Genomic DNA, 57,671 nt, shown 5'->3' on the forward strand with positions numbered 1-57,671 from the left:
TGGCCAGAGTGCGCCCCTCGGCCAGACCGCGTGCCAGAACCTCGGCGGCCTCCATCAGGCCGGGAATCTCCGAGGGCTTGGCCAGATGGCGCAGGCCGGGGCTGAGGAAACGATCCATGTCCTCCACCGAGGTCAGCCCCCTGTTCCAGAGGATATCGACGATGAGGGGGGAGACGGACAACTGCTCGGCCATGACGGCAGACGAGGGCGGCGCGTTTTCGCCGCGGGCTTTCCAGATGCAGGGCAAATCAATTCCCGTTGGTTATGAGAGCAGTCTGATGAACTGTTCGATGTCCTTTGATTCGGCCAATTCCTCGGCCACTTCCAAGACCTCTTCGCGCTCCATTTCCAGGTCCGGACACAGGGCATCAAGCCGGCTGTCGTAGCGGTCCTCCTCCTCTTCCACGGCGTGGGCCGCGCAGTCGGACACACAGATGACCGTGGCCTCGTTGGAGTGGCCGGGCGAAAGCTCCGGAGCGTGGTGCCAGTTGACCGGCTCCACCAGGGTAGGCGGCAGATCCCAGGATTTGAGCACCAGGGCGCCGATCACGGCGTGGTCCAGCCCCCAGTACTCTTCCTCGGCCTCGGCGTCGAGCATGTCCTCGGCATCGGCCAGCTCGCGGATGCCCACCCAGTCTTCCGGGCGGCGCATGGCGATGATGAGCTTGCCGATGTCGTGCAGCAGCCCGGCGGTGAACAGGTTGTCCGGATTGCCGACCTCGGTGATGCGAGAGAGCTCCCTGGCGATCATGGCCACGAAAAACTGGTGCCGCCAGTACTCGCCCAGGTCGAACCCGTTGGGCATGGTTCGACCGCGCGTGAGTCCGTTGACGCCCAGGGTGAGCACGATGTTGCGGATCTCGGCCATGCCGAGCACGGCGGCGGCGCGGGACACGGACTGGACCTCGGCCTGAAGGCCGTAATAGGCCGAATTGGCGAGGCTGAGCACGCGGGTGGTCAATCCCTGGTCATTGCCCAGGGTCTTGCCCACCTCTTCGAGGGAGGCCAGGGACGAGGCCCCGGTCTGAAAAAAGAGCTTCCTGAACACCTCTGGTGAAAAGGGCAGGTCGTTGCGCATTTTGGGGAGTTCGCGCAAGAAACTCTGAATCTTGTCCTGGTTCATGACAACTCCCTGCCCGCATCGTGTTTCGCGGCCCGTGCCGCCCATGGAATCCCGAACGACCGAAAACGCCGGGTCAGTCCAGAGTCAGGACCAGCGGAGCCCCAGGCTTGCCGCTGCCCGATTTGCCGTCACCCGATTTGCCGTTTTTCGACTCGCCGTTTTTCGACTCGCCCGTTCCCGGCTTGCCCGACCCCGGCTTGCCAGCGTCTGCCTGCCCCGCTTCGCGCACCGGCTCCGCTTCCGGCTGGCCGGATTCGGGACCCGGTCCGCCCTCGGCCTTGTCCACATGCCCCTCGCTCTTGAGAAAGGCCCAGAACATGCGGCTCTCCTTGAGGTCCGGATTGACCTCAAGGCTCTTGCGCAGGTATTTCTTGCACCCCTCAACGTCGCCCTTTTCATAGAAGCAGCGCGCGATGTTGTGGAACAGGTGCTCGTCGTCCGCCACCAGACCCTCGGCGCGCAGGTAGTATTGCAGGGCCTGTTCGTACATCTTGTTCTTGCGCATGTTGATGCCGAAATCGTTGAACAGGTGCTTGTGCTCCTCCTCAAAGGCCGCCTCGAGCCCGACGAGGCGCTCGAAGATGTCGTTGGCCTTCACCTGATCGCCCCGGTCGAGGTAGGTCAGGCCCAGGCCGAAGTTGGCGCGCACGTTCTCCTCGTCAATGGCCGTGGCCTGCTTGAACTCGAACTCGGCGCTGTAGGCCGCGCCGCGCTCGCGGTGCTTCTCGCCGCGCACCACGGCCTCGTCCATCTGCCTGATGGCCGGATACACGGTGGAGAGGTAGAATTCGGGCTCAGGATTGAATTTGGTCAGAAATTCGTCGCGCTCAAGGATGCGCTTGGGGCCGGAGGGGACATAGTTGCGGTTGAGAGGCTGCACGCCAATGGTGCCGTCCTCCAGCTCCTCGCCACTCCAGTAGGTCTTCTGGATGGTGCGTCGCTGGCTGGTGCCGGTGCCGATCTTGGACACGGACTGGGTGGAGAAGACCCCCTTGATCTTCTCGGCGCCGTCTCTGACAACCCCCCGTCCGGGGTGCTCGGTGTCACTTCGCTCAGTCATCCGCTCCCCCCTGGTCAGGCTGATCGAATCTCCTCGACAATGACGAGTGCAGCGTCCGCCGGGGACGCGGCCCCGGTGATGGGCCTGCCCACCACGAGATAGTCGGAGCCGGACCGGACAGCCTGGGCCGGGGTGACCACCCGACGCTGGTCATCCCCCCCTGCCGAGGCAGGCCGGATGCCCGGGGTCAGGCAGATGAACCGCCCCCCACAGGCCTTCTTGACCGCCTCGACCTCAAGCCCGGAACAGACCACTCCATTTACGCCATATTGCTTGGCTTTCACAGCCAGGTCAAGGACCATTTCCGAGGGTGGCGGCGCGCACTCAAGGGGCAGATCGCCCGCGGCCATGCTGGTGAGCATGGTCACAGCCAGGAGCAGCGGCGGCTCCTGGTCGGCGCGCGTCCCTTTGGCGAACCCCTCTGCACACCCCTCTGCGCACCCCTCCAGGGCCGCGCGGGCCATGCGCTCGCCGCCCAGGGCGTGGATGTTGACCATGTCCACCCCCAGCCGCGCGGCGGAGCGGGTCGCGCCCCGGACCGTGTTGGGGATGTCGAAGAATTTCATGTCCAGAAAGACCCGAAATCCGAGATCCTTCAGGCCCGTGACCACTGCCGGACCTTCAGCCGTGAACAGCTCAAGCCCCACCTTGACCCACGGCACCGCGCCGCGCAGGGAGCGGGCCATGGTCAGGGCGGACGCACCGTCCGGATAATCAAGGGCGACCACCAGTTCAGCCATCGCTCCCCCAGGTGTCGAGGATGGAGTCGAGCATGCCGGGCCGCAGCACGGGCTTGCACCGCCCGGCCAGATACACGGCCCGCAGTTCCTCATAGGCCGTGTCCAGGTCGTCGTTGACCACCCAGTAGTCGAAGAAGTCGGCCTGCCGCATCTCGCCCGTCGCATTGGTCAATCTGCGGGCGATGGATTCCCCGGAATCGGTGCCGCGCCGGGTCAGCCTGCGCACCAGCTCGGCGCGCGAGGGCGGCAGCAGGAAGACGAAAGTGCCCTTGTAGAAGGTCTTGCGCAGCTGCTTGGCCCCCTGCACGTCGATGTCGAAAAGCACGTCGCGGCCCTGGTCCAGCATCGCCTCCACCGGCGCGGTGGCCGTGCCGTAGAAGTTGCCATGGACCTCGGCCCATTCGCAAAACTCGCCCCGCTCCCGCATTTCCATAAAAACGTCACGGGTGACGAAATGGTATTCCCGCCCGTCCTGCTCCTGCCCCCTGGGGGCGCGGGTGGTGTAGGAGACGGAAAAACCGAAGTCTGGATACTCCCGCCTGAGCATCTCGATGAGCGTGCTCTTGCCCGTGCCGCTCGGCGCGCAGACCACCAGGATCTGCCCCAGGCGGATGTTGTGATGGTCACTGCCCACCTATTCCCCCTCTTCGGCGCTGAAACGCTGGCCCACGGTCTCGGCCTGGATGGCCGAGAGGATGACGTGGTTGGAATCAGTGACGATGATGGCGCGCGTCTTGCGGCCCTGGGTGGCGTCGATGAGCCGCCCCTCCTGGCGCGCGTCCTCGCGCAGGCGGCGCATGGGCGCGCTGGTGGGGTTGACGATGGAGACCACGCGGCTCAAAACCACGAAGTTGCCAAAGCCCACGTTGAGCAATCCCTGTTTCTGCATAAATACCTACAACTAGTTGAGTCGATTGAGCTGTTTCACTGTCTGACGAGCCAAGCCGGGCGCGCTATTCAATGTTCTGCACCTGCTCGCGGCACCGCTCAAGCTCGGCCTTGAAATCCACCACCAACCGGCTGACCTCCACGTCCTGGGCCTTGTTGCCGCAGGTGTTGATCTCGCGGAAGGTCTCCTGGATGAGGAAATCGAGCTTCTTGCCCACGTCGCTGCCCGTGCGCAGGGTCTCGCCGATGCGCTGAAGATGAGCGTCGAGCCGGGTCAGCTCCTCGGAGACATCGAGCTTGTCCGTCAGGTAGGCCACCTCCTGGAGCATGCGGTCCTCGGAGAACTCCGCCCCGGCAGAGGCGAGCATGTCGGTGATGCGCTGGCGCAGGCTGGCCTTCTTCTCTTCCAGAATGCCCGGAACGCGCACGGCCACGGCACGGGTCAACCCGCCCAGGGTCTCGAACCGGGCCAACAGGTCGGCCACCATGGCCCCACCCTCCACGGTGCGCGAGTGCATCCAGTCCAAAAGCGCGCCCTCAAGCCCGCGTGTCAGGCTCTCGGCCAGACCGGGATCAGGCTCGCTGCCCGAGTCGCGCCACAGGGACGACATGGACAGGACGCGGTTGTAATCCGGCTCGAACACGCGCCCTTCGCTCTGGGCCAATTTCTCCATCTGGCGGAACATGGCCCTGGCCATGGTCTCGTTGAAGGTCACGCCGAGCACCCCGGCGTCCATGACCTCCAGGTTGAGGGAGACATCCACCCGGCCCCGCGAGGCATGGGCGCGGACGACCTTTTCCCAGCCGTTCTCCAGGCCACGCAAAAAGCCGGGCAGCCGCCACTTCACGTCGAGAAAACGGCCATTGACGCTCTTGATCTCCCAGACGTGGGTCCAGGCGTCCTCAGTGGTCTCGAACCGGCCAAAACCGGTCATGCTGACAGGCATATTGTCAATCCTTTTGGTTATTGAGCTTGGTTTTATACAACTGACGCAACTTTGTCAGCCGCGATTTCATGTCCTCGCCCGCGTAGTCCGGAAAGGTCCAGGGGAAATCCACCCACCCCCGGCGCTGCCAGATGAGCGTCAGGTCCGCCCAGATGCCGCTGCCAAGGTAAATGCGGTGGGAAAAATTCTTGCCCGTGGCCAGCACCAGCCGCTCCAGGGTGAGGAATCCGGGATCAAGGTTGAACAGCCGCCCCCTTTGCCCGGCATGGGCGGTCTCAAGGGCATTGGTCAACAGCTTGATCCCGGCCAGCTCGTCCAGGGGACGCAGGGCGTCAAAGGCGAGCAGCCGCCGGACGATGGGCGTGCCGAGCTCCTTGTCGTAGTATCCGGTCTGGTCAAAGGGGAACAGGTCCGAGACATGCCCAGCCGGGCCGAAGCGCGCCTCCAGCTCATGGAGCAGGCCGGGCCAGACATCGTCCCACCGTGCGCTCAGGATGGAGAGGACCAGGAGTCCGGGCAGCGGGGTCTTCGGCGTGCTCACGACGCATTCTCCTGCGGATCGGTCATGGACGCGGCCAGGGGCTCGGCCACGATGACGCCCCGGTCCAGGCCCACGGGCCGGGCACTGACCAGGGAGCGCGGACCGGCCCCGTCGGGCAGCCGGGTCAACCGACACCCGGCGTAGAACTCGCTCACCCCGCGCCCCAGTTGGTCCTGCACCAGCACGTCGAGGCAGGGACGCCCCAGGAGCCGCTCGCCAAAGGCCCGCTTGCGGCGACTGACCAGGGCGCGCAGCCGGGTGGCCCGCTCCTTGCGCACGGGCACGGCCACCTGCCCGGCCATGGTCGCGGCTGCCGTGCCGGGCCGCTCGGAATAGGGAAAGACATGGGCATAGGTAAGGGGCAGGACGCGACACAGAGTCAGGGTGTTCTCGAACCCGGCCTCGTCCTCGCCGGGAAATCCGGTGATGAGATCGGCCCCAAGCCCGATCACGGGCCAGGCCTCGCCCAGCCGAATGAGAAAATCCACCGCGCCCTGCGGGTCGTAGTGGCCGCGCCCCATGGCTCGGAGCACATCCGGGTCGCCGCTTTGCAGCGAGAGGTGCAGCTGTGGACAGACCATGGACGACCCGGCCAGGGTGTCCAGCGCCTTGTGGTCAAGCTGGCCCGGCTCCACGGACGACACGCGCAGCCGCGCCCGCCCGGCCCAGCGGGGCGCAAGCTCCCTGTCCAGCCGGGCCAGGAGATCCCAGAAATCCGTGCGGTCCTGCAACCCCCGGCCATAGTGGCGCAGGTTGATGCCGCTGATGACCAGCTCGCGGAACCCGCTGTCGAGCAGGCGCACTGCCTCGGCCACCACCGCGTCCACCGGGCGGCTGACCGACGGTCCGCGCGTCTGCGGGACGATGCAGTAGGTGCAGTGATGCGAGCAGCCGTCCTGGACCTTGACCACAGCCCGCGCCCTGGAGTAGCCGGTGATGGAAAATGGTGCAAACCCGCCCAGCGCCCCGGCCTCGCCATCCAACACAGCAGGAGAAACAGGCGGCGCGGCAGGCCCGGCCAGGAGCGCGCCCTTGTCCGCCTGGGGCACCACCCGGACCACGCCGGGCAGCCCGGCCAGCTCGTCGGCCATGACCTGGGCGGCGCAGCCGGTGACGATGATCCCGGCTGTGGGACTGGCCCGGTGCAGACTGCGCACGGTCTGGCGCAGGTCGGCCACGGCATTGGCCGTGACAGCGCAGGAGTTGATCAGGATGAGGTCCGCCTCTTGGGGCGCACCGGTCTCAAACGCCTGCCCGTGGCCGGTCCATGCCTCGGCGATGGACCGGGTCTCGTACTGGTTTATCTTGCACCCCAGGGTGGCGGTGTAAAAGCGAATCATGTACTATCGGCCTGCTGCGATGATGAACAACCATACACTCTCAAGAAAAGCGAACCCATGAGACACACCCTGCCGACCTGCGTCCTTGTCCTGGCCCTGGCCGCATCCCTGTTTGTCCCGCTGGCCGGATGCGGCATGCCCCAGCCCAAGATGGCGGGCAACCTGTCCATGACTCTCAAGGACTATGAACAGGCCGTTGTCGAATATCAGAAGGCCCTCAAGGACGACCCGGACTCTGCCCGGCTGCTGACCGGCCTGGGCCGTGCGTACTACAATCTCGGCGAATACGCCAAGGCCGAGGAGGCGTTCCGCCACGCCGCCGAGGTGGAGGACTACCCCAGCGCGGTCTTCTACACCGGCCTGTGCCAGATCGCCAGGGGCGACCGACAGGGCGGTTTCGACACCCTGACCCGGTTCCGCTATTCGGGCAAGGTCCAGGTGACCAACTCGGTGCACGACATGGCCGAGCGGCTGGCCGCCACGCCCGACCTGACCGACGAAGCCATCACCAGGGCCATGTTCCGGGCCTGGGACGAGGGCATGGAGCGCGAGCGGGACATGAGCCGATCCGGCTAGCCCCCGCCCGTGCGACTAAAGCATTTGCCAACAAGGGTCAATGCCATGAAACAGACGCTACCATTCCTCCTCGCCGCGCTGGCCTTGCTGACCGGCTGCCTCAGCTACGGCTCAGTGGGCGTGGGCTCCACCTCGGGCGTGGGCGTGGCCTTCAGCAGCCACGGCGACTTCCTGTACAGCGGGCCGGATGCGGCCTACCGCAGCAACCGCGAAGGGCTGCGCGCCTTTCTCGACCAGGACTACGCCACGGCCCGCACGCACTTTGACGCGACCCTGGATGCGTATCCCGGCAACCCGGACGCCGTGTTCTACCTCGGCCTGACGCTGCAATTCCTGGACGAACGCGAGCAGGGATTCGCCGTACTCGCCACCTTTCGCGACCCGCTGAACACGCGCGTCACCCAGGAGGTGCAATGGTGGACAACCTATTGCCGCAAGAAGCCGGAGATGACGCCGGACGACATCCGCCGGACCCTGGTCAACGCCAGGGGCGAAGGATTCCAGCGCGAACGCGAGGAGAGATGGGAAGACCGCTGGGGCATCTGAGCCCGGACCTGCTCACCCCTTCTCCCATTCAAGGGCGCTCCAGGGCATGCTCGATGACCCCGCCGCCCAGGACCGCCCCTGCCTCGTCGTACACCGCCGCCACCTGACCGGGGGCCGGGCGGGTGTGCTCCTCGATGAAATGGAAGACCAGCCTGGAGCCGTCCACGGCGAACCGGGCAGGCCGCGCCCGCTGGCGATAGCGGGTCTGGAGCATGACCACCTCGGGCCAGCCAGCCGGGTCGGTCATGAAGTTGACCTGCCAGGCCACGCAGCCAGGAGCGTGGAGCGAGGGTTTGGGCCCCACGATCAGGGTGTTGTCGGCCACGCGCTTGTCCAGAACATAGAGCGGCTCGGTCCAGGCGATGCCAAGGCCGCGCCGCTGGCCCTGGGTGTGCCGCCACAACCCCTTGTGCCTGCCGATCACCGTGCCGTCCTCAAGCCGGATGGGACCGGTGCCGGGCATGTTCCCGCGCCGGGTCAGGAACGTCTGGTAGTCGTCGCCCGGCACGAAGCATATCTCCTGGCTCTCGCCCGGCAGGGGCGGCGTCAGGCCGAGACCGGCCAGGGTCTCCGGCACGTCCCGCTTGCAGATGTCGCCCAGAGGAAAATGGGCCCGGCGCAGGGTCTCGATGGGCACCAGGGAAAGAAAATAGCTCTGGTCCTTGTCTGGATCGCCCCCGCGCGTGAGCAGAAGACCGGACGGGCCGCGCTCCTCAAGGCGCGCGTAGTGGCCGGTGGCCAAGGCGTCCGCGCCCAGGGAGAGCGCAAACCGGAAGAGCGCGCCGAACTTCATGCGCGGGTTGCAGACCGCGCACGGATTGGGCGTACGCCCCTGACGGTAGGCATCGGCAAAAGGCGCGACCACCTCGCGCTCGAACTCGCGGCGCAGATCCGCCACATGCAACGGCACGCCGAGCCGGGCGCACGCCTCGGCCAGCCCGGCAATCGCCTTGTCCGAATCCGGGCCGGACGGCAGGAACCGGCCATGCACGGCCAGCACCTCATGCCCGCCCGCCCGCATCAGGGCCAGGGCGAGCAGGCTGTCCATGCCCCCGCTCACGGCTACGGCTGTCTTCATGCTGTGTCCATGGGTTGAATCCGGGCGCATGGGGAACATCCCGCGCCGACCGCACACATCCTAAGGAACCGCGCGCGGTTTGCAAGCCTTTAAAAACACCCTCCCCCGGACGGGAAAGACTCTCGCAATCACCGCGCGGATAGGCTATCCCAGTCAAAGCCCCCCTTCGGGATGCCCTGCGTCGGCAGCCCGCTTTGGGAAACGGGCGGAATCTCGACCCAAAAGGACAAAAAATGACAAGCATCACCTTGTTTCCGGGCCGGTACATCCAGGGAAGGGACGCCCTGTCCAAGCTGGGCGGCGAATGCGCCCGGCTTGGCGGCAACGTCTTTGTCATCGCCTCCCCCCATCCTCTCAAGCACCTGCTGCCCGCGGTCCTCCCTGGCGTCACCGACGCATGCCGGGCCGTGGTCGAACCTTTTGGGCGGGAATGCTCGGACGAGGAGATTCAGCGGCTCCTCAAGCTGTGCCGCGAAGCAGGCTGCGATCTGGTACTGGGCATGGGCGGCGGCAAGACCCTGGACGCGGCCAAGGCCGTGGCCCATCTGGCCGCAGCGCCCTCGATCATGGTCCCGACCATTGCCTCCACAGACGCCCCGTGCAGTTCGGTCTGCGTGGTCTACACCAATGACGGCGTGTTCAAGCGCGCCGACATCCTGCCGCGCAACCCGGACTCGGTCATCGTGGACACCGGGGTCATCGCCCAGGCGTCGCCCCGCTTCCTGGCGGCGGGCATGGGCGACGCCCTGGCCACCTGGTTCGAGGCCGAGTCGTGCCGCATCAAGCGCGCCCCGAACATCGCGGGCGCGGTCGGGTCCATGACGGCCTATGCCCTGGCCCGGCTGTGCCGGGACACCCTGTTCGACTACGGCCCGGCGGCGCTGGCCTCCTGCTCGGCCAGAGCGGTCACCCCGGCCCTGGAGCGGGTGGTGGAGGCCAACACCCTCCTGAGCGGGCTTGGCTTTGAGAGTGCCGGGCTGGCCGCTGCCCATTCCATCCACAACGGACTGACCGCCCTGCCCCGGACCGCCGAGTTCCATCATGGCGAAAAAGTGGCCTTTGGAACCCTCGTCTCCCTGTTCCTGACCGACGCGCACCCCTCGCTCATGGAGCAGACCTACGGATTCTGCGAGTCCGTGGGCCTGCCCACCACCCTGGCCGATCTGGGCCTTGAGGAGGTCTCGGACCAGGAACTGCTCCAGGTGGCCGAGAAGGCGTGCGCTCCGGGGGAGAGCATCCACAACGAACCCGGCGGGATCTCGCCGGAGACGGTGGCGGAAACGATCAGGGCCGCAGATGCATGGGGCAGGAAAAGGCAAGACGCCTCCGGCTTGCACCGCTAGATGCACAGGCCAACTTTGACAGAGGACGAAAGACCATACTGTGTGCTAGAAGCATGGGCATGCTCACCCATATCAGACAAGGAGTTCCCATATGAAACCGTTGCGCCACTTTCTGCTGGTCGCCCTGCTGACCACCATGTTGGCCGCGCCCCAGGCCCTGGCCTGCACCACCATGATCATCACGCCCGGAGCCAGCGCCGACGGCTCCATGATGGTCACCCACTCGGACGACGACGAACTGGGCGACCAGCGGCTGATCTTCGTGCCTGCCAAGGAGCAGACCGGCAGCCGCAAAATATACCCCGAAGCCTATGCCTATCCGCGCATCGTCACCAATGACCGCGGCCCGGCCTACGACACCAGGGGCTATCCTCCCACCGAGCCGGTGGGCACCGTGCCCTACGCCGAGATCTGGAAGATCCTGGGCCGGGAGCAGAAGACCTCCTTCGCCTATTTCGACGGCAACTACGGGATCATGAACGAAAAGAACCTGATGATGGGCGAGTGCACCAACGCGGCCAACTACGAGCCCAAGGCCAACTCCAAGGCAGGGGCTGGCCAGCCGCAGCGCCTCTTCTACAGCTCCGAGCTGTCGCGCATCGCCCTGGAAAACTGCGCCACGGCCCGCGAGGCGGTCACCCTCATGGGCGGATTGGTGGACAAGTACGGCGTCTACGACACGGGCGAGACCTTGCTGGTGGCTGACGAGAACGAGGGTTGGGTCTTTGAGATGTGCGCCCTGCCCGACACCACCTACCACTCGGCCTGGGTGGCCAAACGGGTGCCGGACGGCGAGTTCTTCGTGGCCGCCAACACCTTCCGCATCCGCGAGGTGATCCGGGACGACCCGGAAAACTTCCGCTATTCCAAGCTCCTGCATCCCGGCCTGAAAAAGCTCAAGTGGTGGGACGAGAAGACCCAGGGCCCGGTGGACTGGCTGCGCGCCATCAGCCCCGGCGAGTACAACCACCCCTACTACTCCCTGCGCCGCGTCTGGCGGGCCATGGACCGGGTCAACCCGGACCTGGGCCTCTCCCCCTGGGTCAAGGACACCTACACCACGGACTATCCCTTCTCCATCAAGCCGAGCAGCGGCATTGACGTGGCCAAGATCTTCAGCATCTACCGCGACCACTACGAGGGCACCCAGTTCGACCTGACCAAGGGCGCGGCTGCCGGTCCCTACGGCGATCCGCACCGCTTTGTCGGCCCCTATGACGGCAACCAGAACAACGTGGACGCGGACAAGAAGTTCTACGGCGCGTGGGAGCGGTCCATCTCGGTCTTCTACCAGGGCTACACCTACGTCTGCCAGACCCGGCCCAAGGCCCCGGAATACACCAAGGGCGTGGTCTGGTTCGGCCCGGACGTGTCCTACACCACCTGCTTCACGCCCTTCTTCGCCAGGGCGGCCCAACTGCCGCGCCCCTATCAGACAGGCTCGTCCCAGCAGTTCGACCCCGCCTCGGCCTGGTGGCATTTCGATCTGCTGGGCAACTGGTCGCGCCTCAACTTCCAGCGCATGACCGAGGTGGACATCAAGCCCGTGCAACGCGAGCTTGAAGACGCGGCCATGCAGGACTTCCTGGCCATGGACGAGGCCGTGGCAGGCAAGACCGACGAGGAGTCGCTGCGCCTGATCACCGAGTTCGGCTTCAACACCGCGAGCCGGGTGCTCGACAGGTGGCGCAACCTGACCTTCACCCTGTTCGCCAAGTACTCCGACGGCTACATCAACATCCCCGGCGGCCCGGTCCTGGCCATCGGCTACCCCTCGGACTGGCTCGACACCACCAACTACAAGGACGGCCCGGTCAGCTACGACATGAAGTAGCCCGCGCCGCGCACACAAGAAAAAGAGCCGGTCGCCGAGAATGTTCGGCGACCGGCTCTCATACTGTCGATCAAGCGGAGCGGGCTACAGCGTCGGCAGCGGCATGGGGTCCAGGTGCCGCTCCAGGCAGTCGGCCACGGAGAGCATGGCCGCTTCCTCAAAGGGGCGGCCCATGAGCTGGAGGCCCACCGGCATGCCTGAATCGGCGCCAAGGCCCACGGGCAGGCTCATGCCGGGCAGTCCGGCCAGGTTCAGGGAAATGGTGAATATGTCCATGAGGTACATCTGGAGCGGGTCGGCCTTGGCCCCGGCCTTGAAGGCCGTGGTCGGGCAGACCGGCCCGGCGATGAGGTCGCACTGGCTGAGGGCCGCGTCGAAGTCCTGGCGCAGCAGGCGGCGGACCTTGGCGGCCTTGTTGTAGTAGGCGTCGTAGTAGCCGGACGAGAGCACATAGGTGCCCATGATGATGCGCCGCTGCACCTCGTCGCCGAACCCTTCGGTGCGGCTGGCGGTGTACATGTCGATGAGCTCCTCGGCTTTCTGGCTGCGGTGGCCGAAGCGCACCCCGTCGAAGCGCGACAGGTTGGACGAGGCCTCGGCCATGGCGATGATGTAGTAGGTGGCGATGGCGTAGTCGGTCAGCGACAGGGAAAGGGGAACTGTTTTGGCCCCCAGCGCCTCGGCCCTGGCCACGGCGGCGCGGCACGCCCCGGCCACCTCGGCGTCGATGCCCTCGCCCCAGTATTCGCGCGGCAGGCCGATGGTCACGCCCGCAAGGGAGTCGCGGCCCAGCCCGGCCAGATAATCGGGCACGGGGGTATCCACCGAGGTGGAATCCCTGGGATCGTGTCCGGCGATAACCTGAAGGACGCGGGCCGCATCCTCCACAGAGCGGGTCATGGGGCCGATCTGGTCCAGGGACGAGCCATAGGCGATCAGCCCGTAGCGCGAAACGCGGCCATAGGTAGGCTTGACCCCCACGATGCCGCAGAACGAGGCGGGCAGCCGGATGGAGCCGCCCGTGTCTGTGCCCAGCGCGGCAAAGCACTGGCCCGCGGCCACCGACGCGCCCGAGCCGCCGGACGAGCCGCCCGGCACGCGCGCCGTGTCCCACGGGTTGGCGGTCTGGAAATAGGCGGAATTCTCGGTGGACGAGCCCATGGCGAACTCGTCCATGTTGGCCTTGCCGATGATCACGGCCCCGGCCTCGCGCAGCCGGGTGACGGTCGTGGCGTCGTAAAAGGGGACGAAATCTTCAAGAATCTTCGAGCCGCAGGTGGTCCTGACGCCCCGCGTGGTCAGCAGGTCCTTGAGGACCACGGGCACGCCCCACAGGGGCTTGGACGGGTCCGGCCCCAGGGCGTCCATGGCCTCGGCCTCGCTCCTGGCCTCGTCGACCATGACCGTGATCAGCGCGCGGACAGACGGCTCCGTGGCCTCGATGCGGTCCAGGCAGGCGGTCACGGCCTGGGCCACGGTGATCTCGCCGCCTTGCAGCAGCCCGGCCAGCCGGGACAGTGTCTCGGTATGCAGTTCAGACATGATTCAATCCTGGGTGTGCGATGATTAGACGATCCTGGGGACGATGAAGAACTGGCCGTCGTGCCCGGGCGCATTGGCCAGCACCTCGTCCCGGCCATGCTCCTTGCGCGCCTCGTCGGCCCGCAGCACCGTGGTGTGCTCCACCGGGCTGTACATGGGCTCGACGCTGGCTGTGTCCAGCTCTCCGAGCTTGTCCATGTGGCCCAGGATGTCGCCCAGCTGTCCGGCAAACAGCTCCAGCTTGTCCTGCGGCAGGTCAAGGCGTGCCAGACGCGCGACCTTGGCCACCTGTTCCGGGCTGATCTTCATTGATGATGCTCCTTGTCTTGCTCAGGGTCGTGAGGATGCGGCCTGGGGCGCGACTGCGCCGAGTTGGCCGGGCACGGCCCAAAACCCGGCTATTCTAGCGGGTTTTGCCCTCTTCCTGTCGCTTTTCGTACGCACCCAGACGCTTGTCGCGCCGGGCCTTGGCCTTGGCGATGCTGTCGGCCAGCGAGGCCGCATTGATCAGCCGCTTGCCGTTGCGGACAGGGCTGAAAAGATACTGTTCCTGGGAGGCCACGCCTTGAGAATCCCAGCTGATGGGGGCCATGCTGAAATCGATGCGGCTGGCCGAGGCGATGCGGGCGTTGACATCGTCCGCGTCCCACCCGGCGGGCAGGGCTCCCAACCGACCGGCGAAGCGCAGGAAATCGTAGCCCAGGGCCACCCAGAAGTCGGCATTTCCGAGTCCCTCCTCGGTCAATGCGCCCTGCAGGGCGCGCCCGCCCTCGCTCCCCTCCCACCACGGGCCGGGGCACACGGCCAGCCGGTAATAGTGCTCGTCCGCTATCTGGGCGTTGTCCAGAGCGCGGCTCCACAGGCTCGGCCCCAGGAACAGGAGCTGGTCGCCTTCGTAGAAGAAGAAGTTGGGCAGCAGGGTCTGGGCCTGGTTCCACCCGTCGGGCAGAAAGACCGCGCCAAAATCGGGCATGGGCAGCGGCACGTCCTTGTTCTCGCTGAAATTGGCGGGCACCTTGAGCAGCGCGCCCACCCGCTTGCTCCACTGCTTGAGGTCTCTGGGCGGGTAGGACTGCATGCCGCGAATGCGCCCGCCAAGGGGCGCGGCCTCGCGGTAGAAGGTCTCGGCCATGGACCGGCCAAACCCCTCCTCGGGATAGAACACGGCCAGATCCCTGATGCCTAGGTCGTTGACCGCGAGACTGGTCAGGCTGCGCACCTCGTCGTTGTGGCTGGAGAAGAACCGCCACGCTTCCCGTCCCTCCTCCATGTCTCCCAGGGAGGAGAGGAAGGTGAAGACCGCCCGGTTGTCGAGCACCCGCTGGCCCGGCGCGATCCCTTCGTAAAGCTGTTTGAACGCCTGGACACGCAGCGGCCCGCCGACCACGGAATACTGGGCCGGCAGCTCGGCCAGCCGCTTTTCCCAGCCCGGCACCTCGGTGTTGATGACGCGCAGGTCCACATCCACCGCCTCCTGGGCCAGACGCCACTGGGCCAGCCCGGCACCACGCAGGATCTTGACGCCCACCTTGCCGTAGGGGCCGGTCAGCGGCAGGGCCAGGGCCAGCCCCACGCGCGGCAGGCCGTAGCGGGCCTCAAGGGTGGCCAGGACGCGGTCCATGGGCGCGCGGTCAACGATCTGCCCGCGCGCGGCCAGATTGCGCATGGCCCGCCAGACAGTGGACCACGACTCCTTGTCGGTCGCCTTGCGCACGCCCTGCTCGAACCCGACGAGCACGTAGGGGAAGAGCCACTGGTTCTCGGCGGGAATGGCCTGCGACAACTCCATGACCCGCTTGTCGTCCAGGGCCTTTAGGGTCGCGCGGTAGGCCGTTTCCATGACGACCCGGTCGGCGTTGGTCGGCGCCTGGGCATAGAAGGCCGCCAGGGTCTCCAATGAGCGCTCGAACTCGCCCCGGCTGCGGGAGTACTCGCCGTACCACAGGCCAGCGTCGCTGCGCGTGGCCCAGGGGAGCGCGCGCGCCGAGAGCAGCCACTTGAGATGGTTCTGGAGCCGCTCGCCCCGGTTCAGGGCGGCCATGGTATCGAGATAGGTAAGCTCCCAGGACGAAAGCTCAACGGCTTTTGCGTCCATGTTGGCCCAGCTTTCCAGGGCCACCCGCGCCTGATGATAATGGCCGTTGCGAAAGGCCGAATCGGCCAGCCGATCGTAGACGGTCGGCAGCATGGCCTTATCGAGGTCGGGCCGCTCCAGCAGGGCGGCGTAATACAGCTCGGCAGCCGGGTAGTTCCTGGCCTTCCAGGCAGTCTCGGCCTCGACGACCAGATTGGGCGTGGCCAGCAGGTCAGCGCTCTTGATGCTCTGTCTCGGAGCGCAACCCAAGGCGAAAAAAGCCACAAGGGCAAGGAGGGCAATGGTCCTCAGAATGGATGGCATGGCGGTGTGTCTTTTCATTGTGCACATGGTGCGTTGTGTCCCGGCAGCGGGAAGCGGGCAAACAAAAACCCGGCCCGCTTCAGGCGGGCCGGGTAATGCTATACTTCGCTATGCCTCTCAAGGCAAGTTGGATTACTTGACCTCGGTGTAGTCGGCGTCGACCACGTCGTCGTCGCCCTTGGCCGAGGCAGCGCCTCCGCCTCCGGCTGCTCCGGCGGCTCCGGCGGCGTCGGGGCCGGGCTGGCCGGACGACTGCTTGGCGTAGAGCTGCTCGGCCAGCTTGTGCGAGGACTGGGCCAGTTCGTCGGTCTTGGCCTTGATATCGTCCACATCGTCGGAGGCCAGCACGCCCTTCAAGGTCTCTATCTTGACCTCGATGTCCGCCTTGAGGGTGGCGTCCACCTTGTCGCCCAGGTCGCGCAGGGACTTCTCGGAGGTGTAGACCAGGGTGTCCGCATGGTTGCGGGCCTCGATGAGCGCCTGCTTCTTCTTGTCGTCGTCAGCATGGGCCTCGGCGTCCTTGACCATCTGGTTGATCTCGTCGTCGGACAGGCCCGAAGACGCGGTGATCTGGATGGACTGTTCGCGACCCGTGCCCATGTCCTTGGCGTTGACGTGGACGATGCCGTTGGCGTCGATGTCAAAGGAGACCTCGACCTGCGGCACGCCGCGCGGCGCCGGGGGAATGCCCGACAGCTCGAAATTGCCCAGCAGCTTGTTGTCCGCCGACATGGGGCGCTCGCCCTGGAAGACCCGGATGGACACCGACGGCTGGTTGTCCGCCGCAGTGGTGAAGACCTGGGACTTCTTGGTCGGAATGGTGGTGTTGCGCTCGATGAGCTTGGTCATCACGCCGCCCATGGTCTCGATGCCCAGCGACAGCGGGGTCACGTCCAGCAGCAGCACGTCCTTGACGTCACCGGCCAGGATGCCGCCCTGGATAGCCGCGCCCATGGCCACGACCTCGTCCGGGTTGACCGAGCGGTTGGGCTCGCGGCCAAAGAAGCTCTTCACCTTTTCCTGCACCAGGGGCATGCGGGTCATGCCGCCCACAAGGATGACCTCGTCGATGTCAGAGGCGGAGAGCCCGGCGTCCTTGAGGGCCTTGCGGCACGGCTCCACCGTGCGCTCCACCAGATCCTCGACCAGCTTTTCGAGCTTGCCGCGGCTGATCTTGACCATCATGTGCTTGGGGCCGTTCTGGTCGGCGGTGATAAAGGGCAGGTTGACCTCGGACTCCACGGAGCTGGACAGCTCGTGCTTGGCCTTTTCCGCAGCCTCCTTGAGGCGTTGCAGGGCCATGCGGTCCTTGGACAGGTCGATGCCGTTCTCTTTCTTGAACTCGTCCACCAGATATTCGATGATGCGGTGGTCGAAATCCTCGCCGCCGAGGAAGGTGTCGCCGTTGGTGGCGCGCACCTCGACCACGTTGTCGCCCACCTCGAGGATGGAAATGTCGAACGTGCCGCCGCCCAGGTCAAAGACCGCGATCTTCTCGTTGGCCTTCTTGTCAAACCCGTAGGCCAGGGAGGCCGCGGTGGGCTCGTTGATGATGCGCTTGACCTCAAGGCCCGCGATCTTGCCCGCGTCCTTGGTGGCCTGACGCTGGGAGTCGTTGAAGTAGGCGGGCACGGTGATGACCGCCTCGGTGACCGTCTCGCCCAGATAGCTCTCGGCGTCCTTTTTCAGTTTCTGAAGGATCATGGCCGAGACTTCGGGCGGGCTGTATTTCTTGTCGCCGATCTCCACCCAGGCGTCGTTGGCGTTGCCAGCCACGATGCGGTAGGGGCAGTGCTTCTGCCACTTCTTGACTTCGGGAGCGTCAGCCTTGCGGCCCATGAGCCGCTTGATGGCGAAAACGGTTTTCTCCGGGTTGGTGACCGACTGGCGTTTGGCGATGTCGCCCACCAGCCGCTCCTTGTCCGTGAATGCCACGACAGAAGGCATGGTGCGCCCGCCCTCGGGGTTGGTGATGCATTTGGGGTCTTTGCCCTCCATCACGTAGACACAGGAGTTGGTGGTGCCAAGGTCGATCCCTATGATCTTGCCCATATGTATAGCCTCCTCAAATATTGCACTGTGAATTTGATTGCTGAAAGATTCGTACTGGTTTCAATAAGCATGCGGTCCTGGTTGTAAAGGGGCGGACCGCAAGATTCCGCCCTGTCAGGCTGTTGAAAAACGGCGATCTGCGTCGTTGCTTCAAAAAGTTCAAACCCTCTCGTACAGGAAGTACGCTTCGGCCTTGAACTTTTTTCGCGCCTAGCATCTCACCATTTTTGAACAGCCTGCGCGTTCCGACTATTTCAACGACCTGTGCTAGCGCTTGTTGACCATGACCTTGGCCGGGCGCAGCAGGCGTCCCTTGAGGGTGTAGCCCCTCTGCACCACCTGCACGATGCGGTTGTCGTCCAGCTCGCCATCCTCCACGGTGCCCACGGCCTCGTGGATCTCGGGGTTGAACTCCCCGCCGCGCGCCGCATCGATCTGCACCAGCCCGTGGCCCTTGACCGCGTCGGCAAATATCTTGCGCGTCATGTCCACGCCGATGACGAAATTCTTGCACGCGCCGTCGAGGTTGCCGGTGTGGGCCAGGGCGAGGTCGAGATTGTCGAGCACGGGCAGCAGGTCGGCCAGGATGGACTCGCCCGCGTACTTCTTCATCTCCTCGGTCTCGCGCAGCAGCCGCTTCTTGAGGTTCTCGGCATCGGCCAGGGCCCGGAGCCTGATCTCCTCGGCCGCCCTGTGCACGTCGCAGCCGGGACAGACCGACGCGCGGCACAACGCCTCAAGCTCGTCCTGGCTCAGGGAGACCTCGGCCTGGGCCTCGTCGCCCGCCCGGTCGGCCTGTGCGCCCGCGACCGCTTCCGGGCCGCCAAAGAGCTTGCCCGCCTCGTCGTACAGCCCGCTGATGGGCCCATCGGATCTTGTTTTCTTCACCATGTCGGTCAGATTCCTCGCGCTGGGATTATCGTGAAAAAGCCTCGCCAGGGCGGGGCTTGGGGTGGAAATAAGCACCGATGGGAAGGTGTCAATGGAAAGCGGCAACAAATGTTGACCCGCCAGTGGTTTGCCTCTACAGTTTTTCAAACTCGCAATAGAGACAACACGATGACGGAATATTTCGAAATTACCTACACTTGGGTCGCAGAAAACAAAGAGTGGATTTTTTCTGGGACAGGAATTCTATTGCTTGGCGGCATGGCAAAACACCTTTTCCGCAGAAACACCCCAGGGACAGTCACGGCGAGGGACCGAATCACGGCGAAGGGGGCAACCGATTCCGCCATCGGGAATCACGCCACGGTGGACAAATCAGTCACCACCATCACCAACCCCTCTGGCCCGGTCAATACCGGCTCAGCACACATAGTGGACCAGTCGACCACCATCCATCACGGCATTGCGCCTGAACAATACGCTGCGCTCGCTCAGGAACTGGGCGTCACGAAAAACGCGCTGATCACTTTCCTTGGTATCTTTGAAAAACAAAACATCCCTCTTTCCGACTATGACCATGAACTCCGCTGCATCGCGGAGCGGTTCAAGAAATTGGAAGCCCGTCTGGAGCGTTTCGAGACCGCCGACACCGCTATTGCACAGACCAAGCACGAGGCCAGGGAAGCCTTGATAGAAGGCCAACTTGACAGGGCCGAGGAGCTTCTCCTGGAAGCAATGGCCCTCCAGCTTAAAAAGGCGGACACCGCCGCCCTGGAAGCCGGAGAAACCCTCGCCGAACTGGCGGCACTGGAAAACCTCCGCTTCGCCTTTGCCAAGGCAGCGGGCTACTATCTAAAAGCCTCAGAGCGAGTCGCCGCTGCGGACACCCACCAATCCATGGCGTATCGCCACGAGGCAGGCAAAGCCTTCCGCATGGCCGGGCTTTTCGATCAAGCCCACGACCAATGGGAACGATGCCTGCGCTACAGCGAAACCCTGACGCCACTTGACGAAGCGATGATTGCCGGTGCATCCAATAACCTTGCTAACCTCTATGAAACACAACAGCGGTTCGACGAGGCCGAGGAGCTCTACCAAAGATCAATAAATATCGGAGAGCGCATTTTTGGCAAGCAGCATCACGAGGTGGCGACTACTTGCAACAACCTCGCCGCTCTATATTATACACAACAACGATTCAAGGAGGCCGAAGAACTATATAGAAGGGCCCTGGATATCCAGGAGTGCGTCTTCGGTAAAGAACATCATGTGGTGGCGACCACATGCAACAACCTCGCTCTGCTCTATGACAAGCAACAAAGGTTCGGAGAGGCCGAAGGACTCTACCTGCAAGCCTTGGATATTAAAAAACACGCCTTCGGCAAGGAACATCATGAAGTTGCAGCCACTTGTAACAACATCGCCTCACTCTATCTTCAACTACAGCAATTCCAGAAGGCCGAGAAGCTCTACCTAAGTGCTCTGGATATCCAGAGGCGCGTCTTCGGCAAAAACCACCATGAAGTGGCGACTACATGCAACAACCTCGCCCTCCTCTACGATATGCAACAACGGTTCGACGAAGCCAAGGAACTGTACCGGCAAGCCTTAAAAATCAGAGAGCGCGTCTTCGGTAAGAGGCATCATGAGGTGGCGGCTACCTGCAACAATCTCGCTGGACTCTATTATCGGCAACAGTGTTTCATAGAAGCTGAGGAGCTCTACCGAAGAGCCCTGGACATCCTAGAGCGCACCTTGGGCAAGGACCATCATACGGTGGCAGCCACATGCAACAACCTCGCGCTCCTCTATGATGAACAACAACGGTTCGGCGAAGCTGAGGAACTGTACCGGCAGGCCTTAACAATTCAAGAGTGCGTCTTCGGCAAGAACCATCATGAGGTGGCGGCTACCTGCAACAATCTCGCTAGACTCTATTATCGACAACGGTGGTTCAAGAAGGCGGAGAGGCTTTACCGAAGAGCCCTTGATATCCAAGAGCGCATCTTGGGCAAGGACCATCATACGGTGGCAACCACATGCAACAACCTCGCGCTCCTCTATGATAAGCAACAACGGTTCGGCGAAGCCGAGGAACTGTACCAGCAAGCCTTATCAATTAAAGAGTGCGTCTTCGGCAAGGACCATCATGAGTTGGCGTCCACCTGCAACAACATCGCTGGCCTCTATGAAACACAACAGCGGTTCGACGAGGCAGAAGCCCTCTACCGAAGAGCTCTGGACATCAGTGAGCGCGCCTTCGGCAAGAATCATCACGACGTAGCCATGACACAGTACAATCTGGCGGATTTCCATGCGGCCCAAAATAATCCCGCCAAGGCGAAACCATTGGCCCAGGCGGCTTTGATCACTTTCTCGAAGGTTTTCGGACCGGACCACGTGTATACCCGACAGGCGCAGGAGCTTGTGGATACACTACAAGAATAGGTCGGTTCAGACCCGGAACTCCCCGCCCTCGTAGATCAGCTTCGGCTCGCCGGTCCTCAGGATGGCCGTGACCCGTTTGGGCTGGGTGTTGACCAAGTCCCAGTGCATGTCGGAGGCGTTGAAACCAAGGGACGCGGCCAGCTCCGGGGTGAGCAGTTCGGGCGGGCCGGAGAAGCTTTCGAGGACTGAGCCGCCCAGGGCGAGGTGGCAGTTGCCGGTGGCGCCGCCACAGTTCTCGTCGAGCAGGGTGTGGGCCATGAACCGGTCCACGCGGGAGAACCGCTTGTCGGTCAGGGAAAACTCGCCCACCCGGCGCGCGCCGGAATCCGAATGCATCTGATTTTGCAGGAAGACCTGGCCGCGCCCGGCCTCCACCCTGGCGGCCACGCCGTCGGTGAATTCCAGGACCGCGCCCATGACCAGATGGCCGTAGCGCAAGGTGGGCTGGTCCGCATAGTAGGTGCCGGACACGCCGCGCGCATCAGGCGCAAAATAAATCTCATAGCCAGGGATGTTGGCCCCGCTCACGCCCACAAAGCGGCGGTTCTCGCCCATGGGCACGGTCAGGTCCACGTCCTCAGACTCCACATGCAGCCGGGCGATGCCCAGCGAATCGAGCCAGTCGCGGACCTCGCCCACCTCGCGCTCCAGCCGCCGCCACTCGCGCACCGGGTCGGGCATGTTCAGCCAGCAGGCGCGCAGCACGGCGTGGGCGTATCCCTCAAGGGTCATGCCCGATGCCTCGGCCAGGGCCTGGGTGGGATACAGGCAGGTGGTCCAGCCGAGCGTGCCCGCGAGCCTGCGCCGCTCCAGGATGCGCCGATTGGGGCCGTCCGCCTTGCGCGCCTCGGCAATGGTGCGCGGGTCCACGGTCTGGAGGTGGGTCAGGTCTTCGGGGGCCAGGATGTTGATGACCCCGGCGGCCTGGGAATAAAGCTCGGCCACGCCCGGCTGCTGAAAGACGAGCTGGCCGAAGCTGGAATTGAGGTAGCGCTCCATCTCCATGGCGGGCGTGGGCAGGGCCACGGGCACGGGCATGAGATGGGCGTCCATGAGCCGCGAGTACACGGCCTCGGCCAGGGCCAGCCCCGGAATATCGTAGCGGATGAGCACCACGTCGCCATGCTTGAGGGGCAGGGTCCGGGTCTTGCCCAGGGCCCAGAGCATGACCCCGGCGTAATTCTCCAGATCAACGGCATCGAAAAGCGGCACGCGGTCTCCTAAATTTGCAACGGATTCGCCAGGGCTTGGGGGGCGGCCCCTGCCGCCCCTGTCCCCGCCACTCTGCCCGGCCACTGGGATTTTGACAACAGGCCGGTTCGGACGTACCTCTCTCACATGCCTGTTCTGCCCACGCCCGACTACCGCCCCCCGTTCCCCTTTTGCAGCGGCAACCTGGCCACGCTCTACCCGCCGCTGCTGCGTCGCGCCCCGGCCTGCTCGCCCCGGCCCACACGCATGGACACGCCGGACGGGGATTTTCTCGACATGGACGTGCACCGCAGCCGCATCGGGACCACGCGCAGGCTGGCGATCATCAGCCACGGGCTGGAGGGGAACTCGCGGAAAAAATACGTCCTTGGCATGGCGGCCATGGTCACGGCCCTCGGCCTGGACGCGGCCTGCTGGACCCAGCGCGGGTGCGGTCTTGAACCCAACCGCCTGCCCCGGCTCTATCACTCGGGCGAGACAGGCGACCTGCACACGGTCATCACCCACTGCCTTGGGACCGGCGCATACGACGAGGTGGTCCTCATCGGCTTCAGCATGGGCGGCAACCAGATCCTCAAATATCTGGGCGAGGAACCCGACCGGGTGCCGCCCCAGGTGAAAGGGGCCGCCATTTTCTCGGTGCCGTGCGATCTCTCGTCTGCCGAGCGGGTCATCAGCCGGGCCGCGCTGGGCATCTATCTGGAGTATTTCATGCGTGGCCTGCGGGCCAAGGTGCGCGCCAAGGCCAGGGAATTCCCCGACATCTACGACGCGTCACGGCTCAAGGGCATCGACTCGCTACGCGCCTTTGACGACCGCTACACCGCGCCTGTCAACGGCTTTGCCGATGCCGAGGACTACTACGCCCGGTCGAGCTGCGCCCGCGTCCTCGACGGCGTCCGCGTGCCCGCCCTGCTGGTCAACGCCCGCAACGACCCCTTCCTGACCAGCCGCTGCCTGCCGGTGGCCCAGGCCCGGCGCAACCCGTCCCTGCTGCTCGAAATGCCCCGCTTCGGCGGCCACGTGGGCTTTGTCGGACAGAGCGGCACCTACTGGTCGGAGACGCGCGCCCGCCAGTTTCTGGTCGAGCTGCTGGGACTGGGCTGAGGGCGATCACGCAGCCAAGGCCAAGAGGGGAAGGAGCTTCAGCAGGGTGCTCTTGCTCATGCATGCGTCCCTTGGTCAGTGTATTCAATGCCCATTCACCTTCCCCCTGCATACTCCGCGTTACTCTGCCTGCTCCGGGCGACGGCCAAAGAAGCGGAGCATGACCCAGAGCAGGATCAGGGGGATGAGGGTGCCGATGACGGCGAGCTGGCCGATGAAGGCGGGCTTGGAGGGCCAGTCGAGGCCGATCAGGGCCATGGAACCGGCTCCGATAGAAAAGATGGTGAAGGTGAGGATGGACGAGGCCGCGCCGATATCGGTGGTCACCTGCTCCAGGCACATGTTGTTGCTGATGGGCCGGGACACGCCGATGAAGAAGGTGATGCAGAACATGAGCGCGGCCATGGTCATGGGCGTGGACGCGCCCGTGATGGCCAGGGTCAGCCCGGCGGCAAGCACGCCGAAGAGCGAGACGAACAGGATGCGCACCGAGCTGAAAGAGACCACGAGCCGGGTGCAGGTGAAGGAGCCGAGCATGATCCCCAGGGCGTTGACGCCGAAATAGTAGCCGAACACATGCTCGGACACGCCGAATCCGGTGATATAGATGTCGGGCGAGCCGCCGATGAAGGCGAAATGGGGCAGGATCATGACCGAAAAGGCCAGGGTCATGGCCATGAAACGGCCATTGCCAAGCACCTTGCGGTAGCGGCCCATGACGGCCAGGACTCCACCGGAGGTGAACTCTGTCAGCGGCTCCTTGAGGCGCACCGCGCCGTAGAGCACCACCAGGGCCAGCACCGCCTGGCAGGCGAATATCCACCGCCAGGACGCCACCTGGAGCATCAGCCCGCCCAGAAAGGGCGCGAGCATGGGGCACACGGCCAGGATGACCCCGATATAGCCCAGGATTTTCTGACGCATCGGCCCCTCGTACAGATCCTTGGACAGAGCCAGCGCCAAGGCCGACGCCGCCGCGGCCCCGGCGGCCTGGACCACCCGGGCCACGATGAGCATGGTGATGGAGTTGGCCACGGCGCACAGGCCGCAGCCCACGATGAAGAGCGTGATGCCACCCAGCAGCACCGGGCGGCGGCCAAACCGGTCCGAGAGGGGGCCGTGCACGAGCAGGAAAAGGCTGAAGGCCAGGAAGAAGACCACCAGCGACATGTTGGCCTCGACCACCGAGATGCCCCACAACGCCTGCAAGGTGGGCAGGGCCGGCAGGTACATGTCCGTGGACAGGGCGGGAAAGGCGGCAAGCATGGAAAGCAGAAGCAGATTGGGCATCAATGGCGTCCTTGAAAATAAAGGCACCCTGCCATCTCGACAGGGTGCCTTCCTGATACGCCTCGATCTTTTGAAACGCTAGCTGAAAATCAGCTCCCCGCCGGCTTCGTCCAGGGTGACGGTGGCGCCGTCGGCCAGCTCGCCGGAGATGATCCGCCTGGCCAGCGGCGTTTCCAGATGGGTCTGGATGTAGCGGTGCAGAGGCCGCGCGCCAAAGTGCGGGTCGTAGGCGGACTGGGCGATGAACGCCCTGGCCGCGTCGGTCATGGTCAGCCCGATCTTGCGGTCTGCCAGCCGCCCCCGAAGGCCGTCCACCAGCAGGTCCACGATGGCCATGAGCTGGTCGAGACGCAGCGGCCTGAAGAGCACGGTCTCGTCCACGCGGTTGAGGAACTCGGGCCGGAAATGGCGGCGCAGCACCTCCATGACCTGTCCGGTCACGCCCTCGCGGAACTCCCCATGCTCGTCGATGCCGTCGAGCATGTACTCGGCCCCAAGGTTCGAGGTCATGATGACGATGGTGTTCTTGAAGTCCACGGTGCGGCCATGGGAGTCGGTCAGGCGGCCATCGTCGAGGATCTGCAGGAGGACGTTGAACACGTCGTGGTGCGCCTTCTCGATCTCGTCGAACAGGACCACAGAGTACGGCCTGCGGCGCACGGCCTCGGTCAGCTGGCCGCCTTCGTCGTAGCCCACGTAGCCGGGAGGCGCGCCAATGAGCCGGGCCACGGTGTGCTTTTCCATGTACTCGGACATGTCGATGCGGACCATGTTGTCCTCGGAGTCGAACAGGGCCGAGGCCAGGGTCTTGCACAGCTCGGTCTTGCCCACGCCCGTGGGGCCGAGAAAGATGAACGAGCCGATGGGCCGGGACGGGTCCTTGAGCCCGGCGCGGGCGCGCAGCACAGCGTCGGCCACGGCCTGCACGGCCTCGTCTTGGCCGATGACGCGCCCGTGCAGCACCTCGGGCAGCCGAAGCAGCTTCTCGCGCTCGCCCTCCAGAAGCCTGGAGACCGGGATGCCGGTCCAGCGGGCAATGACCTGGGCCACGTCGTCCGGGCCGACCACCTCCTTGACCATGCGCGGGATGTCGCCGGATTCGAGCGCCTCGTTGCGCTGGGCCAGCTCCTTCTCAAGGGTGGCCAGGGTGCCGTATTCCAGCTCGGCGGCGCGGTTGTAGTCATGGATGCGCTTGGCCTCCTCGATGCCCCGGCGGGTGGATTCGATATCGCCCTTGAGAGAGCGCAGCCGCTCGATGCCGGACTTCTCGTTCTCCCACTGGGCCAGCAGGGCGGATTGGCGCTCCTTGAGCTCGGCCAGGTCCTTTTCCAGCTTGCCCAGCCGCTCGTGCGACGCCTTGTCGGTCTCGCGCTTGAGGGCCTCGCGCTCGATCTCAAGCTGCATGATGTGGCGGTTGGCCTTGTCCAGCTCGTAGGGCTGGGAGTCGATCTCGGTGCGGATCAGGGCTGCGGCCTCGTCGATGAGGTCGATGGCCTTGTCCGGCAACTGGCGGTCGGTGATGTAGCGGTTGGAGAGCACGGCGGCCTCGACCACCGCGCCATCGGAGATGCGCACGCCGTGGTGGACCTCGAACCGCTCGCGCAGGCCGCGCAGGATGGAGATGGTGTCCTCCACCGACGGCTCCTCCACCAGCACGGTCTGGAAACGGCGCTCCAGGGCCGGATCCTTCTCGATGTACTTGCGGTACTCGTCGATGGTGGTGGCGCCGATGCAGTGCAGCTCGCCGCGCGCCAGCATGGGCTTGAGAATGTTGCCCGCGTCCATGGCCCCGTCGGTCTTGCCCGCGCCCACGATGGTGTGCAGCTCGTCGATGAACATGATGATCTGCCCGGCGGACGACTGGACCTCCTTGAGCACGGCCTTGAGCCGCTCCTCGAACTCGCCGCGGTACTTGGCCCCGGCGATGAGCGCGCTCATGTCCAGGCTGAACACGGTCTTTTCCTTGAGCCCCTCGGGCACGTCCTGGGCCACGATGCGCTGGGCCAGCCCCTCGGCGATGGCTGTCTTGCCCACGCCCGCCTCGCCGATGAGCACCGGGTTGTTCTTGGTGCGGCGCGAGAGGATGCGGATGACGCGCCGGATCTCGCTACCCCGGCCAATGACAGGGTCGAGCCGACCCTGGCGGGCCTCCTCCACCAGATCGCGGCCATATTTCTTGAGGGAGTCGTAGGTGGCCTCTGGGTTGTCCGAGGTGACGCGCTGCTTGCCGCGCACCTCGCCCAGCGCCCTCAGCACCTTGTTGGCGTCCAGGCCGAACTGCTTGTTGACCCGGCCCACGCCCGTGGACGACGGCTCGTTCATCAGGGCCAGGAAGACATGCTCCACCGAGACGAACTCATCCTTGATGCGCCGGGCCTGATCATCGGCGGCCACCAGCACGGACTGGAGCCGCTGGGTGACCAGAATCTGGTCGGGCCGCGCGCCAGGGCCGGAGACGCGGGGCAGCTTGGCGATCTCGGCGTCCACTGCGCCCATGTAGGCGTCCGGGGCCACGCCGAGCTTGCGCAGTATCTGGGGCACCAGCCCCTGTTCCTGGGCCACCAGGGCGTGCATCAGGTGCTCGCAGTCTATCTGCTGATGGCCGTGGCGGATGGCGAGGTTCTGGGCCTCGGACACGGCCTCCTGGGTCTTGCGCGTGAATTTGTTGGAATCCATGACGGTTCTCCTTATTCGGACGGGGCGTCTGCGAATCAGCGTGGCCGGGCGTACCGGGTACAGTCATATCCCGCTCCGGGCAACGCCCGCCTGATCGTCAAACGAGCCTTCTGAGTTCCACTATTTCCTTTTCCAGCTCCTCGATGCGCTCAAGCAGGTCCACGATGATGGACCCGCCGCCAAACGAGATATCAAGATCCTTGACCAGCCGCATGAGCTTGTGGATGCGGTAGACATCGCGCAGCCGGAACAGGTATTCCGACGCCCCTGTCCGGGCCGGAGTGATCCAGCCGAGGTCCACCAGCTCGGCCACCTGGGCGGGCTCGATGCTGGTCAGCTCCACAAGCTGCGCCCAGGCAACATATTCGCTGCGCTCGGGCAGGTTCAGGCCGGGCAGCCGCATCATGATCTGTTCAAGTCGTTTGGTCGTCATATCCGGTATCCTCTAAAAGTCTCTTGGCGTGAATGAGGAGGCTTCCTGCAACTCTTCCCACAGCCGCCGCTCCTCGCTCGAAAGCCTGTCGGGCGACTGGATCATGAGGCGCACGAACTGGTCGCCGCGCCGCGCGCCGCTGCCCAGGCCGCGCCCCTTGATGCGCAGCTTCTTGCCCGAGCCGATGCCCGGCGGTATCTTCATCTCCACCGCGCCGTCCAGGGTCGGGATGCGCACTGTGGCACCCAGCACGGCCTCCCATGGGGCCAGCGGCAGGTCGAGGATGACATCGTTGTCCGTGACCTTGTAAAGGTGATGCGGCAACAGCTTGATGCGCAGATAGAGGTCGCCCCTGGGGCCGCCGTTCATGCCAGGGTTGCCCTGCCCGGCCAGCCGGATCTTCTGGCCGTCCTTGACCCCGGCGGGCACCTTGACGTCCAGGGTCTTGGTGGACATGCGCGGGATGCCGTCCGGCCCGGCCACCTGCTCTTGCAGGGTGATGGACTTGGAGCCGCCGCGGTACGCCTCGTCCAGGGTCAGTTCATACACGGCCTCGGAATCCGAACCGCGCCGGGGCCGGGGCTGATAGCTCTGGCCTCCATATCCGCCCTGGGAGAAACCGCCGCGAAAGCTGCCGCCACCGCCACCGCCGCTGCCCCCGAAAATTGTCTCGAAAAAGTCCGAGAAGCCGCCTTGGGAAAAACCGCCTCCATACCCGGCATTCTCATAGCCCGGCGGGGGCTGGAAATTCTGCCCATGCTCCCAGTCGGCTCCGAACTGGTCGTAGAGCTTGCGCTTCTTCTCGTCCTTGAGCACCTCGTAGGCCTCGTTGATTTCCTTGAACTTGCCCTCGGCCTTGGGGTCGCTGGGGTTGAGATCGGGGTGGTACTTGCGGGCCAGCTTCTTGAAGGCCTTGCCGATCTCGTCCTTGGACGCGGACCGGGACACGCCAAGCAGTTTGTAGTAGTCTTTGTATTCCATACGGCAGCATGTTCCTTTGCTGGACAAAAAACATTTTATCGATTCGAGATTCTAAGGTAATATGCTTTCACGACGTGTCAAGAAAGGAACCTCAGCCGGACCGACATTTTTTCCACAGTTTTTTCCACAGAGACCCAAGGGAGGGCCCATGAATCACGCCTCAAAAACCATTGCCTGCCTCGGACTCCTCGTCCTGGCCCTGGCCTGTGTCGCCTGGACCCCGTGGGGGGCCATATACGACAGCGCACGCGACGAACGCAGCGTGGGCGACCAGGCGACGGACAAGAAGATATCCCTGACCATCAAGGGCGCCCTGGCTGATCGCGACGCGAAGATGGCCCTCAAGATACACGTCTATTGCTTCCTGCGCCACGTATACCTTGTCGGGGCCATTGACGACAGGGATTTTCAGGACTTTGCCGTGGACACTGCCAAGAAGACCGACGGCGTCACCCAGGTCTACACCCATCTGGTCGGGGAGACCGATACCCTGACCGATGACCTGACCATAGCGGCCAAGGTCCGTGCGGCCCTCATTGCCGAGGAAAACCTGAGCTCCACCCAAGTGGAGACCGAGGTCATGAACGGCGAGGTGGTCATGGTCGGCATGGTGCGCAGCGAGGACGATGCCCAACTGGCGGTCAGGATCGCCCAGGGCGTGGATGGTGTGCGCAAGGTGACCTCGTACCTGATACCGCCGAAGTAGCGAGAGACAGCGAACGCCCGGCAGCGGCCAGCCCCTGCCCGCGGTGCGCACCACCCTTTTCATATGGAGAGACCGTGCCCAACACCTGTGTCATGATCCTGCTCGACGGCCTGGGCGACCGGGCCCATGCCGAACTCGGCCACCGGACCCCGCTGCAAGCCGCCGAAACCCCGACCCTGGACCGCCTCGCCGCCATGGGCAGTGTGGGACTCTACCACGCTGGCAAGCTTGGCCGCCCCATGCCCAGCGAAAACGCCCACTTCGCCATGTTCGGCTCGCCAAGCTCCGAGTTTCCCGGGCGCGGCCCGCTGGAGGCCATGGGAGCCGGGGTGGAGCTGGGGGACGACGCCATTGCCATGCTCGCCCACTTCACCTGCGTGCTCAAGTCGCTGGAGAATCATCTCATCGTCAAGTACGACCGCATCTGCGGAACGCCCGACGAGATCAACGCCTATCACGAGGCTGTGGCCAATTATTCGAAAAACGGCATTGCCATAGATCTGCACCGCACCGGCGGCATGTCCAGCGTCCTGACCATGCGCGGCGATGTTTCGCCCTGCATCACGGACTCGAATCCCATGGCCGATGGCCGGTTCGTCTCGGCGGTCAGACCCATGGCCTCCCACGCCGACGACCCCGCCGCCGTGCGCACCGCCGAGACCCTGACCGAATACCTGCGCTGGGCCTACAAGCGGCTGTGCGAGGTGCCGCAAAACAGGCTGCGCGTGCGCCAGACCCTGCCGCCCATCAACGGGCTGGTCACCCAGCGGGCGGGCAGACTGACCCGCCGCGTATCCCTGCGCGACCGCTATGGCCTGTGCGGCCTGTCCATGGCCAGCGGGTTCATGTACAAGGGGTTGGCCGCGTTCCTGGGCATGGAGTTCCGCAGGATGCGCGACAGCCGTGATCCGGCCCGCGATATGGCCGAGCGCGTTGCCATCGCCGCCGAAAACATCAACCGGTACGATTTCATCCACATCCACCACAAGGCAGCGGACAGGGCCGCCCACACCAAGAGCCCCAGAGGCAAGGCCAAGGCCATCGAGGCCCTGGACCGGGGATTGGGCGAGGCCATCGGCCCGCTGCTCGACAACGAGGACGTGCTGCTGGTGGTCACCTCCGACCACTCCACTCCCAGCTGCGGCCCGCTCATCCACTCCGGAGAGCCGGTGCCGGTCCTGTTCGCGGGCAGCGGCGTGCGCCGGGACGCGGTGGCCGTCTTCGACGAGGTGTCCGTGGGCGGCGGCGCGCTGGGTCTCATGCGCGGAGACGAGATGATGCACATGATCCTCAACTACCTCGACCGCGCCCGCATGGAGGGCACCCACGACTCGCCCAAGGCCCAGGAGTTCTGGCCCGGCGACTACGACCCCTTCCTGGTCGGCCCCCAGACCGACTGACCCCCGGCCACGACGCATAAAAAACAAGCCCGCACGCAAGACCGCGCGGGCTTGACCTTTTTCCGCTCCCTGCCCAGGGCTAAAGGTCCTCGAACTCGGCCTCGTAATCCTTGGAGGCGGGGTTGTAGCAGTAGCGGCAGTGACCGGGACGCCTGAACCAGTGGATGAGGACGCACCCGGCCAGGAAGCCGCCAACATGCGCCCACCAGGCCACGTTCATGGCGTTGTTCGCGCTGGAGATGAGCCCGGCGGCGAGCTGCGACAGGAACCAGACGCTCAGGAAGAGATAGGATGGAATCCGCAGGAACAGCGGGATGAAGATGATGGGCACCAGGGTCAGCACCCGGCCATGGGGATAGAGCATGATGTATGCCCCCATGACCCCGGCCACGGCCCCGGACGCGCCGATGACCGGCACTGGCGAGGACTGCTCGAAGACCATGTGCAGCCCCACCGCGGCCAGCCCGCAGAGCAGATAGAAGATAACGAACCCGCCGTGGCCGGTCACGTCCTCGATGTTGTCGCCGAAAATCCAGAGCATCCACATGTTGAGGATGATATGCAGCCACCCGCCGTGCAGGAACATGTAGGAGACGAGCGGCCAGCCCGGTGAATCTGGATACCCGGCCCCGGCGGCCCAGACAGGCTCGAAGAACCGGACCGGGACCACGCCGTAGAGATGAAAGAGATGAGACGCGGCCCGCCCGTCGAGCCCCAGGCTGTAGAGAAAGGCGGCCACGTTCAGGATGATGATCGCGGTGACGGCCACAGGCAGGGTCACCCTGGGCACGTTGTCCCGGATGGGGATCACGCGTCGTCCTCCGACACCTCGTCCATGCCGTCCTCCCACGATCCGTCGGGCGTCCCGACGTCGTCCGCGCAAGCGGTGGCCAGGCCCGTATCCATTTCAGCCTCCTGGTCCATGGTCGCGGCCAGTTCGGGCCAGAGCCGGTCGAGCCAGGCCGTTGTCTCGCCGACCCGCGCCCCGGCACGGTCCATGGCCAGCCCATGCAGGCGCGCGGCCTCGGACTCCAGGCGGTCAAGACCCTCGTCGTTGTCCAGGATCAGGTCGCAGGCGGCCAGCTTTTCCGCTTCCGGCCACTGCCAGGAATCGAACACGGCCAGGGTGTCGGCGTCCATGCCGCGCAGCTGCCGCAGCTCGCCGGTGCGTTTCGCGTCCGGGCAGCGCACCCCGGCCACGAGATCGACCGAGCCGTCCTTGTGCCAGCCGCCCTCGATCAGCAGGGGCACCTCGGCGTAGGCCACGGGCGCGTCGCGGTGGGACCGGAAGAACATCTCGACCTGGTGGCGGACCATGGGATGGATCAGGTCCATGACTTCGCGGCGCAGGTTCCCAGACTCTTTCATGGCCTCGAACAGCGCCTGCTTGTCCACCCCGCCGTCCTCACGCAGGTATGCGCCTCCAAACCGCTGGCCGAGCATGGACGCGCCGTCGCCGCCAGGGGCATAGAGCCCGGCCACGGCCTCGTCCGCGCTGAAGCAGGGCTGCCCGGCCCGGCGCAGGGAATCGAGCAGGGCCGACTTGCCGCTGCCCGGCATGCCCACGATGCCCACGCGCAGGCACTCGCGCGGCAGCGCGGCCAGGAGCGTGCAAAAATCCGCTGGCGGCCTGCGCCACAGGGTGACCCGCTCGCATGTGGCCGGATGACGGAAGGAAAGATGAAAGGCGTGGAGCATCTGGCGCGGAGCCAGCCCGGCCAGCCGGTCGGGCCTGCGGCTCCACTCGACATTCTCGCGCGGGCCATAGGCTGAGTCGCCCAGCAGGGGGTGGCCGATGTGGGCCATGTGGACGCGGATCTGATGGGTGCGGCCCGTGTGGATGCGCACGGCCACGAGGCTGGCCAGTCCGCGCGGCCCGGTCCACAGGACGCGGTAGTCGCTCACGGCCTCGCGCCCGCCTCTGGCCACCACGGCCATGCGCGTCTTCTGGCTCGGATGCCTGCCCATGGGCGCGTCGATGGTCCCTGCGGGCTGCGCGGGCCGCCCGAGGACGACGGCCAGATAGACCTTGCGCACCCGGCGTCCGGCGAAATCAGCGGCCAGCCGCAGCCTGTCTCCCTCGGTCAGGGCCACCACCATGAGGCCGGAAGTGTCCTTGTCCAGCCGGTGGACGATGCCGGGCCGTTGCCTGTCCATGCCCGAGATGTCGGAGGCCACGTCTGGCCAGCGGTGGAGCAGATGGTTGACCAGGGTCGGCCCCGGCTCGCCGGGCGCAGGGTGGGTGGTCAGCCCGGCCCGCTTGTCGATGACCGCCACGTGAGCGTCCTCGAAGACCACCTCCAGCTCGCCGGGCACGGCCTGGGCCGCGTCGTCCGAGGGCGCGACACCGGCGTCGCCGATGCGCAGGGTCTCGCGGCCCGCGAGCTTGTGTTTGCCCCTGGTCACGACCTCGCCGTCCACCAGGGCCAGCCCGGACTCGATCCACTCCTGTACCCGCCCGCGCGACACGCCCTCGTCCGCCAGCTCGCGCGCCCAGAACTTGTCCAGCCTCAACCCGCAATCAGACGACGGGGCAACGCGCTCCCATGTCCGTTTTTCCGCTTCATTACTCATGCCCAAGGATATACCGGGAATCATTGGAAAGTAAAATCCATTTCCCGCGAGTTCCCGCCAGCGGGCAGTTTGGCCTTGACCCAACCGGGCCTGAGGACTAGAAAAGGAGAGTTTTACGCAATTGAAACATCCATCGATTCACACTCAAACCATACTGCAAGAAGGGGGAGTTCCGTGGCCCTACACGTGGTTGACCATCCGCTCATCCGGCACAAGGTCGGCATCCTGCGCAAGCACGACATTTCCACCAGCCGCTTCCGCCAGTTGGCGAACGAGATCACCAGACTTTTGACCTATGAGGCCACCAAAGACTTCGAGACGGAAACAATCACCATCCAGGGCTGGGCGGGCGAGGTGGAGGTGGACTCCATCAAGGGCAAGAAGGTCACGGTGGTGCCCATCCTGCGCGCCGGGCTCGGCATGATGGACGGCGTGTTCGACATGATCCCCGGAGCCAAGGCCTCGGTGGTCGGCTTCTACCGCGACGAGGAGACCCTGGAGCCGGTCCAGTACTACGTCAAGCTGGCCAGCCAGATGGAGGAGCGCACCGCGCTGATCCTCGACCCCATGCTGGCCACCGGCGGCACGCTGAACGCCACCATCAAGCTGCTCAAGGACTCGGGCTGCAAGTCCATCAAGGGACTCTTTCTCTGCGCCGCGCCTGAGGGCATCAACCGCATTCTGGGCGAGCACCCGGATGTGGACATCTACGTGGCCGCCGTGGACGAGCGGCTCAACGACATCGGCTATATCATCCCTGGTCTCGGAGACGCGGGGGACAAGATATTCGGCACCAAATAGGGAGCCGGGCACGCTACAGGGCGTGCCTTTTTTTTGGGGGAAGTCTTTGTCTGGGGCCACGGGACCGATCAGCCCGGCGGCCTCGCAACCATGAGGAGGAGTCGAGAGATGCATGACGTTCATTCCACAGAGTACAGTTTCAAACCCAAGGACGCGCTGCTGGGCGCGCAGATGCTCTTCGTCGCCTTTGGCGCGTTGGTGCTGGTCCCGCTGCTCACGGGCCTTGATGCCAACGTGGCCCTGTTCACCGCGGGCGCGGGCACCCTGCTCTTCCAGGCCGTCACCAGGGGCAAGGTGCCGGTCTTCCTGGCGTCGAGCTTTGCCTTCATCGCGCCCATCATCTACGGCGTCCAGACCTGGGGCATCCCGGCCACCATGTGCGGCCTCTTCGGCGCGGGCGTGCTCTATGTAGTCATCAGCCTTCTCGTGCGCATCTTCGGCGTGGGCATGCTGCGCCGCATCCTGCCGCCCGTGGTCACCGGCCCGGTGATCATGGTCATCGGCCTGATCCTGGCCCCGGTGGCCGTGCACATGGCCATGGGCCGCACCGGCGACGGCTCGGCCTGGCTCGTGCCGAGCGCCACGGCCATGATCATCGCGGGCGTGGCCTTGCTGACCACCATTTTAGCCTCCCTGCTCGGCAGGGGCTGGATCAAGCTCATCCCCATCCTGCTCGGCATCACGGCGGGCTACGCCACCTCGCTGGTTCTCGACGCCACCGGCTTTGCCGCCGCCACCCAGGCCGCCTTCGACCCCGGCCAGCTCCCCAACTGGACTGCGCCGACCCTGGTGGACTTCAGCAAGATCGGCGCGGCTCCGCTGCTGGCCGTGCCCAACTTCGTCTTCCCCACCTGGAACCTCGAAGCCATCCTGTTCATCGTGCCCGTGGCCATCGCCCCGGCCATCGAGCACTTCGGCGACGTGCTGGCCATCGGCAACATCTCGGGCAAGGACTACGTCAAGGACCCCGGCGTGCAGAACACCCTGCTGGGTGACGGTCTGGCCACCTCCCTGGCCGCGGCCCTGGGCGGCCCGCCCAACACCACCTACTCCGAGGTCTCGGGCGCGGTGGCCCTGACCCGGGCCTTCAACCCCGGCATCATGACCTGGGCGGCCATCACGGCCATCGTCCTTGCCTTTGTGGGCAAGCTGGGCGCGTTCCTCGGCACCATCCCGACACCGGTTATGGGCGGCATCATGATCCTGCTCTTCGGCGCCATCACGGTCATTGGCATCAACACCCTGGTGCGCGCGGGCAACGACCTGATGCTGCCGCGCAACCTGGCCGTCGTGGGCATCATCCTGGTGGTCGGCATCGGCGGCATGACCTTTGACATGGTCAGCGTCAAGCTGGGCGGCATCGGCCTTGCGGGTATCGTGGGCGTGGTCCTCAACCTCGTGCTGCCCTGCAAGAACTGCAACGACCCGTTGCCCGACGAGGTGTCCCCCTCGGCCCCGGATCACCACACCGACCTCTAGTCCCGAAACCTGACACACCTGACCGGCCAGGGGCGCACGCCGCCCCTGGCCGCCATCATTTCAGGCCATCTTTGCATTGGACCCGAAAGCGCGAACCCGCTATGAGCCAGGCAAGGGAGATGACTATGCGCGAAACCGTGACCGGACTGGTCCTGACCTTCAACGGCGAACGGCTGCTCGAAAAATGCCTCAAATCGCTCGACTTCTGCGACGAGCTGCTGGTGGTGGACTCCGACTCCACGGACCGCACCCGCGAGATCGCCCAGGCGTGCGGCGCGCGGATCATGGTCAACCCGTGGCCCGGCCCGGTGGCCCAGTTCAAGCTGGCCCTGGCCGAGATCAGGACCACCTGGGTCGTGTCCCTGGACCAGGACGAATACCTGACCGATGCGCTACGGGACTCCATTGTCAAGCGCCTCTCCATGCAGGAGCGCGTGGCGGGCTACTATGTCCCGCGCAGCTCCTTCTACTTCAACCGGTTCATGAAGCACTCCGGGTGGTATCCCGACTATCTCTTCCGCGTGTTCCGGGCGGGCAGGATGGAGGTCACGGCCAGCGGCGCGCACTACCATTTCACCCCGCTGGGCGAGACGGCCAGACTGACGGGCGACATCCTCCATTATCCCTACGAGTCGTTCCAGCAGCACATGGAGAAGATCAACTACTACGCCGAGGAAGGCGCCAAGGCCCTGCGCGACAAAGGACGCCGGGGCGGGCTCGGCCCGGCCCTGCTCCACGGGGCGGGACGCTTCGCCAAGCTCTACCTGCTCAAGCTCGGCCTGCTCGACGGCAGGGCCGGATTCTACAACGCCGCTGCCGGAGCCTATTACACCTTCCAGAAATACATCCGCATCGAAGAAACCGCCAAATGGGGCAGCCCGCCGGATGACCGACAGGACGGCCAGTGACGTTGATCCGTCAACTTTTTTCAACCGCAGTATTCCACCCCGCCCGGTCTTGTGATTAATCCCACACTGCCGACCCGCATCCACACCCAGGAGGAACCATGAACCTGTTCGACCCCAAGACCGTGCAGTCGCTCCTTGAGGAAGCCGTCACCCTTGTTTCCATTTACGGCCTCAACCTGCTCATCTCCATCGGCATCTTTTTCGTCGGACGCATGGCCGCCAACAAGATCGCCGGACTCGCCAGGGCACTGATGCTCAAGGCCCGTGTGGACGACACCCTGCGTTCGTTCCTGCGCAACGTCATCTACTACGCCCTGCTGGCCGCGGTGGTGGTCATGGCGCTGGGGCAGGCAGGCCTCAACGTCACCTCGTTTTTGGCCGTTCTCGGCGCGGCTGGCCTGGCCGTGGGCCTCGCCCTCAAGGACTCTTTGTCCAACTTCGCGGCAGGGGTGATGCTCATCATGCTCAAGTTCTTCAGGCGCGGGGACTGGGTGAGCGTGGCCGGGGAGTCGGGCACGGTCCAGACCGTGAGCATCTTCAACACCATCCTGACCACCGCCGACAACCGGATGGTCATCGTGCCCAACGCGGCCATCCTGTCAGGCACCATCGTCAACGTCACGGCCAACGACACCCGCCGCGTGGATCTGGTCATGGGCATCGGCTACGGTGACGACCTGCTCAAGGCCAAGGAACTGCTCATGAAGATCCTCACCGACGACCCACGGGTGCTGACCATGCCCGCCCCGCAGGTGGAGGTGCTCGAACTGGCCGAATCATCCGTCAATTTCGCAGTCCGGCCCTGGGTCAAGACCCCGGACTACTGGGGTGTCTACTTCGGCATCACCGAGAAGGTGAAGCTCGTCTTTGACCAGGAGGGCATCTCCATCCCCTTCCCCCAGCGCGACGTGCACGTCTATCCTGTCGAGAAGCAGAACTGAAAAAGGGAGCCGTACGGCTCCCTCAGAGTATCGACAAAGTCCACTCTGGCAGGCTGTTGAGAAAAGTTCGAGTGCTAGGCGCGAAAAAAAGGCAAGACCGACGCGTATATACAATACGCGAGGGTTTGCCTTTTTTGAAGCAACGACGCAATCGGGCCTTTGTCAGCAGCCTGAGGGAGCCGCAAGGCTCCCTTTCACTGTCTCGACAAAAACGGTTCGCGCTCACCCCTTGAGCGCCTCGAGATCGTCGAGAATGATCCTGGCGGCCCTGGCTGCGGCCCCCGGCTCGCCCACCATGGAGCGCAGCCCGGCCAGATCGCGCCTGACCGAGGCGAGCCTCTCGGGCGAGTCGATCCAGGAGGAGGCGGCAGCGGCCAGATGCGGGGCCGTGGCCCGGTCCTGGATGTGTTCGGGGTATATCTCGCGGTCCGCGATGAGGTTGGGCAGGCTGATGAACTTGACGCGGACGAGGAGTCGGGCCACCAGGGCCGAGAGGGCCGACACCTGATAGGCCACCACCACGGGCGTGCCGATGAGCGCGGTCTCCAGGGTGACTGTGCCGGATGCGGCCAGCATCATGGCGCAGGCGCGGAACGTCTCGTAGCGGGCGTCCGGCTCGACGATCTCCACCGGGATGTCGCTGTCCCACAGGGCGAGCAGCCGCTCGCGCTCCATGCCCGGAGCGCGGACAATGACATAGCGCAGGTCCGGGTGTTTCTCCCGCAGCAGCCGGGCCGCCCCGGCAAACTCGGGCAGCAGGTTCGAGACCTCCCGGATGCGGCTGCCCGGCAAAAGCCCGATCAGGTTCCGGTCCACGGGCATGGCGTCGAGCCGATTGAGGGGCAGCACGTCCATGAGCGGATGCCCCACATAGTCCACGTCCATACCACGCTTGCCGTAGAAATCCTTCTCGAACGGCAGGATGCAGATGACCCGGCGCACATGGTCGCGCAGGAACTCGGCCCGGCCCGGTCTCCAGGCCCACAGCTGCGGGCTGATGTAGTAATAGACCGGGATGCCGAGCCTCCTGGCTATTTTTGCGATGCGGAAGTTGAACTCCGGGCAGTCTATGAGGACCACGGCGCAAGGCTGGACCTGCTCAAGAGCGCGCCTGATGCGGCGCAGGAGCAGCAGGATGCGCGGCAGGCCGCCCAGGATCTCGGTGATGCCCACCAGGGAGATGAGGCTGGACGGATAGCGCACGTCCATGCCCTCGGCCTCCATGGCCGGGCCGCCCATACCGGTGAAGGAAATGCCGGGCCGGGCCTGGGCCAGCGCCTTGATCAGCTCGGCCCCGTGCAGGTCGCCCGATGCCTCGCCGACGCTCAGCCAGATGGGACCGTGTTGATTTCCTGTCTGCATGCACGGTGAGTATCCCATGTGCGCCCCGGCTGCAAGGCGACCGCCCGATTGCCGTTCGACGGGGTTGCCAAGCGGGCATCGAGCGCGTAGGAACGGGCGCACACACGATTTCTCAAAGAGGATATCCCATGACGCTGAAAGTCGGAGTTGTCGGTTTGGGCTGGATGGGCCGCGTCCATCTGCGCAATTACACTGAAATGGCCGGTGTCGAGATCGTCGGCGTGGTCGACGTGGACCCCAAGGCGCGCGAGGAGGTCACGGCCCGGTTCGGCGTGACTGCCTTCGCCACCCTGGATGAGCTGCTCGCGCACGAGCTGGACGCCATCAGCGTCTGCGTGCCCACGAGCCTGCATCACGAGACCGGCCTCAAGATCATCGCCAAGAAAATCAACCTGCTCATCGAAAAACCCCTGGCCGCCACCGCAGCCGAGGGCGAGGAACTGGTCAAGCGGGCCGCCGAGCAGGGCGTGGCCCTCATGGTCGGCCACGTGGAGCGGTTCAACCCGGCGGTGGCCAGGGTCAAGGAGCTGGTCGGCGACGACATCATCTCCATCCAGATCGAGCGCGTGGGTCCGTATCCGCCGCGCATCCAGGACGTGGGCGTGGTCAAGGATCTCGGCTCCCACGACATCGACCTGATCCGCTACATCACCGGGTCGGAGTACAAATCGGTCTATGCCGTGACCTCCACCACCCTGGGCAAGCACGAGGACAGCGCGCTCATCACCGCCCAGATGGAGAACGGCGTGCTCGCCAGCATCTCCACCAACTGGGTCACCCCCTACAAGGGGCGCAAGATCCTGGTGGCCTGCGAGTCCAAATACATCGAGGCCAACCTGATCACCCAGGAGGTCAAGGAATACTCGGCCTTCTCCACCTACGACAAAAGCTACTCGGTGCGCGAATGGCCGCTCATGTTCCGCGAGCCGGTCAAGGAGGAGCTGACCCAGTTCCTCGCCGCCCTGCGCAACAACACCCCGGTGCCCATCACCGGCGAGGACGGGCTGGCCGTGCTCAGGGTATTCGAACGCATCCTGCCCGGCGCATAGCCGGATCAGGACACGCCAGAAAAAAGGCCCCGTCTCCCTGACACGCAATGCAGGGGGACGGGGCCGTTGACTCGCTGCCTGTAAATATCAGTTGCTTGCCACCCGGCTGGTTCCCGCTCCGGCCTGGGCCGAGGGCGCCACCGCAATGTAGTCCACCACGTCCCTGACACCCCAGACCTCGCCGGCAATGGCCAGGGCGGCAGTTTTTTGACTGTGGTCCGAGGTCGAGCCGATGAGGATGGCGGTTCCCCGAATGACCTCGATGCGCAGATCGGCGTTTTCGAGCCGTTTGGTCGCGGCCAGCTTCTGGCTGACGGTGCGCAGGAGCGCGGCGTCGCTCTGGGCCTCGCGGACGGTGAGGCGCGGGTAAAACTTGCAGGTGATCAGCCGGACCCCTTCGAGGGTGCGGGCCGTGCCGAGCGCCTGATCGGCCTGGGCACGGCTGTCGGTCTGGCCCACGAGATAGGCATGCCCATTGATGACATGGGCGGAAACCGTATGCACGCCGCCCAACCGCAGCCGCTCGCGCAGGCGGCGCTCAAGCATCCTGTCCGAATCGCACTGAATCTGTCCGCCCTCGACGCTCTCCTTGGGGAGATTGGCGTCGGCAAAGACCACGGCATCGTAGCCGGTCATGGCCCCGCCCGCCACCTGCACGGCTGGATACACGGCGCACCCGGCCAGGGCCATGCCCAGGCCGACGGCCAGAACGATGTGGAGCAGGTTCCGTTTCATGATCATGCACTGCGCCCAAGGCGGCTTGTCTAGACTTTATCTAATCAACCTGTGCCTCAAGTCGGCACCCTGGTCAAGTGATGATGCAAGAATTGTGCGCTTGGCCCGGCGTCACTCACGGACGGCCAGGACATAGACCATGCCCGCCATATCCTGCCTGTCGATGACCCGCAGTCCGGGCGGGCGGTCCGTCCACTCGTCCCAGTGCCTTTCGCGGATGACGAGCACTACCCTGCCCCGCCGCTCGATCAGGGCGGCCAGTTCGTCAAAATCGCCCGTCTCCTCGATGTCATGCTCGGCGTAGTAGGTGAAAATGCCTGAGTAGACCTTGTAGGCCAGGGGCGCGTAGCCCTGACGCACGTGTGCGCCGATCATCTGCCCCTGCCGCTTGGGGCTCATGGCGTCGTCCAGGGACGGGGCCACCATCAGCCCCACCGGATAGAGCCACAGGGTCACGGCCAGGGCCGACCAGAGCAGGCAGACCTTGCTCCCCCGGCGGCGCAGGAGCAGGAAGACCAGCCCGACGAACAGAAGCAGGCAACCGGAAAGGCCCAGCCCGCGCAGCGGCACCGGGAACGGCAGCAGGTCGCCCGCCACCAGCAGCCCCGCGCCAAGAACCAGCCACAGCCCGGCCACACAGGTCCAGAACCGGGCCGAATGCGCGCTGTCGAGCCGGGTCATGGCCTGGGCCGTAAGCAGGGCCATGGGCGGAAACATGGGCAGGATGTAGATGAGCACCTTGCCGCTCAGGCTGGAGAGGAAAATGAAGGTGGCCCCGAACATGATCCACAGAAACACGGTCGGTCCGGCCTCGCGGCGAGAGGCCCAGTGGCCGCCCCAGGCCTCAAGGGAGAAGAGCCGCCTGACTGGGACCACCAGGGCGAAAAGCGACCACGGCAGCCAGGCCAGAGGCAGGGCGATGAAATAATAGGAGACCGGCTCGCGGTGGTGAAAGGTGGCGGTGGCCCGCTGGATGACATGCTTGCCGAGCACGGTGTCCATGAGAAACGACGGCCCCTCGACCATGACCACCCCGGCCACCCAGGCGGCGAGCATGGTCAGCATAACCAGAAGGCCCACGCCCATGGCCCGGCTGAAAAGCCTGCGCACCTCGCCCCTCCACAGCAGGTAGAGGGTCACGGTCAGGAGCGGGAGGAGGAAGCCGAGCGGCCCCTTGGTCAGGGTGGCCAGCCCGGCCAGCGCAAAGGCCAACACGGGCCAGGGCCCCTGGTCCTGCCCGGACAGCGCCTTGAACAGGCAGGCGTGGCTCAGGACGATCAGTCCGGCAAAGAGCAGGTCCATGCGCGAATAGTGGAACAGCCCGACCAGGAAAAAGGTGGAGAGCAGCATGAGCACGCAGGCCAGACACACGGACCGGTCAAAACCCAGCACCCGCGCCAGCACATAGGCCGAAGCCAGGAAAAACAGGCCCGACAGGGCCGCGCCCAGGAAGAACACGGTGGGCATGTCTGCGGGCGTCAGCGTGTCGATCAGCCACAGGAACCAGAAATACACGGGCGGCTTGTCCGGATAGGGCTGGCCGTTGAGGGAGAGGACCATCCATTTGCCGTGGCTGACGAGGTTCTGGTAGGCATTGGCATAGCGCACCTCGTCCGAAAACCACAGGGCGCGGTTGTTCAGGGTGAACCATGTCTGGGCGGTGACGCCGAGGATCATGGTCAGCCAGGGGTGGCCCGCCAGCGTGTACCAGAGCCGTTGCGCAAGCCCGACTGGCAGCTTCTTCTCCATGATACTCATGCCTTGCTCCTGCACAGGGTGGAACCGGCCAGCACGATGGTGGCAAATCCGCTGAAGCTGCCGAGCAGCCAGCCGAAAAAGACATCCGTGGGATGATGCCAGCCGAGGTAGATGCGGGAAAAGCCCACCAGCGCGGCAGCCACGCCCAGGAGCGCGGTCAGCGTGCGGTTGCCGACCCTCAGCGAAAGAGGCAGCGACCAGCCCATGAACTCGGTGGTGTGGCCAGAAGGCAGGGAATGGTAGGTGCCCCGGCTGGTGACCGGATCAAACCAGACGCCCTGCCCCGGACGCGGGCGGCCCACGGTGTGCTTGATGAAGTGGACGGCCAGCGCGGCCACCACGGCCTGCACGGCCAGGAGGATGCATATAAAGCGCAGGGTGGCCCGGTCGCCGGAGCGCCACGCCCGCACGAGCATCCAGGCGTACACGGCATAGAAGACCGGGTTGCTCCAGTCGGTGATCAGCTTGAGGGTGAAGGCAAGGCCTGGATGCTCCGTGCTGTGCGTCCGAAAGAACTCGGCCACTGCGGCCTCGGTCGGGAACACAAGCCAGATGACGGCCAGGATCAGCAGCAGCGGGGCCGAGATGACGGCCCATTGTCTGACAAAGGTGATGCGCATGCGGGTCTATTAGGCCATCCGGGCCGCTTGGGCAAGGTCGGCCTCTTCGGAGCCAAAAGACTCGAGCCCCGAAGAGTCGTCGCTGTCCAGGGCGTCGTCATTGTCCAGAGTGTCGTCGGACAGCATATCCCGGTCCGCCTCCCCTAACCCGCCGGGCTTCAGGGGATGCGCTCCCGCGGCAACGCCCTGCGCTTCGAGCGGACAATAGGCTGCGTGGGTATACCTGACCCAGACATCCTCCCCGGCTCCGAGCTCGGCCAGGATGTCGGCCAGGGACCGGCCTTCCTGTTTCCAGTATTTGTAGGTGTGGTCGCCGCACTCAAAGGGGATGACCAGAGTGCCGTCCTCGTCCAGATAGGGCTGAGTCTTGTCCATCGCGTCCATGGTGTTCATGGGCGGGGACTCTTTCACCTTTCCGGAAAAAATTCAACAAAAGCCCGACAGGAGTTCCAGGCAGCGCGGCTGGCGATCCGCCCGACACGAGGCTGTGCCGACTAGGCGACAGCCTGACCGGTGTCCTCGCCACGCGCGGGCAGGCACACCAGCCGGTCGATCTCGCGGACCTTCTTGAGCACGCACCGGGCAATGCGCCTGAATTCGGGGTAATCCCGCGCCCGGTATTCCTTCCTGGCCCTGGTCAGCCCGGCCAGATCCACCGTTTCATTGTAGAGATAGGGCATGTAGAGGGGGTCCTGCTTCAGGAACAGTTCCACGCGGCCAAGGGCTTCGTGGATCTCGCCCTGGTTGGCGGCCACATTCTTGAAGAGCTTGCCCAGGTGTTTCTCGATGTTGCGCAGCGAGGTGGCCCACTTGGGGCCGCGCGGCTCAAATTGCACCGGGGTCATGGTGCCCCGGCTGGCCAGCAGTTCGCTCATGAACCGGGCCACGCCGCCCGGAGCCGAGGCCAGCAAACCCTCGCCGTAGGCGGTGTCCAGGTCGACCACGCGGGTTCCGGCGATGGGCACGCCGCCGCCGTAGACGTTGAAGACTGGCACAGAGGATTCCTTGAGGTCGTCCTCCAACTCGCGCTTGGCGGTCATGTACTGGACCGTGGTCAGGATCTCCTCGCCGTCCATGTTCCGGGTGGTCTGGTGATAGCTCTGACGGACCATGTTGGTAGTGTGGTTGTGGTGCCCGGCCGCGTGGGAGCGGTCCCTGAGCCAGGCGTAGTCCTGGCCGAGGAGGAGCATGTGGCTGACGCCGAGCCAGCGCAGCAGGCGCGAAAGGGTCACCGAGACGTTGCCGCCCGCGTCGAGCACGAGATCGTGCCCTTTCATGGAGTAGGTGCCCATGCCGCCCACGGTCCACAGGGGCAGGGTCGGCCCGGCGTAGCGGGCCACGGCCTCTGGGTTGACCTTGGTGGAATAGATGAGGGGCACGTCGCGGACAAAGTCGGGATCGAGCCGGGCAAAGAGGTTGAGCATGGACGCGTCGTAGTCGATGGCCACGCAGAAATGCGGCTTGATGCCCAGCGCCTGGAGCGTGGGCACGGTCTGCAGGGCGCAGGTGTAGAGGGCATGGCCCGGATTGTCGCGCAGCCTGGCTGCGGAATCCTCAAGGCTCGGTCCGGCGCCGAGGATGATCCCGCCGATGCCCGCGGCCCGGCCCTCCAGCCCCTTGATGGACCCCTCGGCCATGGCCCGCCGGAAGTTGCGTATCTCGTTGCCGACCATCACGTCCTGGCGAAAGCGCAGGGTCGAGAGCTCCAGCGAGAAGTTCTCCAGCTTGTTGCGCATGAAGGTGCCCCAGCGGGCGTATTCCGGCCCCAGTTGCTGGCTGGGAATGTCGCACTTGAGATGGATCTGGCCGTAGATGAACTGGAGGTCGAGGTTTCTGACCACCTCGTGGATGTATTTCTCGTCCGGGATGAGGACATGGAATTTCTTGGACTCGAAAAACGGACGGTAGTCGGTCTGGCCCAGGCAGGCCAGGAGCATCTCGGGCCGAGGCTCCACAAGCATGACCTTGTGGGTGTCGGGCATGCCCTTGATGACATGGTTGACGCCGTATCCCAGGTTGCAGCCCACGATGAAGGTGGCCGAGGTCTCGGGCTTGTCGCCGCCCACCCACGAAGTATAAAGGCCGGTGGGCGGCAGGCTCTCGAACATGCCCTTGCCGCTCTCCATGCGCCAGTCATGGATGCCGTATTCGTTGATGAACAGGTTGTTGAGCAGCGCCTCCTCGCCAAAGGGGCGGGTGGAGAGCCACTGAAAGACGGGATGGCCCTGGGCCTGCAAATACTCGATGTTGTCCTTGAGGAAGGGATACGCGGTCATGCCTCGTCCTTTGTGTTCGCTTCGTGTCCGGGTCCGCGCACCGGCGCGGGGTGTTCGCTTCGTGTTCGGACGGGAAATTGCACGATGCGTGCCAGTTGCACCTGGAATGTTTTTGCCATACGGTGCGTGGGTCGAGTGCGAATCCTTTTTCCGTTATTTCAGGGAAATGCCATGAACAAAGATCTGCTTTCACTCATCGGCGGGACCCCGCTGGTGGAGATACGCCATCTCAACCCGAACCCGAACGTCAAGATTTTGGCCAAGCTGGAGGCGCAGAATCCCGGCGGGTCCATCAAGGACCGCGTGGCCGTGGCCATGATCGAGGCTGCCGAGCGGTCCGGCGAGCTGACCAAAGACAAGATCATCATCGAGGCCACATCGGGCAACACCGGCGTGGGGCTGGCCATGGTCGCGGCCATCAAGGGCTACCGCATCAAGCTGCTCATGCCCGAGACGGCCAGCGAGGAGCGCAAGATGATCATGGCCGCCTACGGCGCACAGCTGGAACTGACGCCCGGCCACCTCTCCACGGACGGGGCCATCGAGCGCGCCTACCGCTACGCCCGCGAGGAGCCGGACACTTACGTGCTTATGGACCAGTTCAACAACCCCGCCTCCATCGACGCCCACTACCAAGGCACGGGCCTGGAAATCTGGGAGCAGACCGGCGGCGCGGTCACCCACTGCGTCATGGCGCTGGGCACCTCGGGCACGGCCATGGGCATTGCCAAGCGGCTGCACGAGATGGGCAAGGTCCATGTGGCTGCGGTGGAGCCCTACGCAGGCCACAAGATTCAGGGCCTCAAGAACATGCTCGAATCCTACCCGCCCGGCATCTACGACAAGACCTGGCTCGACGAGATCCTGCATGTGGACGACGAGACCGCCTTTGAATACTGCCGCAAACTGGCCAGGGCCGAGGGCATCTTTGCGGGCATGAGTTCCGGCGCGGCCCTGGGCGGGGCCATCCTCCTGGCCGAGCGGCTTCAGTCAGGTCTCATCGTGACCATCTTCCCGGACTCGGGCGAGCGCTACCTGAGCACCCACCTCTACCGCCAACAGGCGGGCAGCGGCATCACGCTTTTTGACATGGCCACGGGCGCGACCAAGCCCCTCAAGACCCAGGGGGGCCTGGGCCTCTACACCATGGGGCCGAACCTCGACAACCCGGACGGTCTCGACGCGTGGCGGCGGGTGGTGGTCCTCGACGTGCTGGCCCGCCACCTGCGCTCGCTCGGAGTGGAAACCCGCGCCGCCGTGGGATTGAGCGACATGGACGACCGCACCCTGACCGCAGCCCGGCACACCGACGCCGACCGGGCCGTGTTCGCAGCCGGGCTTCGCGCCCGGATCATGGAGCGCGCCCGCGACATGGGCGTGGCAGTGGCCGGGGGTGACGGTGCGGGCGTGGACTTCCCCCTCTCCTCAAACAGCGAGGGCAAGGCCCTTGAGCTGTGCCGCAAGCTGCTCGGCAAAGGGCTGGCCTACGAAAAGCTGCGCTCGGTCTACTTCGACATCTTCCGCGACAAGCGCTACGGCGAGATCGGAGCCATGGACATGGACAAGGTCTCGGGCGGGCGCACCGTGGACCTCGACGCCTACGTCAAGGACAATCCGCTGGACTTCACCCTGCTCAAACGCGCCACCCTGCTCGACCTCAAGCGCGGCGAGGTGCTGGAGACCGAATGGGGCAACGTGCGCCCGTCCTGGTTCCTGCAGCACGCGGCCACGGCCCTGACCAGCCTGCCCCGCATCGACGTGATGATCGGCAGCGAGAAACACCGCTTCCCCCACCTGGAAAATCTCCGGGCCATCTGGTCCGCTGCCGGGCGCGAGCTCCAGGCATGGCTGCTCAACCATCAGGCCACGGACTGCGCCGACGCGACCCTGACCACCGTGGCCGACACCCTGGGCGGATTCCGGGCGGCCCGGTTCTGGCTGCTCTCGTCCGCCTGCCGCAAGCCCCTGTGCGCCAGCAGCGACAACCTGGTCATGTGGGCGCGCAACTGGCGGCGGGTGCAGGAGGCCTTGGCGGCCCTGAGCGCGCCCCGGACCGGGGCGGCACCGTCGGGCGAAAGCGCGGGCAAAATCCCTGGCGAAGCCGATCAGGCCGTGTTCGACCTGCGCGCCGGATTCAAGACGGCCATGAACGAGGACCTCGCCCTGCACCGCTTCTGGCCCGTGCTCTTCCGGTTCGTCAAACAGGTCAACGCCTGGGCCGCCGCAGGCGCGCTGACCGGCCCGGCAGCCTCGGCCTGCCTCGACGAGCTCCTGGCCGTGGACGCCATCCTCGGCATCCTCGACCACGCCCAGATGCCGCTCCCCCTGGCCGACCTGCCCATTGAGGTGCAGGGCATGCTGGCCGACCGCCAGAAGGCCCGCGAGGCCAAGGACTTCGCCGCCTCCGACGCCCTGCGCGACCAGATCGCCAACGCCGGATTCCGCCTGGAAGACACGGCAGGCGCACCAAGGGTGTTCAGGATGTAATGGGAAATTGGCGATCGAGAGCCAAGAAAAGGCCGCCGTTCCCACGAGAACGGCGGCCTTCTTTGTTGTCTGTGACCGCTCCCTACTCCCGCACCTGGCCCTCGCCCAGGAGGACGAACTTGGCGCTGGTCAGCTCGCGCACGCCCATGGGGCCGTAGGCGTGGAGCTTGGAGGTGGAGATGCCGATCTCGGCCCCCAGGCCGAGCTGGGCGCCGTCGTTGAACCGGGTGGAGGCGTTGGCCACCACCAGGGAGGCGTCCACCTCGCGGACGAAGCGCATGCAGTGCTCGTAGTTCTCGCTGAGGATGGCCTCGGTGTGGTTGGAGCCGTGCTCGGCGATGAAGTCCAGGGCCTCGTCCAGGGAATCCACCACCCGGACGGCCAGGACCAGATCAAGGAACTCATACCCCCAGTCGCCCGGCATGGCCGGTTCGGCAGCGTCGCCGAGCAGGGGCAGAGAGCGCGGACACGCCTTGAAGCGCACGCCCTTGGCGGCCAGAACCTTGTCCACGCGGGGCAGGAGCACCCCGGCCACGTCGCGATGCACCAGCAGGCACTCCAGCGCGTTGCAGCCGCTCGGGTACTGGGTCTTGGCGTTGTCGATGATGGGCACGGCCCTGGTGATGTCGCAGGAGGCATCGGCAAAGAGGTGGCAGACGCCCTTGTAGTGCTTGAGCACCGGCATGGTGGCCTGCTCGGTCACGGCGCGGATCAGCCCCTCGCCGCCGCGCGGGATGACCACGTCGATGAAGTCCGAGAGCTTGAGCAGTTCGGCCACGGCCTCGCGGTCCGTGGTGGCAGGCACCTGGACCGCGTCGCGCGGCAGCCCGGCCTGCTCCAGGGCGCGGTGCATGAGCCCGGCCAGACAGGTGTTGGAATGGAACGCCTCGGACCCGCCGCGCAGGATGACCGCGTTGCCCGCCTTGAGGCAGAGGATGCCCGCGTCCACCGTGGCGTTGGGTCGCGACTCGTAGATCATGGCCACCACGCCGAGCGGCACGCGCATGCGGCCCACCAGCATGCCGTTGGGCCGTCTGGTCATGGACTCGATGCCGCCCACGGGATCGTCCATGGCCGCCACCTCGCGGCATCCGGCGATCATGGAGCGCAGCACCTTGTCGCTGATGGTCAGCCGCTGCACCCGCGCCTTGTCCAGCCCGCGCTCCTTGGCGGCGGCCAGGTCCAGGGCATTGGCCTCGGCAATGGCCGACGCTTCGGCCTCCAGCAGGTCGGCCAGCGCCACAAGCGCCCCGCTCCGGGCCTTGCCCGACGCCTTGGCCAGGGTCCGCGACGCGCGTCTGGCGCGCCTGCCCATCTCGATCATCTGTTGGCGGATATCCATGCCCCCTCCCTGAAGATTGTCGCTACCGCCCGCCAGACCAGCCCAGGTCCGCGCGGATTCACTGTGCTAACTCCCGTCCGGGCAAAAAGTCAAACCCGCTTCGCCCAGACGAACCACTCCCCCAAAGGGCCTGTTTGCGCATTTTGTCATTTGCCAGAGATGCAACCCGCAAAACGACCCCAAAAGGGGCTGAAAAGGGTGGTTGCGACAAAATAGGCTTTGACCTTTTTTACAATTTTGCTTATCTAGCCCTCTGCGTTGTCGAGACCCTAGTCCGGCGATCATACAGACACCCTTACGGAGGACATCGAAAGCAATGGCTGAAAACAAGACCGCCGAACACACCACCCTTGAAGACATCGAGGCGCGTGTTCCCAACTCCCTGCATCCTGTCATCGAAGCCGCCTTCAAGCACAGCAGGCAGATCCTCGCAGGCGTGGTCGCCATCATCCTCGTGGCCGCAGCCTACGCGGCCTACAGCGGCTACACGGCACGGGCGCTGGCCAATGCCCAGACCCAACTCGGCACCATCGTCATCGAGGCCGCGGGCCAGGACAAGATCGACAGGCTTGAGGCGCTGCTCGACTCCGCGCCCACCACGGCCCGGCCCGCCGTGTTCCTCGAACTGGCCCAGTCCGCCATGAACCTCGCGCAGTACGAAGCGGCTGCGGGCTACTGGGGCAGTCTGGCCGCGGAAGCAGACAACGAGATGCGGCTCATCGCCCGCATGGGCCACGCCAAGTGCCTGCTCCTGGCAGGCAGGGCCAAGGAGGCCGTGGCCGAACTCAAGGATCTGGCGGGCATTGCCCCGGCAGATTTCACCGCGCCGGTCTACCGCCAGCTCGCCGTGGCCGCCGAGGCTGCGGGCGACACCCCCCAGGCCCTGGAGGCTTACCGCAAGCTGGCCGAGCAGCAGGTGACGGACAAGCCCTTCATCGACCACAAGATCGCCCAACTGGAAGCGAAATAAACCGGTTCCGCGAACCACGCACGGAGATATCCCATGCCCCATCCCCTCCTGGCCGACACTCCCGGCCACATCGACCTTCTGCTCGGCAACGAAGCCATTGTTCGCGGAGCCGTGGAGGCGGGATTGCAGGTAGCCACCTGCTACCCTGGCACCCCGTCTTCCGAGGTGCCCGACACGCTCTTTCGCCTCTCGCCCGAAGGCAAGTACGCCTTTGAGTATTCCGTCAACGAGAAGGTCGCCCTCGAAGTGGCGGGCGGAGCCACCCTGTCCGGCGCGCTGACGCTGTGCACCATGAAGCACGTCGGGGTCAACGTGGCTGCCGACCCGCTCATGACCCTGTGCTACACCGGCACGCCGGGCGGCCTGCTGCTGCTCTCTGCGGACGATCCGGGCTGCCATTCGAGCCAGAACGAGCAGGACAACCGCTATTACGCCCGGCTGGCAGGCATGCCGGTCCTCGAACCGGCCACGGCCCAGGAGGCCAAGGACATGACCCGCGACGGGCTGCTCCTGAGCAAAAAGCACGGCGCGCCCTTCATGCTTCGTACCACCACGCGGGTCAACCACCTGCGCGGCCCGGTGGAGTTTGGCCCTGTGGCCGACCCCGGCACCCCGGAAGGATTCAAACGCAATCCGTCGAAGTTCGTGCCCATCCCGGCCTTTTCCCGGCCCATGCATGTGGCCCTGCTCGAGCGGCTCGAAGCCCTGCGCCAGGAGGCCGAGAACTCCCCCTACAACACCGTCACCGGCAGCGGATCGCTGGGCATCGTCTGTTCAAGCATCAGCCGCGCCTATGTGGCCGACGCCCTGGCTCAGTCCAGTCTGACCGGCAAGGTCAAGGTGCTTGGACTCGGTTTTAGCCACCCGCTGCCCGAGACCCTGTGCCTCGATTTCCTCTCGTCGGTGTCCAAGGCGCTGGTGGTGGAGGAGCTGGAACCCATCCTCGAAAACGACCTGCGCGTACTGGTCCAGAAAAACGGCCTGGATGTCGAGATTCTCGGCAAGGACGTGCTGCCCCGGTGCAACGAGTTCACCGTGACCATGGTCGAGGACGCCATCTATCGGCTCACCGGCGATGCGGCCCCGACGCGGGACGCCTGCCAGCCCGCCGCCCTGCCCATGCGGCCGCCCAACCTCTGCGCGGGCTGTCCCCACCGCGGCACCTACTTCGCCGCCCGCAAGGTCTTTGGCGATGACGCGGTCTACTCCTCGGACATCGGCTGCTACACCCTGGGGCTGCTGCCCCCGCTCCAGGCGGCGGACTTCCTGCTCTGCATGGGCTCTTCCATCTCGGCAGGCGGCGGCGCGGCTCTGGCCTCGGGCAAGACCGTGGTGGCCTTCATCGGCGACTCCACCTACTTCCACTCCGGCCTGACCGGCGTGGCCAACGCGGTGTTCAACAAGCACAACGTGCTCATCGTGGTGCTGGACAACCGGACCACGGCCATGACCGGCCACCAGCCCCACCCCGGCGTGGACAAGACCATCCTCGGCGACAACGACTCCCGGCTGGACATCGAGGCCTCGATGCGCGGACTTGGCGTGACCGAAGTGCGAGAGGTCAACCCCTTCAACCAGAAGAAAACCCAGGCCGCCTTCGAGGAACTCAAGGAAATGAAGGGCGTGCGGGTGCTCATCGCCAAGGAGCCTTGCCCGCTGTTCACCCGCCGGATCTACAAAAAAGTCGCGTCCCAGGTGGCCTATGTGGCCGAAAGCTGCACCGGCCGGTTCGAGTGTCTGGACACCCTGGCCTGCCCGGCCATGTACCGGGACGGCAACCGCGCAGCGGTCAATCCCATCCTGTGCAACGGCTGCATGCTCTGTCTGCAGGTGTGCGGACACATCAAAGCCAAGAAAAGGGACAACTAGAATGAACGACGTCAAGCCCATCCGCATATTCATGACCGGCGTTGGCGGCCAGGGCACCCTGACCGCCACCACCCTGCTGGCCAGGACCGTGCTCGCCGCTGGTCTGCCCGTCACCTCCGGCGAAATCCACGGCATGGCCCAGCGCGGCGGCGTGGTGGAATCCACCGTGCTCATCGGCTGCAAGTCGCCCAAGATCGGCCACGGCGAGGCGGACATCCTCATGGGCTTCGAGCCCATGGAGACAGTGCGCGCCCTGCCCTATCTGAAACGCGGCGGACTGGTCCTCTCCAGCACCGAGTTCATGCCCCCGCTCTCTGTGGCCATGGGCAAACAGCAGTGCCCGACCCTGGACGAGATCAAGGCCAGGGTGGCCGACTGCACCGACCGGGCGTACTTCATGGCCTGCCAGACCATCGGCATCGAGGTGGGCGCGGTCCAGAGCGGCAACATCGCCCTGCTCGGCGCCCTGTGCGCCACGGGCGCGCTGCCCTTTGGCCCCGAAGCCCTCGAAGCGACCATCAGGGCCAACCTCCCCGCAAAGATTCAGGCCGTCAACCTCAAAGCCCTGGAACTCGGCATAAAAGCCCTCAACGCCTAGAGAAGTATTGAAATGGCACACAAGAAACAGGACGACTCCGACCTCAGCTATCTGGTCACCCTCAAGACCATTCAGGACACCCTCAAGCGGGACGCCCCGCTTGAGGAATCGCTGAACCAGCTGCTCAGAATACTGGCCCAGGACATGGAGTATGTCCGGGCGTTCATGGTCATCATGGACCCCAAGACCGAAAACCTGAAGCTCTCGCTCACCTACAGCCCGGCCCGCTCCGACGACGTGACCTATTCGCCGGGCCGGGGCGTCATCGGTCGCGTGTTCAACACGGGCGAGTCCATCACCATCCCGCGCATGTCCGACGACAAGGAGTTCCTGAACAAGGCGTTCGGACGCAGCGAAGAGGAACTTCGCAAGCTCGGCTTCATCTGCGTGCCGGTCATCAACCGGGGCACGGACCACGAGGAAGTCATCGGCGCGCTCTCGGTGGACGTACCCCTGATCCCGGCCGAGGACCTCGACGCGCACCGCCAGTTTCTCGAAGTGGTGGCGGGCATCATCGCGGGCCATGTGGCCCAGTTGCAGGAGGAGATGGCAACCCATAACCACCTGCTCACCCAGGGCATGATGGCCGGCGGCCCGGACTCGACCCCGCCCAAGGACTTCGTGGCCGCCAGCAAGGCCATGCGCCTCGTGCTCAGGCAGTCGCGCCAGGTGGCCCCCAGCCGGGCCACGGCGCTGCTGCGCGGCCAGTCCGGCACCGGCAAGGAGCTGCTGGCCGAGGCCATCCATTCGGCCAGTCCCAGGGCCGACAAGCCGCTGATCAAGCTCAACTGCGCGGCCCTGCCCTCGGAGCTCATCGAGTCCGAGCTGTTCGGCCACCAGAAGGGCGCGTTCACCGGCGCATTCCAGACCAAGCGCGGCCTGTTCGAGGTGGCGGACCAGGGCACCCTGTTCCTCGACGAGATCGGCGAGCTGTCCATGGACGCCCAGGCCAAGGTGCTGCGCGCCATCCAGGAGAAGGAAATCCAGCGCGTGGGCAGCGAGCAGACCATCACCGTGGACGTCCGGCTCATCTGCGCCACCCACCAGCCTCTGGAGGAGCTGCTCCAGAAGGGCAGGTTCCGCGAGGACCTCTACTACCGGATCAACGTCTTCCCCATCTTCATCCCGCCGCTCCATGAGCGGCGCGAGGACATCCTGCCCCTGGCCGAACATTTCCTGAGCGATTTTTCCAGCGAGTACGGCAAGGAGGTCAAACGCATCTCCACCCCGGCCATTGAGCTGCTGGTCATGTACCACTGGCCCGGCAACGTGCGCGAGCTCAAGAACTGCATCGAACGCGCCGTGCTGCTGTGCGAGGAGTCGGTCATCCGCACCTACCACCTGCCGCCCACGCTCCAGTCCGCCGAAAGCTCGGCCACGGGCATCAACCTCTCCTTTGGCGAGGCCGTGGCCAAGTTCGAACAGGAGTTGCTGGTGGATTCGCTCAAGAAGACCGGCGGCAACATGCTCCAGTCCGCCCGCGACCTGCGCGTCTCCTACCGCATCGTCAACTACAAGGTGAAGAAGTACAACCTCGACGTGAAAAGGTTCTCGCAGACCAAGAAGAAGCCCAGGAAAAAGCTGGAGAACTGATCAGAGCCCGGCCTGACCACAAGCCCCCGGACGCCAACGCGTCCGGGGGCTTTCCATTGTCCGGCCAAGTCTGCTACACCGGGGCATGACCAACGCAGCCCGCCTTGTCTCGCGCCTTGTCGAGCGCACCCGCGCCAGCGGATACCTGGCCCCGGACCATGCCCTGGCCGCCGCAGGCACCCTGCTCGAAGCGCGCCCGCTGACGCCTGTCCTGGCCGCCCTGGGCAGCGCGCTGATCCGCCACGCCGCGATCTTCGACCCCTTTGACCGCGACACCCTCCGGCTGGCCCGGGACGTGAACCACTCCCTCGGCCACCCGCCCATGGGCGAGTGGCTCGACCGGGCGCACCAACTGACCGATGCCGAGCCGGTGCCTGAAAACATCGATCTGCCAGACATGCAGGCCGCCTCTCCTGACGCGCTGATCGCCTACATGCAGGCCCAACCGGCCAACGCCTGTCGCTACCCGGCCCTGCTCGCCCTGTGGCGCTTAGGTGCGCGCGGGCAATTGCTCCGGGCCGTCGAGATCATGGCTGCCTCGCCGTCCGGGCTGCTGGCCGGGCCGGTCCTGGCCTGGGGCGCATACGGTGCGGGCGAGCCGCTCCTGGCCCGGATGCTGCTCGACGAATCCGTCCCGGCCTTTCCCGGCCTGAACCTGCGCGCCCGGCTGGCCCTGGACCAGGGGGACATGGCGGCGGCCCGGCAGCACCTTGCCGCCTCCCTTGACGCCGAGCCCTTCCAGCCCGCAGTGATCGAACAACTGGCCGAGCTGGCCGAGTCCGGCCCCACGGCCCACCCCGGCCCGGACACCCGCATCTGCCTCTACTCCTGGAACAAGCCGGACATGCTGGCCCAAACCGTGGCCGCACTGGACCGGACAGACCTGGGCGAGGCGCGGATGACCATTCTGAACAACGGCACCACAGCCTGCCAGCCCGACGAGCTGGAGCGGCGCGTCAGGACTGGCGCGCAGCGACTGGCGCAGACGGGCAGGCTGGAGTTTGTCCACCTGCCGGTCAATGTGGGCGCTCCGGCGGCGCGCAACTGGCTGCTCTCGCTGCCGCAAGTGCGCGAGGCCCGGCTGGTGGCCTTTCTCGACGACGACGTGCTCCTGCCACCCCACTGGCTGACCCGGTTCGCGGCCACCCTGGCCCGCCACCCGGAAGGCGTGGCCGTGGGGGCCAAGTGCGTCAACCAGGGGGTGCGGACCATCCAGTACGCCTTCCGCACCTTCCATGAGATCGGGGAGCGGAAGATCCGGCTGACGCCCAACGCGCCCACCCTCATGGACCTGGGCCAGTTCGACGCGGCCCGCCCCTGCCTGACGGTCATGGGCTGCTGCCACCTCTTTGCCATGGAGCGGCTGCGCAGGCTTCGGGTGCCGGATTTCGACGTGCGCTTCTCGCCCTCGCAGGTGGACGACATCGAGCACGATCTCCAGATATGGAAGGCGGGCGGGCAGGTGCTCTACGACGGCGGGGTCGAGGTGGTCCACCTCCAGGACACGGGCAGCGCGCGCACCAGGGCATCCCTGGCCCAGGCCTACGCCAACCACTACAAGATGGAGCACAAGTTCGACCACAGTGAACTGGCGCGCATGGACCGGGCCGTGATCCGGGCCGACAGGCTCCACTTTCTCCGCGCCCTGGACGCGGTCCTGCCCGTCCTGAACAGTCCGGCAGGCACGTTCTGGCGCATGGTCCGGCCACTCCTGCTTGAGGCCCTCGGCGAGTGACCCGCGCTGGTTGCGCCCCATGAAAAAGGGCGGCCCGGATTCCCGGACCGCCCCTGCGTGGACTGGCGTCGCCCCCTACTTGAAGGAGCGGGCAAACAGATCGGCAATGGCCTTGCGGCCATTGTCCTCAAGAAAACGGGTGCCGGTGCCGGTGAAGTGCATCTCCGAGATGACCGGAGCGGTCACAGGCTCCCACTGGCCGGACTCCCACTTGAACCAACCGTTCTTCACCTGGCCGAAGACAAAGAGATCCTTGTTGCAGATCTTGGCGAATTCGGCGCCCCAGCCGGTGCCGCCCTTGACCGTGCCGTCCTCCTGGATGGTGCCGACAACGAACACCTGATGGGAGGACTCCACTTGGTGCATGATGGTCTGCAACACCTTGCGCATCTTCTCCGCATTGGTGAACTTGCGGCTGAGAAGCTTGGAGACGTAGGTCAGGCTGACGTCCTTTCTGATCAGCTCCTCGTTGGTCAGCACGCGGATGCCGCGGGTGCGCTCGATCTTGTGTCCCTCGAAGGTGTAGTTGACCTCGGCCAGACCATACTGCTCGGCCAGTTGGCCGAATTCGGACTCCGCGCCCTGGGCGCCGCCGCTGAACAAGGTGTAGGATTCGAATTTGGACATGGATTCTCCTTGGTATGAAGTCGAAAATGTATGGCGGTGCGAGGTCGTGTCGGCACGGCCCTAGTTTCACTGGCGTTCATTATGCACACGCTTGGCGGGCGGAGCAATGACCTGTGCAACACTTTTTCCAGAAAATCCACTCCAATCTTGCCAGCGGACCGGCGGATCACGCCCCGAGTGCGCGCATCTTGCCCGTCACGTCGGCCAGCAGGACACGGTCCATGAGCCCGGCCATGCGCTCGAATTCCTCGGGTGCGTACTTGCCCATGAGCTTGTGCATGTTGGCCGTGGCCCCGGCTGATTGCACGCCGCCCACGTCGCTCTGCGCGCCCGAGACGCGCCTGTGGGGAATGGCCAGGAACCCCTGATAGACCGCGTGGCCGCCGCCAAGGACCATGCGCAGGTCGCGCTCCAGGTCGTCGTACTGGGTGGGCGAAAAGCGCAGGTCAAACGGGCCGGTCTTGAGCAGCCTCGCCGTCCTGAACAGATGCACGCATCCGGTCACCGAGGCGCAGGGGCGGATGTAATCCGCCTGCCCGAAATCCGCCTCCTGGAGCATGAGCGGCGCCATCAGCGCGCGCTCACGGCCCGCCGGGTCGGGCGTCAGGTTGTGCTCGCCGCACTGGACCCTGGCCGGTCCGTCGAATTCGACCACCTTGCAGCCCCACACCCCGGCCTCCGGGTAGCGGCCCACGGCACAGCCCAGCCGCAGAAGCCAGTCCGGCGGCAGCGCGATGTCGTCGTCGATGTAGGCGGCAAAGTCGCTCTCCACCACCTCGGGCAGATGCATCAGCCAGT

At 65.2% G+C, this 57,671-nt stretch carries 50 protein-coding genes (2 of these 50 cut by a window edge); 19 read left to right on the forward strand and 31 right to left on the reverse strand.

Features of this window, described 5'->3' with window-relative positions; translation table 11 throughout:
- From recJ to DAES_RS11695, 9 genes are all read right to left on the reverse strand, one after another.
- Positions 1-247 carry the beginning of a single-stranded-DNA-specific exonuclease RecJ gene (gene recJ / locus DAES_RS11655; RefSeq protein ID WP_013515226.1) on the reverse strand. It extends 1,457 nt beyond the left edge of the window, so only the first 247 of its 1,704 coding nucleotides appear in the window; it begins with the start codon at positions 245-247; the stop codon falls past the left edge of the window.
- 15 nt (positions 248-262) lie between these two features.
- Positions 263-1,123, reverse strand: coding sequence for an HDOD domain-containing protein (locus DAES_RS11660; protein WP_013515227.1), 861 nt, complete (start codon positions 1,121-1,123; stop codon positions 263-265).
- A 73-nt stretch (positions 1,124-1,196) separates the two neighbouring features.
- Complete coding sequence (locus tag DAES_RS11665) at positions 1,197-2,183, reverse strand: tetratricopeptide repeat protein (RefSeq protein WP_013515228.1); 987 nt, start codon at positions 2,181-2,183, stop codon at positions 1,197-1,199.
- Positions 2,184-2,197: 14 nt separating this feature from the next.
- Positions 2,198-2,923, reverse strand: coding sequence for an orotidine-5'-phosphate decarboxylase (gene pyrF, locus DAES_RS11670; RefSeq protein WP_013515229.1), 726 nt, complete (start codon positions 2,921-2,923; stop codon positions 2,198-2,200).
- Positions 2,916-3,557 (reverse strand): guanylate kinase, encoded by a 642-nt coding sequence (gene gmk, locus DAES_RS11675; protein WP_013515230.1) that lies wholly within the window; start codon positions 3,555-3,557, stop codon positions 2,916-2,918. Before gmk ends, pyrF begins: the two co-directional genes overlap by 8 nt.
- The gene (locus DAES_RS11680; protein ID WP_013515231.1) at positions 3,558-3,812 is read right to left on the reverse strand and encodes a DUF370 domain-containing protein; all 255 of its coding nucleotides are present in this window, start codon (positions 3,810-3,812) and stop codon (positions 3,558-3,560) included. It lies immediately after the preceding gene.
- A gap of 64 nt (positions 3,813-3,876) precedes the next feature.
- Positions 3,877-4,758 carry a YicC/YloC family endoribonuclease gene (locus tag DAES_RS11685; RefSeq protein ID WP_013515232.1) on the reverse strand — a complete coding sequence of 294 codons (882 nt, stop codon included), beginning with the start codon at positions 4,756-4,758 and terminating at the stop codon, positions 3,877-3,879.
- Positions 4,759-4,762: 4 nt separating this feature from the next.
- Entirely contained in the window at positions 4,763-5,299 is a 537-nt protein-coding gene (locus DAES_RS11690; RefSeq protein WP_013515233.1) for a DUF4416 family protein, read from the reverse strand.
- Complete coding sequence (locus DAES_RS11695) at positions 5,296-6,639, reverse strand: MiaB/RimO family radical SAM methylthiotransferase (RefSeq protein WP_013515234.1); 1,344 nt, start codon at positions 6,637-6,639, stop codon at positions 5,296-5,298. The genes DAES_RS11690 and DAES_RS11695 overlap by 4 nt, the downstream gene beginning before the upstream one ends.
- A gap of 57 nt (positions 6,640-6,696) precedes the next feature.
- Between DAES_RS11695 and DAES_RS11700 the strand changes: the two genes are divergently transcribed.
- Both DAES_RS11700 and DAES_RS11705 read left to right on the forward strand, forming a co-directional pair.
- Positions 6,697-7,215, forward strand: coding sequence for a tetratricopeptide repeat protein (locus DAES_RS11700; RefSeq protein ID WP_013515235.1), 519 nt, complete (start codon positions 6,697-6,699; stop codon positions 7,213-7,215).
- A gap of 45 nt (positions 7,216-7,260) precedes the next feature.
- On the forward strand, positions 7,261-7,761 hold the full coding sequence (locus tag DAES_RS11705; RefSeq protein WP_013515236.1) for a tetratricopeptide repeat protein: 501 nt from the start codon (positions 7,261-7,263) through the stop codon (positions 7,759-7,761).
- 28 nt (positions 7,762-7,789) lie between these two features.
- Here the strand turns inward: DAES_RS11705 and mnmA are convergent, their stop codons facing one another.
- Positions 7,790-8,839 carry a tRNA 2-thiouridine(34) synthase MnmA gene (gene mnmA, locus DAES_RS11710; RefSeq protein ID WP_013515237.1) on the reverse strand — a complete coding sequence of 350 codons (1,050 nt, stop codon included), beginning with the start codon at positions 8,837-8,839 and terminating at the stop codon, positions 7,790-7,792.
- A gap of 233 nt (positions 8,840-9,072) precedes the next feature.
- On the opposite strand from mnmA, the gene DAES_RS11715 reads away from it, so the two are divergent.
- Both DAES_RS11715 and DAES_RS11720 read left to right on the forward strand, forming a co-directional pair.
- Positions 9,073-10,182, forward strand: coding sequence for a glycerol dehydrogenase (locus DAES_RS11715; protein ID WP_013515238.1), 1,110 nt, complete (start codon positions 9,073-9,075; stop codon positions 10,180-10,182).
- A gap of 91 nt (positions 10,183-10,273) precedes the next feature.
- The gene (locus DAES_RS11720) at positions 10,274-12,016 is read left to right on the forward strand and encodes a dipeptidase (RefSeq protein ID WP_013515239.1); all 1,743 of its coding nucleotides are present in this window, start codon (positions 10,274-10,276) and stop codon (positions 12,014-12,016) included.
- An 84-nt stretch (positions 12,017-12,100) separates the two neighbouring features.
- On the opposite strand, the gene gatA is transcribed toward DAES_RS11720, so the two are convergent.
- From gatA to DAES_RS11745, 5 genes are all read right to left on the reverse strand, one after another.
- Entirely contained in the window at positions 12,101-13,558 is a 1,458-nt protein-coding gene (gatA, locus tag DAES_RS11725; protein ID WP_013515240.1) for an Asp-tRNA(Asn)/Glu-tRNA(Gln) amidotransferase subunit GatA, read from the reverse strand.
- Positions 13,559-13,582: 24 nt separating this feature from the next.
- Entirely contained in the window at positions 13,583-13,867 is a 285-nt protein-coding gene (gatC, locus tag DAES_RS11730; protein ID WP_013515241.1) for an Asp-tRNA(Asn)/Glu-tRNA(Gln) amidotransferase subunit GatC, read from the reverse strand.
- 94 nt (positions 13,868-13,961) lie between these two features.
- The gene (locus DAES_RS11735) at positions 13,962-15,956 is read right to left on the reverse strand and encodes a hypothetical protein (protein WP_236608408.1); all 1,995 of its coding nucleotides are present in this window, start codon (positions 15,954-15,956) and stop codon (positions 13,962-13,964) included.
- 132 nt (positions 15,957-16,088) lie between these two features.
- The gene (gene dnaK / locus DAES_RS11740) at positions 16,089-18,008 is read right to left on the reverse strand and encodes a molecular chaperone DnaK (RefSeq protein WP_013515243.1); all 1,920 of its coding nucleotides are present in this window, start codon (positions 18,006-18,008) and stop codon (positions 16,089-16,091) included.
- A gap of 267 nt (positions 18,009-18,275) precedes the next feature.
- Positions 18,276-18,899: a nucleotide exchange factor GrpE gene (locus tag DAES_RS11745; RefSeq protein WP_013515244.1), complete on the reverse strand. Its 624-nt coding sequence runs from the start codon at positions 18,897-18,899 to the stop codon at positions 18,276-18,278.
- 30 nt (positions 18,900-18,929) lie between these two features.
- Between DAES_RS11745 and DAES_RS16975 the strand changes: the two genes are divergently transcribed.
- A complete protein-coding gene (locus DAES_RS16975) occupies positions 18,930-21,344 on the forward strand; it encodes a tetratricopeptide repeat protein (RefSeq protein WP_157864853.1) in 2,415 nt (804 codons plus the stop codon).
- A 6-nt stretch (positions 21,345-21,350) separates the two neighbouring features.
- On the opposite strand, the gene DAES_RS11755 is transcribed toward DAES_RS16975, so the two are convergent.
- A complete protein-coding gene (locus tag DAES_RS11755) occupies positions 21,351-22,556 on the reverse strand; it encodes an aminopeptidase (protein WP_013515246.1) in 1,206 nt (401 codons plus the stop codon).
- Between the two features lie 126 nt (positions 22,557-22,682).
- Here DAES_RS11755 and DAES_RS11760 point away from each other — a divergent pair, with 126 nt between their 5' ends.
- A complete protein-coding gene (locus DAES_RS11760) occupies positions 22,683-23,663 on the forward strand; it encodes a YheT family hydrolase (RefSeq protein ID WP_013515247.1) in 981 nt (326 codons plus the stop codon).
- Between the two features lie 120 nt (positions 23,664-23,783).
- On the opposite strand, the gene DAES_RS11765 is transcribed toward DAES_RS11760, so the two are convergent.
- The 4 genes from DAES_RS11765 to DAES_RS11780 all read right to left on the reverse strand — a co-directional run bounded on the left by DAES_RS11765 (position 23,784) and on the right by DAES_RS11780 (position 29,043).
- Positions 23,784-24,953, reverse strand: coding sequence for a multidrug effflux MFS transporter (locus tag DAES_RS11765; RefSeq protein ID WP_013515248.1), 1,170 nt, complete (start codon positions 24,951-24,953; stop codon positions 23,784-23,786).
- 78 nt (positions 24,954-25,031) lie between these two features.
- Entirely contained in the window at positions 25,032-27,629 is a 2,598-nt protein-coding gene (gene clpB / locus DAES_RS11770; RefSeq protein WP_013515249.1) for an ATP-dependent chaperone ClpB, read from the reverse strand.
- A gap of 97 nt (positions 27,630-27,726) precedes the next feature.
- Positions 27,727-28,062 (reverse strand): chaperone modulator CbpM, encoded by a 336-nt coding sequence (locus DAES_RS11775; protein ID WP_013515250.1) that lies wholly within the window; start codon positions 28,060-28,062, stop codon positions 27,727-27,729.
- A 12-nt stretch (positions 28,063-28,074) separates the two neighbouring features.
- Complete coding sequence (locus DAES_RS11780; protein WP_013515251.1) at positions 28,075-29,043, reverse strand: DnaJ C-terminal domain-containing protein; 969 nt, start codon at positions 29,041-29,043, stop codon at positions 28,075-28,077.
- A 148-nt stretch (positions 29,044-29,191) separates the two neighbouring features.
- Here DAES_RS11780 and DAES_RS11785 point away from each other — a divergent pair, with 148 nt between their 5' ends.
- Together DAES_RS11785 and DAES_RS11790 are read left to right on the forward strand one after the other, a co-directional pair.
- Positions 29,192-29,749, forward strand: coding sequence for a BON domain-containing protein (locus tag DAES_RS11785; protein WP_013515252.1), 558 nt, complete (start codon positions 29,192-29,194; stop codon positions 29,747-29,749).
- A gap of 74 nt (positions 29,750-29,823) precedes the next feature.
- On the forward strand, positions 29,824-31,149 hold the full coding sequence (locus DAES_RS11790; RefSeq protein ID WP_013515253.1) for an alkaline phosphatase family protein: 1,326 nt from the start codon (positions 29,824-29,826) through the stop codon (positions 31,147-31,149).
- Positions 31,150-31,228: 79 nt separating this feature from the next.
- Here the strand turns inward: DAES_RS11790 and DAES_RS11795 are convergent, their stop codons facing one another.
- Both DAES_RS11795 and DAES_RS11800 read right to left on the reverse strand, forming a co-directional pair.
- Positions 31,229-31,960, reverse strand: a complete 732-nt coding sequence (locus DAES_RS11795) for a rhomboid family intramembrane serine protease (protein ID WP_013515254.1) — start codon at positions 31,958-31,960, stop codon at positions 31,229-31,231.
- Positions 31,957-33,723, reverse strand: coding sequence for a dephospho-CoA kinase (locus DAES_RS11800; protein WP_157864854.1), 1,767 nt, complete (start codon positions 33,721-33,723; stop codon positions 31,957-31,959). The genes DAES_RS11795 and DAES_RS11800 overlap by 4 nt, the downstream gene beginning before the upstream one ends.
- Positions 33,724-33,897: 174 nt before the next feature.
- Here DAES_RS11800 and upp point away from each other — a divergent pair, with 174 nt between their 5' ends.
- The 4 genes from upp to DAES_RS11820 all read left to right on the forward strand — a co-directional run bounded on the left by upp (position 33,898) and on the right by DAES_RS11820 (position 37,852).
- Complete coding sequence (gene upp / locus DAES_RS11805; protein ID WP_013515256.1) at positions 33,898-34,524, forward strand: uracil phosphoribosyltransferase; 627 nt, start codon at positions 33,898-33,900, stop codon at positions 34,522-34,524.
- A 108-nt stretch (positions 34,525-34,632) separates the two neighbouring features.
- A complete protein-coding gene (locus DAES_RS11810; protein WP_013515257.1) occupies positions 34,633-36,003 on the forward strand; it encodes a uracil-xanthine permease family protein in 1,371 nt (456 codons plus the stop codon).
- Positions 36,004-36,128: 125 nt separating this feature from the next.
- A complete protein-coding gene (locus DAES_RS11815) occupies positions 36,129-36,911 on the forward strand; it encodes a glycosyltransferase family 2 protein (RefSeq protein ID WP_013515258.1) in 783 nt (260 codons plus the stop codon).
- Between the two features lie 98 nt (positions 36,912-37,009).
- Positions 37,010-37,852 (forward strand): mechanosensitive ion channel family protein, encoded by an 843-nt coding sequence (locus DAES_RS11820; protein WP_013515259.1) that lies wholly within the window; start codon positions 37,010-37,012, stop codon positions 37,850-37,852.
- A 222-nt stretch (positions 37,853-38,074) separates the two neighbouring features.
- On the opposite strand, the gene lpxB is transcribed toward DAES_RS11820, so the two are convergent.
- Positions 38,075-39,214 carry a lipid-A-disaccharide synthase gene (gene lpxB / locus DAES_RS11825; protein ID WP_013515260.1) on the reverse strand — a complete coding sequence of 380 codons (1,140 nt, stop codon included), beginning with the start codon at positions 39,212-39,214 and terminating at the stop codon, positions 38,075-38,077.
- Positions 39,215-39,342: 128 nt separating this feature from the next.
- On the opposite strand from lpxB, the gene DAES_RS11830 reads away from it, so the two are divergent.
- A complete protein-coding gene (locus tag DAES_RS11830; RefSeq protein ID WP_013515261.1) occupies positions 39,343-40,263 on the forward strand; it encodes a Gfo/Idh/MocA family protein in 921 nt (306 codons plus the stop codon).
- Positions 40,264-40,350: 87 nt separating this feature from the next.
- On the opposite strand, the gene DAES_RS11835 is transcribed toward DAES_RS11830, so the two are convergent.
- From DAES_RS11835 to DAES_RS11855, 5 genes are all read right to left on the reverse strand, one after another.
- On the reverse strand, positions 40,351-41,004 hold the full coding sequence (locus tag DAES_RS11835) for a BON domain-containing protein (protein WP_013515262.1): 654 nt from the start codon (positions 41,002-41,004) through the stop codon (positions 40,351-40,353).
- A gap of 105 nt (positions 41,005-41,109) precedes the next feature.
- Positions 41,110-42,756 (reverse strand): ArnT family glycosyltransferase, encoded by a 1,647-nt coding sequence (locus DAES_RS11840; protein WP_013515263.1) that lies wholly within the window; start codon positions 42,754-42,756, stop codon positions 41,110-41,112.
- The gene (locus tag DAES_RS11845; protein ID WP_013515264.1) at positions 42,753-43,376 is read right to left on the reverse strand and encodes a phosphatase PAP2 family protein; all 624 of its coding nucleotides are present in this window, start codon (positions 43,374-43,376) and stop codon (positions 42,753-42,755) included. Before DAES_RS11845 ends, DAES_RS11840 begins: the two co-directional genes overlap by 4 nt.
- 9 nt (positions 43,377-43,385) lie before the next feature.
- Entirely contained in the window at positions 43,386-43,769 is a 384-nt protein-coding gene (locus DAES_RS11850; protein WP_013515265.1) for a hypothetical protein, read from the reverse strand.
- A gap of 101 nt (positions 43,770-43,870) precedes the next feature.
- Positions 43,871-45,652 (reverse strand): motility associated factor glycosyltransferase family protein, encoded by a 1,782-nt coding sequence (locus DAES_RS11855; RefSeq protein WP_013515266.1) that lies wholly within the window; start codon positions 45,650-45,652, stop codon positions 43,871-43,873.
- Positions 45,653-45,823: 171 nt separating this feature from the next.
- Here DAES_RS11855 and DAES_RS11860 point away from each other — a divergent pair, with 171 nt between their 5' ends.
- Positions 45,824-48,139: a cysteine synthase gene (locus DAES_RS11860; protein WP_013515267.1), complete on the forward strand. Its 2,316-nt coding sequence runs from the start codon at positions 45,824-45,826 to the stop codon at positions 48,137-48,139.
- Between the two features lie 82 nt (positions 48,140-48,221).
- Here the strand turns inward: DAES_RS11860 and DAES_RS11865 are convergent, their stop codons facing one another.
- The gene (locus DAES_RS11865) at positions 48,222-49,481 is read right to left on the reverse strand and encodes a glutamate-5-semialdehyde dehydrogenase (RefSeq protein WP_013515268.1); all 1,260 of its coding nucleotides are present in this window, start codon (positions 49,479-49,481) and stop codon (positions 48,222-48,224) included.
- Positions 49,482-49,797: 316 nt separating this feature from the next.
- Here DAES_RS11865 and DAES_RS11870 point away from each other — a divergent pair, with 316 nt between their 5' ends.
- The 5 genes from DAES_RS11870 to DAES_RS11890 all read left to right on the forward strand — a co-directional run bounded on the left by DAES_RS11870 (position 49,798) and on the right by DAES_RS11890 (position 56,246).
- Entirely contained in the window at positions 49,798-50,451 is a 654-nt protein-coding gene (locus DAES_RS11870; protein ID WP_013515269.1) for a YfgM family protein, read from the forward strand.
- Positions 50,452-50,484: 33 nt separating this feature from the next.
- Positions 50,485-52,320, forward strand: a complete 1,836-nt coding sequence (gene iorA, locus DAES_RS11875; RefSeq protein ID WP_013515270.1) for an indolepyruvate ferredoxin oxidoreductase subunit alpha — start codon at positions 50,485-50,487, stop codon at positions 52,318-52,320.
- Between the two features lies 1 nt (position 52,321).
- Positions 52,322-52,918 (forward strand): indolepyruvate oxidoreductase subunit beta, encoded by a 597-nt coding sequence (locus tag DAES_RS11880; RefSeq protein ID WP_013515271.1) that lies wholly within the window; start codon positions 52,322-52,324, stop codon positions 52,916-52,918.
- Positions 52,919-52,930: 12 nt separating this feature from the next.
- Positions 52,931-54,511 carry a sigma-54-dependent Fis family transcriptional regulator gene (locus tag DAES_RS11885; protein ID WP_013515272.1) on the forward strand — a complete coding sequence of 527 codons (1,581 nt, stop codon included), beginning with the start codon at positions 52,931-52,933 and terminating at the stop codon, positions 54,509-54,511.
- An 85-nt stretch (positions 54,512-54,596) separates the two neighbouring features.
- Positions 54,597-56,246, forward strand: coding sequence for a glycosyltransferase family 2 protein (locus DAES_RS11890; RefSeq protein WP_013515273.1), 1,650 nt, complete (start codon positions 54,597-54,599; stop codon positions 56,244-56,246).
- 75 nt (positions 56,247-56,321) lie between these two features.
- On the opposite strand, the gene DAES_RS11895 is transcribed toward DAES_RS11890, so the two are convergent.
- Positions 56,322-56,873, reverse strand: coding sequence for a hypothetical protein (locus DAES_RS11895; RefSeq protein WP_013515274.1), 552 nt, complete (start codon positions 56,871-56,873; stop codon positions 56,322-56,324).
- A 166-nt stretch (positions 56,874-57,039) separates the two neighbouring features.
- Positions 57,040-57,671, reverse strand: the 3' portion of a protein-coding gene (locus DAES_RS11900; protein ID WP_013515275.1) for a glycosyltransferase family A protein. The gene runs 988 nt beyond the window's last position; 632 of the gene's 1,620 nt are visible here — the last part of the coding sequence; its start codon lies beyond the right edge, outside the window; the stop codon is at positions 57,040-57,042.

The organism is Pseudodesulfovibrio aespoeensis Aspo-2 (assembly GCF_000176915.2).
Taxonomy (GTDB): Bacteria; Desulfobacterota; Desulfovibrionia; order Desulfovibrionales; family Desulfovibrionaceae; genus Pseudodesulfovibrio; species Pseudodesulfovibrio aespoeensis.

Bases quoted from the DNA above. Each gene is read 5' to 3' on its own strand.
- DAES_RS11660 (WP_013515227.1), bottom strand. From the start codon at position 1,123: ATGAACCAGGACAAGATTCAGAGTTTCTTGCGCGAACTCCCCAAAATG.
- DAES_RS11665 (WP_013515228.1), bottom strand. From the start codon at position 2,183: ATGACTGAGCGAAGTGACACCGAGCACCCCGGACGGGGGGTTGTCAGA.
- pyrF (WP_013515229.1), bottom strand. From the start codon at position 2,923: ATGGCTGAACTGGTGGTCGCCCTTGATTATCCGGACGGTGCGTCCGCC.
- DAES_RS11680 (WP_013515231.1), bottom strand. From the start codon at position 3,812: ATGCAGAAACAGGGATTGCTCAACGTGGGCTTTGGCAACTTCGTGGTT.
- DAES_RS11685 (WP_013515232.1), bottom strand. From the start codon at position 4,758: ATGCCTGTCAGCATGACCGGTTTTGGCCGGTTCGAGACCACTGAGGAC.
- DAES_RS11695 (WP_013515234.1), bottom strand. From the start codon at position 6,639: ATGATTCGCTTTTACACCGCCACCCTGGGGTGCAAGATAAACCAGTAC.
- DAES_RS11700 (WP_013515235.1), top strand. From the start codon at position 6,697: ATGAGACACACCCTGCCGACCTGCGTCCTTGTCCTGGCCCTGGCCGCA.
- DAES_RS11705 (WP_013515236.1), top strand. From the start codon at position 7,261: ATGAAACAGACGCTACCATTCCTCCTCGCCGCGCTGGCCTTGCTGACC.
- mnmA (WP_013515237.1), bottom strand. From the start codon at position 8,839: ATGAAGACAGCCGTAGCCGTGAGCGGGGGCATGGACAGCCTGCTCGCC.
- DAES_RS11715 (WP_013515238.1), top strand. From the start codon at position 9,073: ATGACAAGCATCACCTTGTTTCCGGGCCGGTACATCCAGGGAAGGGAC.
- DAES_RS11720 (WP_013515239.1), top strand. From the start codon at position 10,274: ATGAAACCGTTGCGCCACTTTCTGCTGGTCGCCCTGCTGACCACCATG.
- gatA (WP_013515240.1), bottom strand. From the start codon at position 13,558: ATGTCTGAACTGCATACCGAGACACTGTCCCGGCTGGCCGGGCTGCTG.
- gatC (WP_013515241.1), bottom strand. From the start codon at position 13,867: ATGAAGATCAGCCCGGAACAGGTGGCCAAGGTCGCGCGTCTGGCACGC.
- DAES_RS11735 (WP_236608408.1), bottom strand. From the start codon at position 15,956: ATGCCATCCATTCTGAGGACCATTGCCCTCCTTGCCCTTGTGGCTTTT.
- dnaK (WP_013515243.1), bottom strand. From the start codon at position 18,008: ATGGGCAAGATCATAGGGATCGACCTTGGCACCACCAACTCCTGTGTC.
- DAES_RS11745 (WP_013515244.1), bottom strand. From the start codon at position 18,899: ATGGTGAAGAAAACAAGATCCGATGGGCCCATCAGCGGGCTGTACGAC.
- DAES_RS11760 (WP_013515247.1), top strand. From the start codon at position 22,683: ATGCCTGTTCTGCCCACGCCCGACTACCGCCCCCCGTTCCCCTTTTGC.
- DAES_RS11765 (WP_013515248.1), bottom strand. From the start codon at position 24,953: ATGCCCAATCTGCTTCTGCTTTCCATGCTTGCCGCCTTTCCCGCCCTG.
- clpB (WP_013515249.1), bottom strand. From the start codon at position 27,629: ATGGATTCCAACAAATTCACGCGCAAGACCCAGGAGGCCGTGTCCGAG.
- DAES_RS11775 (WP_013515250.1), bottom strand. From the start codon at position 28,062: ATGACGACCAAACGACTTGAACAGATCATGATGCGGCTGCCCGGCCTG.
- DAES_RS11780 (WP_013515251.1), bottom strand. From the start codon at position 29,043: ATGGAATACAAAGACTACTACAAACTGCTTGGCGTGTCCCGGTCCGCG.
- DAES_RS11785 (WP_013515252.1), top strand. From the start codon at position 29,192: ATGAATCACGCCTCAAAAACCATTGCCTGCCTCGGACTCCTCGTCCTG.
- DAES_RS11800 (WP_157864854.1), bottom strand. From the start codon at position 33,723: ATGAGTAATGAAGCGGAAAAACGGACATGGGAGCGCGTTGCCCCGTCG.
- DAES_RS11810 (WP_013515257.1), top strand. From the start codon at position 34,633: ATGCATGACGTTCATTCCACAGAGTACAGTTTCAAACCCAAGGACGCG.
- DAES_RS11815 (WP_013515258.1), top strand. From the start codon at position 36,129: ATGCGCGAAACCGTGACCGGACTGGTCCTGACCTTCAACGGCGAACGG.
- DAES_RS11820 (WP_013515259.1), top strand. From the start codon at position 37,010: ATGAACCTGTTCGACCCCAAGACCGTGCAGTCGCTCCTTGAGGAAGCC.
- lpxB (WP_013515260.1), bottom strand. From the start codon at position 39,214: ATGCAGACAGGAAATCAACACGGTCCCATCTGGCTGAGCGTCGGCGAG.
- DAES_RS11830 (WP_013515261.1), top strand. From the start codon at position 39,343: ATGACGCTGAAAGTCGGAGTTGTCGGTTTGGGCTGGATGGGCCGCGTC.
- DAES_RS11835 (WP_013515262.1), bottom strand. From the start codon at position 41,004: ATGATCATGAAACGGAACCTGCTCCACATCGTTCTGGCCGTCGGCCTG.
- DAES_RS11840 (WP_013515263.1), bottom strand. From the start codon at position 42,756: ATGAGTATCATGGAGAAGAAGCTGCCAGTCGGGCTTGCGCAACGGCTC.
- DAES_RS11845 (WP_013515264.1), bottom strand. From the start codon at position 43,376: ATGCGCATCACCTTTGTCAGACAATGGGCCGTCATCTCGGCCCCGCTG.
- DAES_RS11850 (WP_013515265.1), bottom strand. From the start codon at position 43,769: ATGAACACCATGGACGCGATGGACAAGACTCAGCCCTATCTGGACGAG.
- DAES_RS11855 (WP_013515266.1), bottom strand. From the start codon at position 45,652: ATGACCGCGTATCCCTTCCTCAAGGACAACATCGAGTATTTGCAGGCC.
- DAES_RS11860 (WP_013515267.1), top strand. From the start codon at position 45,824: ATGAACAAAGATCTGCTTTCACTCATCGGCGGGACCCCGCTGGTGGAG.
- DAES_RS11865 (WP_013515268.1), bottom strand. From the start codon at position 49,481: ATGGATATCCGCCAACAGATGATCGAGATGGGCAGGCGCGCCAGACGC.
- DAES_RS11870 (WP_013515269.1), top strand. From the start codon at position 49,798: ATGGCTGAAAACAAGACCGCCGAACACACCACCCTTGAAGACATCGAG.
- iorA (WP_013515270.1), top strand. From the start codon at position 50,485: ATGCCCCATCCCCTCCTGGCCGACACTCCCGGCCACATCGACCTTCTG.
- DAES_RS11880 (WP_013515271.1), top strand. From the start codon at position 52,322: ATGAACGACGTCAAGCCCATCCGCATATTCATGACCGGCGTTGGCGGC.
- DAES_RS11885 (WP_013515272.1), top strand. From the start codon at position 52,931: ATGGCACACAAGAAACAGGACGACTCCGACCTCAGCTATCTGGTCACC.
- DAES_RS11890 (WP_013515273.1), top strand. From the start codon at position 54,597: ATGACCAACGCAGCCCGCCTTGTCTCGCGCCTTGTCGAGCGCACCCGC.
- DAES_RS11895 (WP_013515274.1), bottom strand. From the start codon at position 56,873: ATGTCCAAATTCGAATCCTACACCTTGTTCAGCGGCGGCGCCCAGGGC.